The sequence below is a fragment of the Frateuria sp. genome, assembly GCF_035943815.1.
GTDB lineage: Bacteria > Pseudomonadota > Gammaproteobacteria > Xanthomonadales > Rhodanobacteraceae > Frateuria_A.
Map to the genome: position 1 here is coordinate 1 of NZ_DASZBU010000013.1, position 55,869 is coordinate 55,869.

Here is a 55,869-nt window from a genome sequence, read left to right on the forward strand (position 1 = left end):
ACGAGCAGGGCTCGACCTCGGGGCGTAAGACGGGCATGTTTATGCAGGTTCATCCGGGGCTCCTGGTGTGCTGGTTGGGTCGCACCTCCAGAATCCCGGGATCGCCCCGGGTGAACAACCTACTGAGAGATCACAGCTAGCCAGATCTGCCCCTTCTCCCCGAGCCCGCTGGGGCAGAAGGGTATGCGGATCGCTTGTCTCCACGAAGGCGTATCGCTATCCTTCCGCTTCTTTGCCGCGCCCTGAGGCCTGGCAGGGAAGATCCGGAGAGGTGTCCGAGTGGTTGAAGGAGCACGCCTGGAAAGTGTGTATACGGCTTATCCCCGTATCGCGGGTTCGAATCCCGCCCTCTCCGCCAGTTACTGATGTGCGTGCCAGCTGAAGGCTGGCGGAAGTTTGAAAAGAAGCAGGAAGAGAGGGTGGGTGAGAACCCGCTCGGTTCGACGGATTCGCCAGGAGCGAATCCGGACAGCCGAGGGCTGGCCCCGAGCGGAGCGAGGGGTGAGACCCAGGACGGGCCGAACCATCCCGCCTCTCCGCCAGTTTCATATAGGGCGCCAAGCCCAACGTCCATGGTGGCCCCGTCGGTCCCCCCGCGACGATAGTCCGCAAACCCCGCCAGGTCCGGAAGGAAGCAACGGTAGTGGATGATTCGGGTGCCGGGGTGTGGCTGGCGGGGCCGCCGCCATTTTGGGGCCCCGACGCGTTCGGCTGACTTGCCGGCGTCGACTTGGCACAATCGTGGTTCGCCCTCAGGTATAGCCCATGTCCTATCAGGTCCTCGCCCGCAAGTGGCGCCCGCGCAAGTTCGTCGAGCTGGTCGGGCAGGAACACGTGGTGCGCGCGCTGACCAACGCGCTGGACAGCGGGCGCATGCACCATGCCTACCTGTTCACCGGCACCCGCGGCGTGGGCAAGACCACCATCGCGCGCATCTTCGCCAAGTCGCTCAATTGCGAGCGCGGCGAGTCGGCCGATCCCTGCGGCGAGTGCGCGGTCTGCACGGCGGTGGACGCGGGCCGCTTCGTCGATCTGCTGGAGATAGACGCGGCCAGCAACACCGGCGTGGACGACGTTCGCGAGGTGATCGAGAACGCGCAGTACGCTCCGGCCCGCGGCCGCTTCAAGGTGTACCTGGTGGACGAGGTGCACATGCTTTCCAAGCCGGCCTTCAACGCGCTCCTGAAGACGCTTGAGGAACCGCCGCCGCACGTGAAGTTCCTGCTCGCCACCACCGACCCGCAGAAGCTGCCGGTGACGGTGCTGTCGCGCTGCCTGAAGTTCAACCTCAAGCGCCTGCTGCCCGAGCAGATCGCCGGCCAGATGCGTCACATCCTCGACGCCGAGCAGATCGCCTATGAGGACGCCGCCATCGGCGAGCTGGCGCGCGGCGCCGACGGTTCGCTGCGCGACGGCCTCTCGCTGCTGGACCAGGCGATCGCCTACGGCGGCGGCGCGCTCAAGGCCGACGACGTGCGCGCCATGCTGGGCAGCGTGGCGCGCGGCCAGGTGCTTGGCGTGCTCGACGCGCTGGCCGAGGGCGAGGGCGCGAGGCTGATGGCCGAGTGCGAGCGCATCGCCTCGTACTCGCCCGACTTCGGCGGCGTGCTCGACGATCTCGCAGCCACCCTGCACCGCATCCAGCTGATGCAGCTGGTGCCCGGTTACCGCGGCGAGGGTGACGGCGAAGGGGAAGACACCCTGGCGGCACTGGCCGAGCGCATGCAGCCGGAGGATGTGCAGCTCTATTACCAGATCGCCACCACCGGTCGTCGCGACCTGGCGCTGGCGCCCGACGCGCGCACCGGCTTCGAGATGGCGCTGCTGCGCATGCTGGCGTTCCGCCCGGGCGTACCCGGCGAGCCGGCGCCGGCCGAACGTGCGGCGGCTCCCGCGGCCGCGCCGCGGGCGGCCACGTCCGATATGCCTGCTCCACGCACGCCTGCGGCGCACAGGGAGCCGCCCGCGCCACTTGCAGCCGCCCCGGCCCCTCCCGAGATGGTGCCATCCGCAGCCAGTGCTCCGGCCGCGCGCGCTCCGCTGGCGACCGATGCCCGTGGCCTGCCGCGCTGGGACGCGCTGATCGAACAGGCCGGCCTGCGCGGTCCGCTCGGACAGCTGGCCAGGAACGCCGCATTGCGCGAACGCGACGGCAGCACGCTGGTGCTGGCGCTGCAGCCGGCGCACATGCATCTGGCCGTCGAGCCGATGGTCGGCCAGATGGCCGACCGCATCGGCGACGTGCTGGGCGAGCGCATCAAGCTGCGCTTCGTCGCCGACACCCAGGGCGCCAGCGAGACGCCTGCCGCGCGCGCCGCCTCGGCCCGGGAAAGCGCGCAGAGCGCTGCCGAGCAGGCGATCGAGGACGACCCGCTGGTGCAGTCGCTCAAACGCGACTTCGGCGCCCGTGTGGTGCCGCAATCGATCAAACCCATCGAAAGTTGAGTGGAGTAGTGCCATGAGAGGTCAGATCGGCCAGCTGATGCAGCAGGCCCAGCGCATGCAGGAAGACATGAAGCGTGCGCAGGAAGAGATCGCGAAGATGGAAGTCACCGGCAGCGCCGGCGGCGGCCTGGTCACCGTACTGATGACCGGTGCGCACGAGGTGCGCCGCGTGCAGATCGACCGCAAGCTGTTCGCGGACGACCCGGAGATGGCCGAAGACCTGGTCGCCGCCGCCGTCAACGACGCGGTCAACAAGGTCGCCGAGGCCAGCCGCAGCAAGCTCGGCGGCGTGACCGCCGGCATGAGCTTGCCGCCCGGCTTCAAGATGCCGTTCTGAGCCGGTATTCGTGTTCGTGACGGCGTGCAGTCCCGCTTTTGCGAATCCCGTACGGTGAATCCGAAACCATGACCGGCTCCCCCCTTCTCGCCGATCTCATCGAGGCACTGCGCTGCCTGCCTGGCGTCGGCGGCAAGAGTGCGCAGCGGATGGCTTTCCATCTGCTCGAGCGCGAACGCGCCCGCGGCCTGAAGCTGGCAGGGGTGCTGCGCGAGGCGATGGAGCGCATCGGCAATTGCACGCGCTGCCGCAATTTCAGCGAGGAGCAGGTATGCGCGCTGTGCGCGAGCGCCAGCCGCGACCGCCACGTGCTGTGCGTGGTCGAATCGCCGACGGATCTTGCGGCCATCGAACAGGCGACCGGTTACCGCGGGCAATATTTCGTGCTGCTGGGGCGGTTGTCGCCGCTCGATGGCCTCGGTCCGGAGGAACTTGGCCTGGCTCAGCTGAGCGCGCGCCTGGGCGAAGGCGAGATCGAAGAGATGATCATCGCCACCAATCCCACCGTCGAGGGCGAAGCTACCGCGCACTACCTGGCGCAACTGGCCCGCGCCGGCGGGGTGAAGCCGACCCGCCTGGCCCACGGCGTGCCGCTGGGCGGTGAACTCGAATACGTCGACCGCGGCACGCTTGCGCACGCTTTCGGCAGCCGCCAGGCGCTGGAATGAGCCGATGGCCAGGTTCCGGCTGAGCGCGACACGCTCGCAGGGTATGCTGCTGCGCCTGTGAATCCGCGCGAGGACTGGACATGGGCGATACGATTTTCGGCAAGATCCTCCGGCGGGAGATCCCGGCGGACATCGTCTACGAGAACGACGATGTGGTCGGCTTCCGCGACCTGAACCCCCAGGCGCCGGTGCACGTGCTGTTCGTTCCCAAGCAGCCGCTGCCGACGCTGGACGACGCACGGCCGGAAGACGCGGAACTGCTCGGCAAGGTGCTGCTCGCCGCGGCCGACTACGCCAGGCGGGAGGGGGTAGCGGAGCAGGGCTACCGGACGGTGATCAACTGCAACGAGCACGGCGGGCAGACGGTGTTCCACCTGCATGTGCACCTGCTGGCAGGCCGTCGCATGAGCTGGCCGCCGGGCTGATCTGTCCGACCGACAATGAAAAACGCCGGCACGTGGCCGGCGTTTTTCCGTACGAGACGCTTGTCTTTATTTGCCGCTCGGCTTGGGCGCGGGCGCCGGAACCGGCGCCGGCCGCACCACGATCACCCGCGGGCGGTTCCAGAACGGATCGCCCCACGGACCCCAGTACGGACCCCAGCCCGGACCCCAGAACGGATCGTAGTAACCCGGCGGATAGCTGACGGTCACCGGGCGCTTGGGCCACAGATAGACCACGTCGGCTTCCACGCGCGGGTAGGCGTAGTCGTAGTCACCCACCTTCTTGGTCACGGTGCCGTGCAGCGTGCCGGTGACGGTCAACTCGCGTCCGCGGGTAAATACCTCCGGATCGTAGAAACCCTCGTGGCAGGCGACGAAGCGGCCTTCGGTCGCGCCGCTGGTGCCCGTCTGCGGCCGCGCCTGGTTGTCCAGCGGGCGCGAGAGCACGTAGAAGCAGGTCTGCTGTGGGCCGGGTTCGGTCGAGATGATCTCGCCACCCCAACGCACCTTGGCGCCGCCGGCGCCGCCCTGCTGGGCGCCCGCGGTGGTCACGTTGGAGTAAGTGCCCTGCAGCGGCTGGGGCACCGTTGCGCAGGCGGTCAGCAGGCCAAGGGCGGTAGCCAGGGCCAGAGGGCGATAAGGAACGGACATGGTGGTTCTCCCTGGGATAACGGTCGCGTAAGGCGACCGCGTCGACATTCATTTGACCACGCGCCGCGGCCGGAATTCCCGTACCGCTCGCTGGAACCGTCGCAGCAATTCAGGCGAGGGTTCGTCGCTGGCATAGCGCAATTCGAGATAGCGCTTCATCAGTAGCTCCAGTTCGCTGCGTTGTGCAGGCAGGGCGCGGGCCGCGCGACGCAGGTAATGCTGGGGCCCTTCGCTGCGACGGCGCGTGACGCCGCAACGGCCGAGCTTGGCCTCCAGCCGGCGCAGCGCCTGCCGCAACGGCTCGGGCCGCTCGTGCCGCCAGAGCGCCCAGCCCACGCCCAGCGCGACGAACAAGGCCGTACCGACCGCGAGCAGCAGGCCCAGCGTGGCCGTACCGGTTTCCTGTATGCCGAACGATGTGAGCAGGCCGCGCTGGCGCAGTGCATCGAAACCGATAACGCCTTCGGTCCACCAGTGGTTGACCACGTCCCAGCGGTTGCGCAGCCCCGCCAGCCAACCGCTCTGCGCCCAGCCCAGCTGATTGCCGGCGGCGGCCGCGGCGCCCAGGCTGACCCGTTCGGGCCTTACCGCGGCGGTGGGGTCGACCCGCACCCAGCCACGCCCGTCCAGCCACACTTCGCTCCACGCGTGTGCGTCGGACTGGCGCACCAGCAGGTAGTCGCCCAGCGCGTTCCAGTAGCCGCCCTGGTAGCCGGTGACCACGCGGGCGGGGATGCCGGCCGCGCGCATCAGCACGGTGAAGGACGAGGCGTAGTGCTCGCAGAATCCCTCGCGCGTGCCGAACAGGAAATCGTCCACGGCGTCGCGGCCCAGCGGCGCGGGCGCCAGCGTGTAGCGGAAGCCGCCGTCGTGGAACAGCGCCAGCGCCGCCCTCACGATCGCCGGGTCGTCCTGGCCGTAGCGCGCGCGCCATTGCGCGGCCAGCGCCTGCGTGCGCGGATTGAATCCCCGCGGCAGGCGCAGCGCGAGGCTACGGGCGGTCTGCGGCAGCTGCGCCTGGAGCCGGTAGCGCACGGCCGAGCGCATGGCGTAATGCAAGGGTTCGCGCACCGGTTGGTCGGCGAAGACCTCGCGGTCGGGGCTGAGCCGCGCGTCGGCCGGCGCGTCCAGGGGCACGTCCAGGGCCGGCAGCACGGTGCGGTCGCTCGGTTCCAGGTCGATCCGGTAGCTCGCGCTGGTGGCCGCTTCCACCGTTTCGGCCGGCCGGGCTCGGCCGTCGGCCTCGCGCCACTGCGCGTGTTCCCAACTGCGCCCGTCGTAGAGCCACATTACGTAGGCGCGGAAGTAACGCTGTTCGGGCGCCGGCGGGGGGGCGTCGAACGTGACCCGCATGGCCGGGCGATCGTCGGTCAGCAGGTCGGTGAAGTTGCCCGGCGACATGCGCTCGCTCAGGCCGGTGCGCGATTCGGCGGGGTTGGGCGCACCCCACAGGGGCGAGCTGAGCCGTGGCACCAGGGCAAAGGCGAGCAGGGCCAGCGGCACGGCCGCCAGGAGCAGCGTGAGGCCTGGCACGAGCGCCTGCGGAAGGGCGGTGGCTGGCTGGGCCGGCTCCAGCGCCCGCAGCGTGGCCAGCGCCGGCAACAGGCCGAGCGCCACGACCAGGGTCGCAACCAGGCCCTGATCAAACAGCAGTGCCGCCATCAGACCGAAGCAGGCGAAGCTGACCCCCACGCGCGCATCGCGCGGCGTCTCGCTCTCCAGCAGCTTGAGCACCAGCAGGCCCACGGCCAACGCCGAGCCCGGCTCGCGGCCGAAGATCGTGCCGTAGCTGAAGACCACCGCGACCGCGAGCAGGCCGATCAGCGGCAGCTTGAGCAGCAGCGGCGAGCGCGCGCCGTGGCGGCGGCGCTGCCACCAGCGCACGGCCAGGACGATCGCCAGGGCGGCGGTGAGCCACCACGGCAGGTGGCCTGCATGCACGCCGAGCACGCAGGCCATGGTCAGGCTGAGCAGGTCGAACGCGCGGGCGTCCAGCCGCTGATCGATCGAACGACGGCGCCCTGGCCCGATCACGGCAGCGAGGCCAGTGCGCTCATGCATCGCGCGTAGTGGCCCGGGCCGCTGCCCACCTCGATCGGCTGGCCAGGCAGCCACAGGCTGTGGCGGCGCCCCTGCGCATGGGCCTCGCCCAGCCAGCGGGCGAGCCGGGCGATACGCGCCTCCGTGTCCATGCCGTCCAGTTCGCGCCAGTCCAGGCGCCATTCGGGCCGCGATTCGGGTTGCTCGAAATCCTTGCTGAGCAATTGCCCCAGGCGTGCGCTGGCTTTCCACGCGATGTGCTTGCGCGGGTCGCCGCTGCGGTAGTCGCGCAAGGCCGCAAGGTCTTCGCCGTGGTGCAGGCGTGGGCGCAGGCCCTCATCGGCCGGCAGGCGTGGCGGCGGGCCGCCGTCCTCGGGTCGCGGCCATACCAGCACCGACTGCTCCGGATGCAGCCAGCTCCACGCGCGGAACAGTCCCAGCGGCCAGGTGGTCCACACGCGCAGCCGCGGCAGTGGTTGCCAGCCGCGCTTGACGGTGGCCAGCGGCAAGGTGACGTTGGCCTTGCCGGAGGCGTCGACGGCGAACGCCTGGCAGGTGGCGCCCAGGTCCACGCGGATCGCGCTGCGCGCCCTGGCCGACTCAAACTCCAGGGTCAGCGCGAGCATCTCGCCGGCGATCGCCTGGCCGGCACGTACGCCGGTCAGGGCGAGGCCGTCGAGCGCGCGGAAGGCGATCAGCATGCTCGCCGCGCCGGCCGCGCCGAGCATGCAGGTAAGCAGCAAGGCGGCGTTGTTGGCGTAGTTGAGTGAACCGACCAGCATCACCAGCAGCAGGATCGTGAAGCCGACGCCGAAACCGGTGGGTACGATGTAGATGCGCCTGCGGTGCAGTTCGATCGGCATGGGCTCGGCCCGCCGGAAACGGGTCAGCGCGGGCAGCCGGCGCTCGGCCAGCTGCTGCAGGCGGCGCAGGGCGTCGCGCACGCTCAGTCGACCGCGGTATCGGCCAGCAGGGCCCGGGCCAGCGCGTCGCCGCTGGCCCCGCGTGAGGGCACCAGCCGGTGCGCGGCCAGCGGCACGAACAGCGCCTGGATGTCCTCGGGCAGCACGTGGCCGCGGCCGCTCAACAAGGCCCAGGCGCGCGCGGCGCCGAGCAGCGCGATGCCGGCGCGCGGCGACAGGCCGACCCGGATGTCCGCGTGGCGGCGGCTGGCCGCGAGCAGCGCCTGCAGGTAGTCGAGCAAGGCGCCGCTGGCGGTGATGCCCTGCGCCTGGCGATGCAGCGCGGCGAGGCTGGGGGCATCCAGTTGCGGGGTCAGTTGGGCGAGCAGGTCGCGACGGTCGCTGCCGGCCAGCAGTGCGCGTTCGGCGGCGGCGTCGGGGTAATCCAGCGAAATGCGCAGCATGAAACGATCAAGCTGCGAGTCGGGCAGCGGGAAGGTGCCGTGCAGGTCCAGCGGGTTCTGCGTGGCGACGACAAAGAAGGGCTGCGCCAGCGTATGTGTATGGCCGTCCACCGTGACCTGGCCTTCGGCCATCGCCTCCAGCAGCGCGCTCTGGGTCTTGGGGGTGGCGCGGTTGATCTCGTCGGCGAGCATCAGACCGGTGAAGATCGGGCCGGGATGGAACCGGAACTGGCCGGTCTCGCGCTCGAAGACGCTCACTCCGATAATGTCCGAGGGCAGCAGGTCGCTGGTGAACTGCACGCGCTGGAACTCCAGCGCGAAGCTCGCGGCCAGCGCATGCGCCAGCGTGGTCTTGCCCACGCCGGGCACGTCCTCGATCAGCAGGTGGCCGCCGGCGATCAGGCAGGTGAAGGCGAGCTTTACCTGGCGCGGCTTGCCGAGCAGTACCCGGTTGACCTGGGCCATCGCCGCTTCCAGGCGCGGATGGAGCGTTTCTTCGGGCAGGGGAGTGGTGGCGGACATGGGTTCCTGGCAGTCGCAGACGGAACGCGGGGAGGGCCGGTCGAGTGTAGCGGCGCCTCTTGCGCGCTGGCGAGGCGCGTTCCTCATCGCGTTCGCTGCCTTGCTGGCATGCAAGTGCATCGTTGCAGCGCACATGTCGCCGTTCGGCGACGAAGCGTTCTATTGGCAGGAAAGCCGGCATCCCGCTTGGGGCTACAGCGACCTGCCGCCGCTCACCGCATGGTTGATCTGGCTGGGCGAACGTGTCGTCGGGCATGGCCTGTTCGGCATGCGTTGGCCGTTCCTGCTGCTGGGCAGCGCCTTGCCGTGGGTCATCGTCGTGTTCGGGCGCAGTGCGTTCGATGCCCGCACGGGCTGGCAGGCCGGCCTGTTGTGCCTGGCGCTGCCGCTGGCCGGCAGCCTGGGCGTCATGGCGCTGCCGGACGTGCCGCTCACGCTGGCCGCCGCCGTGGCGCTCCTTGCCTTGCTGCGCACGCTGGAGGAGGAACGCCTGCGCGACTGGCTGCTGCTGGGTCTGGCATTGGCGGTCGCATGGCTGACCCATTACCGCGCGGCGATGGTCATGCTGGCCGGCCTGCTGTTCCTGCTGTGCACGGTGCGCGGCCGGGCGCAGTGGCGCCGCGGCGGCCTCTGGCTGTCGCTGGCGGTGGCGTCGCTGGGGCTGGTGCCGCTGGCGCTTTCGAACTGGCGCCAGCACGGCGCGGGACTCGTCTTCCAACTGGTCGAGCGCAACCCATGGCAATTCCATGCCGACGCGCTCGTGCAGCCGCTGGAACAGGCGATCGCCTGCACCCCGGTGCTCTACGTCCTGCTGCTGTGGGCATGGTGGCGAAGCTGGCGCCGGCGCGGCGACGGCGCCCCGTGGGACCTGGTCGCATGGAGCAGCCTGGGCTTCCTGCTGCCGTACTTCCTGCTGGGCCTGTTCGCCGACGACCTGCGGTTCCGTGCCCACTGGCCCCTGCCGGGCTATCTGCCGTTGCTGGCCGCCTTGCCGGCGCTTTGCCGTCCGGCCGGTCGCAGCTGGCGCGTGGCCACGCTGGTCGGCGGCGTGCTGGGCGGCATCGGTACGCTGCTCGGCCTGGGCTACCTGGCGCTGGCGGCCAGTGGGCAGGGCGTGGACGTGCTGGCCGCGAGCAAGGCTTTTCCAGGCAACTTCGTCGGCTGGCGCGAGAGCGCGGTGCAGGCGCAAGCGCTGCTCGCGCACCAGGACGCGGTGCTGGTGGCCGACAATTTCATGCTCGCCGCCGAACTGGAATTCCAGCTCGATGGGCGTCGCCCGGTGTATTCGCTGGACGCCCCGCTCAACACCAAGCACGGCCGCGCGCCGCAACTGGCGATCTGGCGACGCGACGAGGCAGGGCTGCGCGCCGCGCACCCGGGCGCGCCGATGCTGCTCGTGGTGAGCGAGGTGATGCGCGAGCGCGAGAAGCTGGGCTGGCTCGGCGCGATCTGTGGACGGATCGAGGCCCCGCGATTCGTCGACCGGCTGGTGCTGTTCGATGGGCGCAAGCAATTCGCGTTCTACCGCGGTTTCGTGCCGGCCGCGCCGCCGGTGGCGCCAGCCGACCCGCGGCAGTGCCTAATCTGGCGCAATGCGGTGAGGGCCACACCGCAAGGCCGACCGAATTAGGACGCAGCGATGGCTGCCTGCGGCTAGGGCACCGCCAGGCCCGCCTCGCGCAACATCCTGGCGAGCGCGATCAACGGCAGGCCGACCAGCGCCGTGGGGTCGACGCTGTCGATGCGCTCGAACAGCGCGATGCCCAGACCCTCGCACTTGAAGCTGCCGGCGCAGTCGAGCGGTTGCTCGCGCTCCACGTAGCGTGCGATCTCGGCTTGGGCGAGCGGCCGGAACCGCACGCTCGTCGTGTCCACGTGCGTGCGCCGCCGGCCGTCGCGGGTGTCGAGCAGGCACAGCGCCGTGTGGAAACGCACCTCGCGGCCCGCGCAGCTTGCCAGTTGGGCACGGGCGCCCTCGACGCTGCCGGGTTTGCCCAGCGCTTTTCCGTCCAGTTCGGCGATCTGGTCCGAGCCGATCACCAGGGCATCGGGCAATCCATGAGCGGCGCCTTCGGCCTTGGCGATGGCCAGCCGCAGGGCGCCATCGGCAGGCGCTTCGCCTGGCTGAAGAGCTTCGTCAGCGCCGGGGGCGCGCTGCTCGAACGTCGATACCAGCCGCCGCAGCAGTTCGGCGCGGTAGCGGGAGGTGGAGCCCAGGACCAGGCGCCTCATGCGTCCGGCTCACGGCGGATGTGTTCGCGCATGGCGTCGTCCAGTTCGTGGTGCGCGCGTTCCAGCGCGTGCACCAGCGGGCGCAGGCGGGCGCGGGTCTGGCTCATGTCCGCGGCGGCCTCGTCCAGGCCCTGCTGGCTGGCGTCGGGGGCGCAGTCGCGGATCCACAGGCGCTGTTGCAGCAGTGAGCGCAGGCCGGCATCGATCGCCTGCTTGGCCTCCTGTTCGCCGGCGGCCGGCTGGTCGGGGTTTAGAGACATCACCGCGTGGGCCTGCTTCAGACCGTTGCGGCAAGTCTTCAGGTCGGCCTCGAGCTGGTCGGCAAGCTCCAGCAGCCGGTGCATGCTCTCGGTGCGCCGGTCGAGTTGCCGGCGCCGGCCCAGCAGCACGAACGATGCGGCGCCCACCATGAGCAGCAACATCGCAGCGAGGCCGAAAGCGAGGGACGTGGGCACAAGGCGGGAACCGGCAGCGGTCGGGAGGGCAGTCTGCCCCAGCGTCCGGCGGCAGGCAAAGCGAGCCTGGCGCGGTTGACTTGAACCCCCCGCGGACCTTAAGATTTCGCGATTATGTCCGTGACACTGCCAGAGTCCGTGGACGCTTGGCGCATGGTCTCGGCGCGGCGTTCGTTTGCCGGGACGCTTCCCGTGGCCGCCATGTCCCGCCTGTGCGGGATGCTGGCCGGCAACGAAGGGGCGGCGCAGTATGCGCTGGATTTCGGGCGCGACGAGTTCGGCACGAACTACCTCCAGGTGCACGTCGAGGCACCGCTGACACTGACCTGTCAGCGTACCTTGGAGCCGTTCGTGCTGCCGCTGACGGTGGACAGCCGGCTCGGCCTGATCCGCAGCGAACGCGAGGAGGCGGCGCTGCCGCCCGGTTGCGAGCCGTTGCTGGTCGACGAGGACGGCAAGCTGAATCCGGCCGACGTGATCGAGGACGAATTGCTGTTGGCACTGCCGCTGGTACCGGTCAATCCGGACAGCAGCCTGCCATCCGAAGTGACCGGCCCCGGCCCGGAGACATCCGCGGCAGAGGCTACCGACAACCCGTTCGCGGTCCTGCGCGAACTCAAGCACAACGATTGAAGCTGGAGATACACCCATGGCCGTTGCCAAGAGCCGCAAGACCCCGTCCACCCGCGGCATGCGTCGTTCGCACGACAAGCTCAAGACCGTGCAGCTGGCGACCGACCCGACCAGCGGCGAGGTGCATCTGCGCCACCACGTCACCAAAGACGGTTACTACCGCGGCAAGAAGGTGATCGACACCGCCGCGGCCGTCGACGCCGAGTAAGCGGGTTCCAGCGGATGCAGCAGGGCGGCGCGGCGACGCGCCGCTTTGCGTTTCGGCGTCCGCGAACGTAACGTTGCGGTTTCGGCGTGGCCGGAGTCTGGGTGGCGGAAGCCTCCAAGCTTCACCTCGGGCGTTTCCATCGCCCAGGCGCCAGGCCAGCACCCCCGCCTGCAGATGGAAAGTCCATGGCTTCGACCTACGCCCGCATCACCGGCACCGGCAGCGCGCTGCCCGAGCGCGTGCTGACCAACTTCGACCTGGAGAAATTCGTCGAGACCAGCGACGAGTGGATCCACACCCGCACCGGCATCCGCCAGCGCCACGTCGCCGCCGAGGGCGAGACCACCGGCGACCTGTCGTTCCTCGCCGCCGAGCGCGCCCTGGCCGCGGCCGGCGTCAAGGCCTCTGAGCTCGACCTGATCGTGCTCGGCACCACCACGCCCGACCTGATCTTTCCGTCGACCGCCTGCCTGGTGCAGGCGCGCCTGGGCGCCAACGGTTGCGCCGCATTCGACGTCAACGCCGCCTGTTCGGGCTTCGTCTACGCGCTCGGCATCGCCGACAAGTTCATCCGCAGCGGCCAGTCGAAAAAGGTGCTGGTGATAGGCGCCGAGACGCTGACCCGCATGATCGACTGGAAGGAACGCGAGACCTGCGTGCTGTTCGGCGACGGCGCCGGCGCCGTCGTGCTCGAGGCCAGCGACGAGCCGGGCATCTACGCCACCTGCATGCATGCCGATGGCGGCTACAAGGAGCTGCTGTGGAACCCGGTCGGCGTATCGGTCGGCTTCCGCGACGAGCCCAACCATGGCGTGCGCATCCAGATGGCCGGTCGCGAGGTGTTCAAGGTCGCGGTCAAGACGCTCGACTCGCTGGTGGAGCAGACCCTGCAGGCCGCCGGCATGGATGCCTCGCAGCTGGACTGGCTGATTCCGCACCAGGCCAACCTGCGCATCATCGAGGCCACCGCCAAGCGCCTGAACATGTCGATGGAGCAGGTGATCGTGACGGTCGACAAGCATGCCAACACCTCCTCGGGTTCGGTGCCGCTGGCGCTGGACTACGCGGTACGTTCGGGCAAGGTGCAGCGCGGCCAGAACCTGCTGCTGGAGGCGTTCGGCGGCGGCTTCACCTGGGCTTCGGCGCTGCTGCGCTACTGAGGCCTGTCGCTTCACTCGATGCCGCCTTCGGGCGGCATTGCCGTTGCGGGTCGAGGCAAGGCTTGCCCATTCGCCTGTCGGCACCTTCCCTCCGCAAACGGGGAGGCGCATCAGCGGATGCCCGCCAACGGTCCTCCCCTCGCCTGCGGGGAAGACGCCCGAAGAGCGGATGGGGAGGTCTCGCGACCCGACTTCACGTTGCGCCAGGCCCGATACGGCTGCGTACGCGCGCCGCTGCTGGCATCATCGCCTCTTTGGCTTTTCGACGGATCCCTTCGATGACAGACACCTCCGCTCCGCTTGCCTTCGTCTTCCCCGGCCAGGGTTCGCAATCGGTCGGCATGCTGGCCGAGCTTGCCGCCGCGCACGCGGAAGTGCAGGCGACGTTCGGGGAAGCCTCGCAAGGCGCGGGCGTGGACCTGTGGCAGCTCAGCCAGCAGGGTCCGGAGGGCGAGCTCAATCGCACCGAAAACACCCAGCCGGCGCTGCTGGCGGCGAGCGTGGCGGCGTGGCGCGTGTGGGCCAAGCTTGGCGGCGCGCGCCCGGCGCAATTGTCCGGACATAGCCTGGGTGAATACAGCGCGCTGGTCTGCGCCGGTGCGCTCTCGCTGCACGACGCGGCCTCGCTGGTGGCCGAGCGTGGCCGCCTGATGCAGGCGGCGGTGCCGGCCGGCGTGGGCGCGATGGCGGCGATCCTCGGCGGCGACGACGCGCAGATCGCGGCGGTGTGCGAAGAGGTTGCGCAAGGCCAGGTCGTGGCGCCGGCCAACTACAACTCGCCTGGCCAGCTGGTGATCGCCGGCAACGCCGAAGCGGTCGACCGGGCGCTGGCGAAACTGGCCGAGCTGGGCGTGAAGAAGGCGATCAAGCTCGCCGTATCGGTGCCTTCGCACTGCGCGCTGATGCGCGAGGCTGCGGACCGGTTGGGCGAGCGCATGGCCGGCATCGACTGGTCGCTGCCGACCATCCCGGTGATCCAGAACGCCGAGGCACGCAGCTATGCCAGCGTCGAGGACATCCGCGGCGCATTGCAGCGCCAGCTCTACCTGCCGGTGCGCTGGACACAATGCGTGCAGGCGCTCGCTGCCGGTGGCGCCACCCGCGTGCTCGAGTGCGGGCCGGGCAAGGTGCTCACCGGCCTGGTCAAGCGCATCGACAAGGGCCTGGACGCGCGCGCCATCGGTACGCCGGCCGAGCTCGAGGCCGCACTCGTGTAATCACCATCACCCGGGCGGGCATGCAGCCCGTCTGGATTCCTGCAAAAGGGCATGACGATGAGCAAGATCCTGGAAGGAGAGGTCGCGCTGGTCACCGGCGCCAGCCGCGGCATCGGCGCGGCGATCGCCGACGAGCTGGCCGCCATGGGCGCCACCGTGGTCGGTACGGCCACCAGCGAGAACGGCGCCAAGGCCATCGGCGAGCGCCTGGCCGCGAACGGCGGCCATGGCCGCGTGCTGGACGTCACCGACGGCGGTGCGGTCGAGGCGCTGATCGATGCCGTCGCCAAGGAGTTCGGCGCCGTCTCGATCCTGGTCAACAATGCCGGCATCACCCGCGACCAGTTGCTGATGCGCATGAAGGACGAGGACTGGCAGGCCATCCTCGATACCAACCTGACCTCGGTCTACCGCACCTCCAAGGCGGTCATGCGCGGCATGATGAAGGCGCGCAAGGGCCGCATCATTTCGATCGCCTCGGTGATCGGCCTCACCGGCAATCCGGGCCAGGCCAATTACGCCGCTGCCAAGGCCGGCATCATCGCGTTCTCCAAATCGCTGGCGCGCGAGATCGGTTCGCGCGGCATCACCGTCAACGTGGTCGCGCCCGGTTTCATCGATACCGACATGACGCGCGCGCTGCCGGAAGAATCCAAGCAGGCGCTGCTGGGACAGATCGCGCTGGGCAGGCTGGGCGAAGCGAGCGACATCGCCAAGGCCGTAGGTTTCCTCGCGTCGCCGGCAGCCGCGTACATCACGGGCGAAACGCTGCACGTCAACGGCGGCATGTACATGCCCTGACGTATGGCGTCGCTGTCGCCAACAAAACGTTTTTAGGCGACAATTGACCTTTCGCGCCGGCTCCCTAGAAGCCCGTGCGTTTCATACAGCCGGCGGAGCGATGGCGGCCTGGCCGCTTAGCCACTACAATCCGCCGGCCTTTGCCGGACCCGTGCCGGCCCGATAAAGCAATTTCTCCTTGGGAGGTTTGGCAACATGAGCACCATCGAAGAGCGCGTCAAGAAGATCGTCATCGAGCAGCTGGGCGTGAAGGAAGACGAAGTCACGGCGAACGCTTCGTTCGTGGACGACCTGGGCGCCGATTCGCTGGACACGGTGGAACTGGTGATGGCTCTCGAGGAAGAGTTCGAGACCGAGATTCCCGACGAGGAAGCCGAGAAGATCACCACCGTGCAGCAGGCCGTTGACTACATCAAGGCCCACACCAAGGACTGATCGAGCCGTGCCGGAACCGCGCGCATGCGCGGCTTTCCGTTCACGTGGCGATACCGAAAGCTGCGCCACCTTGGCGCAGTTTTCGTTTCCGCGTTTTGAAACGTCCGATACCGTATGGTCTGGGGACGCGGGCCGTTGCCCGGCAACGCGCCGAGAACAAGCAAGGATCCAATCCAAATGAGCGAACGACCCATGAGCAGAAGGCGCGTTGTGGTGACCGGCATGGGCATCATCTCGCCCGTCGGCAATGACATCGCCACCGCCTGGGACAACATCCTCAAGGGCGTCAGCGGCATCGGCCCGGTTACCCACTTCGACGCCACCGGCTATGCCACGCGCATCGCCGGCCAGGTGCGCGGCTTCGACCCGACGCAGTGGATGCCGCCGAAGGACGTCAAGAAGATGGACCCCTTCATCCACTACGGCATCGCGGCCGGCACCCAGGCGCTGCGCGACTCCGGGCTGGAAGTGACCGAGGCCAATGCACCGCGCATCGGCGTAGCGGTCGGTGCCGGCATCGGTGGCCTCAACACCATCGAGGACACTTCGATCGAGCTGCACGAGAAGGGGCCGCGTCGCGTGTCGCCGTTCTTCGTCCCGAGCTCCATCATCAACATGGTCTCGGGCCACCTGTCGATCATGTTCGGCCTGAAGGGCCCGAACATCGCCTGCGTCACCGCCTGCACCACGGCCACGCACAACATCGGCCTGGCCATGCGGATGATCCAGTATGGCGATGCCGACGCGATGATCGCCGGCGGCGCCGAGTTCGCCACCACCGGCACGGCCATGGCCGGCTTCTGCTCGGCCAAGGCCATGTCCACCCGCAACGACGAACCGGCCAAGGCGAGCCGTCCGTGGGACAAGGACCGCGACGGCTTCGTGCTGTCCGACGGCGCCGGCGTGCTGATGCTGGAGGAGTACGAACACGCCAAGGCGCGTGGCGCGAGGATCTACGCGGAGCTGGTGGGCTTCGGCATGAGCGGCGACGCCTACCACATCACCGCGCCCAGCGAGGGCGGCGAGGGCGCCGCGCGCTGCATGCAGGCGGCGCTCAGCGACGCGGGCCTGGAGCCCACCGACGTGCAGTACATCAACGCGCACGGCACTTCCACGCCGCTGGGCGACCTGGGCGAGGTGATGGCGGCCAAGAAGGTGTTCGGCGAGCACGCCTACAAGCTGGCGATGAGCTCGACCAAGTCGACCACCGGCCATCTGCTGGGCGCGGCCGGCGGCGTCGAGGCGATCTTCACCATCCTGGCGCTGCGCGACCAGGTGCTGCCGCCGACGATCAATCTGGACGAGCCGGGCGAAGGCTGCGACCTGGACTTCGTGCCGAACGCCGCACGCAAGGCCGAGCTGGACGTGGCGATTTCCAACTCCTTCGGCTTCGGCGGCACCAACGGCACGCTCGCGTTCCGCCGCGTTTGAAGCAGCCCCACGCGAGGGTCCTCGGCGGCCGGCGCGATCTGCTCGCGCCGGCCGCCGCGTTTTCCAGCCGCTATCCCTGCCTGCTGCAGAGCGTGGTGCACGGCACGGCGCAGGCGCGCTACGACATCCTGTTCGGCTTTCCGCAGGAGCAACTGGCGCTGCAGCCGGACGGACGCCTGACCGATGCGCACGGCCGGGCGGGGGCGGGCCGCTTCCTCGATGCGCTCGATGCGCAATGGCGGGCCGAACGGCGTGATGCGCATGACGACGGCCTGCCGTTCCATGGCGGCTGGGTACTCATGCTGGCCTATGAGCTGGCGTGCGAGATCGAGCCGCGACTGCAGCTGCACTCCGCCGGTCCGCTGCCGGTGGCGCTGGCCTTGCGCTGTCCTGCGGCGGTGATCGTCGATCACGCGCGAAACCGCACCGTGCTCGTGGCCGAGGCCGGACACGAGACCTTGCTCGACGCCATGGAGGCAGATCTCGATGCGCAGGTCCAGGTGCCGGCGCTGGCTGCTCCGCTTTCGATCGAGGAGGACGCGCCCGAACGCTTCCTCGACGGCGTCGCGCGCATCCACGAGCACCTGCACGCGGGCGACATCTTCCAGGTGAACCTCTCGCGCGCCTGGCGCGCGCGCTACGCGCACCCGCCCGCGCCGGCCGCGCTCCACGCGGCGCTGCGCCGGGCCAATCCTGCGCCGTTCGCCGGCCTGTTGCAGCAGCCCGGCTGGGCCATCGTCAGTTCTTCCCCGGAACGGCTGGTGGAGGTGCGCGGCGGCGTCGCGCAGACCCGGCCCATCGCCGGCACGCGGCCGCGCGTCGCTGGCGACGACGACGCGGCGCGCGTGCGCGAACTCGCCGCGCATCCGAAGGAGCGCGCCGAGCACGTCATGTTGATCGATCTGGAACGCAACGACCTGGGCCGCGTCTGCGTGCCCGGCACGGTGGTGGTCGACGAGCTGATGGCGGTGGAGAGCTATGCGCACGTGCACCACATCGTGTCCAACGTGCGCGGGCGCCTGCGCGAGGGCGTGACGCCGGGGCAAGTGATCGCGGCGACCTTTCCCGGCGGCACCATCACCGGCTGCCCCAAGGTGCGCTGCATGCAAATCATCGCCGAGCTGGAGGACGCGCCGCGTGGTGCCTATACCGGGGCGCTGGGTTATCTCGACCTGAGCGGCGAGCTGGACCTGAACATCCTGATCCGCACGCTGACCCAGGTCGGCCTCGAGGTCAGCCTGCGCGCGGGCGCGGGCATCGTCGCCGACTCGGTGGCCGCCAAGGAGCTGGAGGAAACCCGCGCCAAGGCGCGCGGACTGCTGCGTGCGCTGGGAGCGGCCGGATGAAGCCGCGCGTGCTCGTCGACGGACAGGTGCACGATCAGGTGTCCGCGCTGGACCGTGGCCTGGGCTACGGCGACGGGTTGTTCGAAACCGTTCGCTTCGTGGGCGCCGATGCGCCGCTGTGGGCCCGCCACATGCAGCGCCTGGGCGAAGGCTGCCGGCGGCTGGGCCTGCCGATGCCCGACATGGCGCAGTTGCTGGCCGAAGCGCGCGCGGCCTCGGACGGCATGGCGCACGCCGTCGTGCGGATCACCCTCACCCGGGGCGTCGGCGCGCGGGGCTATGCGCCGCCGGCGCGGCCCAGACCGACCCGCGTCGTCGCGGCCTTCGACCCGCCGCAAGACGAGACGACCCAGGCCGGCGGCATACGCGTGCGGCTGTGCGAGCTGCGCCTCGCCCCGCAACCGCAGCTCGCCGGTCTCAAGCACCTCAACCGTCTGGAGCAGGTTCTGGCGCGCGCCGAATGGGACGACCCGGCGATTGCCGAGGGTCTGCTGTGCGACGTGGACGGTCTGGCCATCTGCGCCACGGCAGCCAATCTCTTCGCCGTGCATGGCGGGGAGCTCGCCACGCCGGCGCTGGACCGCTGCGGTGTCGCCGGCGTCGCCAGGGCGGAGATTCTGGCCTCCCGGCCGCACGCACGGGTGTGCCCAATTACGCTGGCGAGACTTCGCCGGGCCGATGAGCTCTTCCTATCCTCGAGCGTGCGCGGCATCCTGCCCGTTCGCGAACTGGACGGCGTCGCTTTCGGGGTCGGTCCGGTGACGCGCGCGCTGCAGGCGCATTGGCGCGCGCTGGGCTTTTGAAGGAGTCATCGATGGGGCGCAAGAAGGTGCGGGGGCGCGTGTTGCGGACCCTGGCATGGCTGGTCGTGCTGGCGGTGCTGGCTGCAGCCGCCGCCGGCTGGTACGGCTTCGAGCGGTTCAGCCGCACGCCGCTGGCGGTCGGCCCGCAGCGGCAGACGCTGGACGTGGAGCGGGGCAGCAACCTGCGCGGCATCGTCGCGCAGTTGCACGCGCGCGGGGTCAGTGGCGCGCCATGGCTGTACTGGCGCCTGCTTGCCGCCCGCATGCGGGTCGCCGACCGGCTGCACGCCGGCGAGTACGCGCTCGATCCGGGCGTCACGCCCACCGGACTGCTCGGCGCGATGGCTGCCGGGCGCGTCCTGCAGCGCGACTTCACCATCGTGGACGGCTGGACCTTCGCCCAGCTGCGCGCAGCGCTGGCGCAGGTCGCCACTCTCCGCCACGACGCCGCAACGTTGGACGATGCCGACCTCATGCGACGCATCGGCGCGGGCGGCGAAGTGCCGGAAGGCCGCTTCCTGCCCGAGACCTACGCCTACGTGAAGGGTGACAGCGACCTGGACATACTCAAGCGCGCGCACCAAGCGATGGCGCACACGCTGGCCGAACTGTGGCCAGGGCGCGACAAGGACCTGCCGCTGGCTTCGCCCTACGAGGCGCTGATCCTTGCTTCCATCGTGGAGAAGGAAACCGGGCGCGCCGACGAGCGGCCCAGGATCGCCGGCGTCTTCGTGCGCCGCCTGCAGAACCACATGCTGCTGCAGACCGACCCCAGCGTGATCTACGGCATGGGCCAGGCCTACGCCGGCAACATCCACAAGAGCGACCTGACCACCGATACGCCCTACAACACCTACACCCGCCCCGGCCTGCCGCCCACGCCCATCGCGCTACCGGGTCGGCCGGCGATCCTGGCGGCATTGCATCCGGCGCCGGGCGACGCGCTGTACTTCGTCTCGCGCGGCGACGGCACCCACGTGTTCGCCAGCTCGCTGGCCGAGCACAACCGCAACGTCGCCTGCTATCAGCTCAAGCGCTGCCATGACTGAGCGGCGCGGGCGCTTCATTTCGCTCGAAGGCGGCGAGGGCGCCGGCAAGAGCACCCTGCTGGCCGGCCTGCGCGCGCACATCGAGGGGCGGGGCATCGACCTGGTGCAGACACGCGAGCCCGGCGGCACGCCGGTGGGCGAGGCGGTGCGTGCGATCGCGCTCGATCCGGCCATGCGAGGCATGGCTGCTGAAACCGAACTATTGCTGATGTTCGCCTCGCGCGCTCAACTGGTGCGCCAGACCATCGCGCCCGCGCTCGCGGCCGGGCGATGGGTGTTGTGCGACCGCTATGTCGATGCGAGCTACGCCTACCAGGGCGGCGGCCGCGGCCAACCGCCCGAGCGTATCGCCGAACTGGAGCGTTGGGCGTGCGACGGCGTATCGCCCGACCTGACCCTGCTGCTCGACCTGCCGGTGGCCACCGGCCGCGCGCGCGCGGCAGGGCGTGGCGGCGCAGACCGCATCGAGGCCGAGGCGGATGCGTTCTTCGAGCGCGTGCGTGAACGCTACCGCGCGCGTGCCGCGGCGGAGCCGGCGCGTTTTCGCGTGATCGACGCCGGCCAGTCGCCCGAGGGCGTGCTGCGCGCCGCCATCGCGGCACTGGAACCCCTATTTGCGGAAGGTGCCGCATGAGCACGCCGCCCTGGCACGAAGAACATTGGCGGCGGCTGCAATCGCGCCTGGCGCGCGGTGCGCTGCCACATGCGCTGTTGCTGTGCGGTCCGGCAGGCCTGGGCAAGCGCGCCTTCCTGCAGCGCTTCGTGCGCGGTCTGCTGTGCGAGCAGCCACGTGATGGCGAGGCCTGCGGGCAATGCCGCGCCTGCATGCTGCTCGACGCGGGCACCCACCCGGACTTCGTCACCGTCAGCTACGGCATACGCAAGGATGGCGTGCAGCGCAAGGAGATCGTGGTCGAGCAGGTCCGCGAGCTGTCGGCTCGTCTGGCCATGGCCAGCCAGTTCGGCGGCTGGCAGGTGGTGGTGATCGATCCGGCCGACGCGATGAACGCCAATGCCGCGAATGCACTGCTCAAGACGCTGGAGGAACCTTCGGCGCAGACGCTGCTGCTGTTGGTCGCCGATGCGTCCTGGCGCTTGCCGCAGACCATCCGCAGCCGCTGCCAGCGGATCGAATTCCAGTTGCCGCCGCGGGCCGAGGCCCTGGCCTGGCTCGCCGTGCAGGGCGTGGCCGATCCGGCGATCGCGCTGGAGGCCGCCGGCGGCAATCCCGGACTGGCTCGGGACTGGGCCGCGCAGGGCGCGCTGGCGCGCCGGCAGGCCGTGCGCAAGGACATGGCCGCGCTGGCGTCCGGCCGTGCCGAACCGATGGAGGTCGCGCGCCGCTGGCTGGACGCCGAGCCGGAGCAGTGCCTCTGGTTCGCCTCGCAGGCCGCCGTCGACGAAGCGCGCGCGCGCGCGGCCGGCACGTCCGCGCCGCTGGGCAGCCATCTCGACGCCGAGGCGCTCGCCGACTGGTTCGGTGCCGCCAACCGTGCGCGCGATGCCTTGCGCGGCCCACTTCGCGGCGACCTGCTGCTGCTCGAGCTGCTGGCGCTATGGCGCTGATGCCGGTTACGCGCGTGGCACGCAGGATTCCGGCCGGACGCTACACACCGCACGAACGCGGCGTACAGCAAGCTGGCACGCATCGACGCCCGCGCCCCACGCGACTGCGTTTCCCATACCCGGGCGCGGGAGGCGCCACGACATGCCGTTGAGCCCGGAGCTGTACAGCCCCGACGCGCGGACCCGCCTGCTGGTGGTCGCCCCGCATCCCGACGACGAAACCATCGGTACCGGCGAACTGTTGCAACTCGTGCGCGCCTCGGGCGGCGAGGTGCGCGTGATGCTGCTGACCGACGGCGACGACAACCCGTGGCCGCAGCGCTGGCTGGAGCGGCGCCTGTGGGTCGGCGGCGAAGACCGCGCGCGCTGGGGCCGCCGCCGGCGTGGCGAGGTGGCCCAGGCCCTGCAGCGGCTCGATATTCCGTTCGATGCGCTGCGGGCCATGGGTTGGCCTGACATGGGCCTGACAGCGCTGCTGCGCGAGCGTGCCCCGTCCGCGCTTACGCGCCTGGTCGAGCAACTGGTCGCCTTCCGGCCCAACGTGGTTGCCTTGCCGGCACTGGGCGACCGCCATCCGGATCACGGCAGCGCGCACGTGCTGGTACGGTTGGCGCTGGCCGAGGGAGGCATCGAGCCGCCGCTGTTGCTGGGCTATCTCGTGCATGGCCGCGAAGAGCCGGCCGGCGACGTCACGTTGCCGGCCGACGCTGCCCGTCACGCGGTCAAGCTCGGCGCATTGTCGGCGCATGGCAGCCAGATGGCGCTGAGCGCAGGCCGCATGCGCCGCCTCACCGACCGCCCGGAACGCTACGACCGCGTGGCACGCCCTCCCGGCGACCGCGAGGCGGGTGCGCTGCCGTGGCAACCCCGGGCATGGCATTCCCGCCTGCGCCTGACCGTGGCCAGTCCTGACGGCGTGCAGCACTGGCGATGGAACCAGGCGCCATTGCGACGCGACGGGCAGGGACGCTACCGCCTGGCCGACGTGCCCACCGCCCCCTGCTTCGCGCGACTGGACATGGACGTGCCCTCGCCGTGGATCTTCGACCGCTGGGGATGGTGCGAGCTGTAGCTTTCGCGTGGCCGTGCCGGGTTGCGGGCGCTTTGCGCCCGTTCCCCGCGCTCGCTACGATGCCGGAGCGCCGGCGCCAACGCCGGTCCGGAGCCCAAGCATGACCCCCATCGCCGCCCGCCAGGGCATCATCTCGCTGAAGATCAAGGACGCCGCGTCGCTGTACAACGCGTACATGCCGTACCTGAAAAACGGCGGCCTGTTCGCGCCGACGGCGCAGCGCTACGCGCTGGGCGATGAGGTGGTGTTGCTGATCACGCTGATGGACGAGACCGAGCGCCTGTCGGTGGTGGGCAAGGTGGCCTGGATCAGCCCGCTCGGCGCGCAGGGCAATCGCACTGCCGGCATCGGCGTGCACTTCAACGAATCGGGCGATGCCGAGGCGGCGCGCCAGCGCATCGAGAACATTCTCGCCGGCGTGCTGGGGTCGGAGCGCCCCACGCACACCATGTGACAGTCGCGCCAGCCGGCGCCGAAAGCGTCACCTTCCCGGCTGCCCGCAAGGCAGGCAACCGCATTGCCTGTCGTGTTCGCAACCCTTGGCGTTGTCCCCGCACCCGCTGATACAATGCGGCGGTTACACGAACGGAATTCGTGGAAATCGGACGCTCGCGGCCCCCACGCGTGCGATCGTGGCCGGACAGCCCTTGCCGCGTGCGGCCTGCCGAACTGGAACCTGCCGGACCGTTACCCGCGGTCACTGATGCGCCCCAAAGGCGCGGAGGTACGTTGCACCGTGCTCGCTCAATACTGGCCCATCCTGCTGTTCATCGGCGTCGCCACCGGCTTGGGGGTAGTGCTCCTGGCCATCGGCATGCTCGCCGGCCCGCGCCGTCCCGAGGCGATCAAGCTGGCCGCTTACGAGTGCGGCTTCGAGGCGTTCGAGGATGCGCGCATGCGTTTCGATGTGCGCTATTACCTGCTGGCGATCCTTTTCATCATCTTCGACCTGGAAATCGCCTTCCTGTTCCCTTGGGCAGTGGTGTTCCAGCGCATCGGCATCGTCGCGCTGATCGAGATGGCGCTGTTCCTGCTGCTGCTGGTGGTCGGGTTCGCCTACGTGTGGAAGAAAGGTGCACTGGAATGGGACTGATCTAATGGGAATGCTGTCTTCCATCGACCGGGTGATGCACAACCCGGAGCCGCTGAACCTGGTCGACGACATCCTGCGCCCGGCCGAGGACAACCCGGTCGTGCAGCGCGGCTTCGCCACCACCTCGATCGACGCGCTGATGAACTGGGCCCGTACCGGCTCGATGTGGCCGATGACCTTCGGCCTGGCCTGCTGCGCGGTAGAGATGATGCACGCCGGTGCCGCGCGCCTGGACCTGGACCGCTACGGCGTGATCTTCCGCCCGAGCCCGCGCCAGTCCGACGTGATGATCGTGGCCGGCACTCTGGTCAACAAGATGGCGCCGGCACTGCGCCGCGTGTACGACCAGATGCCCGATCCGAAGTGGGTGATCTCCATGGGCAGCTGCGCCAACGGCGGCGGCTACTACCACTACTCGTACTCGGTGGTGCGCGGCTGCGACCGCATCGTGCCGGTGGACATCTACGTGCCCGGCTGCCCGCCCACGGCCGAGGCGCTGATCCACGGCATCCTGCAGTTGCAGAAGAAGATCCGCCGCACCAGCACCATCGCCCGCGGCTAAGGCACGAGCCATGACCGATACGCAAAACACCTCGCTGGCCGCCCGTCTCGCGGCGCGGTTCGGCGACACCCTCACGCTGCTGCCCGCGCGCGGCGGCGAGACGACCGCCGAACTGGCTGCCACCGACCTGCTCAGCGTCGCCGCCGCGCTGCGCGACGAGCCGGAGTTCCGCTTCGAGCAGCTGATCGACGTCTGTGGCGTCGACTACCTCGGCTACGGCCAGGACGAGTGGGCCACCGAGACCGTCACCGCCACCGGCTTTTCCCGTGGCGTCGAAGGGCAGGCGATGGGCCGCTTCAACTGGGCCGAGCGTCCGCGCGATGCCGACATGCCGCGCCGTTTCGCGGTGGTCGTGCACCTGCTTTCGATCAGTCACAACCGGCGACTTCGCCTGCGCGTGTTCTGCCAGGACGACGCGCTGCCGATGGTGCCCTCGCTCACCGGCATCTGGCCGGTCGCCAACTGGTTCGAGCGCGAGACCTTCGACCTCTACGGCATCCTGTTCGACGGCCATCCGGACCTGCGCCGCATCCTCACCGACTACGGCTTCGTCGGCCATCCGTTCCGCAAGGACTTCCCGCTGATCGGCAACGTGGAGGTGCGCTACGACGCCGAGCAGCAGCGCGTGGTCTACCAGCCGGTGACGATCGAGCCGCGCGTGCTGGTGCCGCGCGTGATCCGCGACGACGCCGACCTCATCCAGGCCAGGGCCGAGGCCGCAGACGACTGGCGGAGCAACTGACGTGCAAGAAATCCGCAACTACACGATGAACTTCGGCCCGCAGCATCCGGCCGCGCATGGCGTGCTGCGCCTGGTGCTGGAGATGGACGGCGAGACCGTGGTGCGTGCCGACCCGCACGTGGGCCTGCTCCACCGCGGCACCGAGAAGCTGGCCGAGTCCAAGCCGTTCAACCAGTCGATCGGCTACATGGATCGCCTCGACTACGTGTCGATGATGTGCAACGAGCACGCCTACGTGCGCGCGATCGAGACCCTGCTGGGGATCGAGGCGCCGGAGCGCGCGCAGTACATCCGCACGATGTTCGATGAGATCACCCGCATCCTGAACCACCTGATGTGGATCGGCTCCAACGCGCTCGATCTGGGCGCGATGGCGGTGTTCCTGTACGCGTTCCGCGAGCGCGAGGAACTGATGGATGTCTACGAGGCGGTCTCGGGCGCGCGCATGCACGCGACCTATTACCGTCCGGGCGGCGTCTACCGCGACCTGCCCGACCGCATGCCGCAGTACAAGGAATCGCCCTGGCACAAGGGCGCGGACCTGAAGCGGATCAACAGCGCGCGCGAAGGCTCGATGCTGGACTTCATAGAGGAGTTCACGCGCATCTTCCCGTCCCGCGTGGACGAGTACGAAGACCTGCTCACCAACAACCGCATCTGGAAGCAGCGCACCGTCGGCATCGGCGTGATCAGCCCGGAGATGGCCAAGGCCTGGGGCATGACCGGCGCGATGATCCGCGGCTCGGGCGTGGAGTGGGACCTGCGCAAGAAGCAGCCCTACGCCAAGTACGCCGAGATGGATTTCGACATCCCGGTGGGCGTCAACGGCGACTGCTACGACCGCTACCTGGTGCGCGTGGAAGAGATGCGCCAGTCCAACCGCATCATCAAGCAATGCGTGGACTGGCTGCGCGCCAACCCCGGCCCGGTCATGGTGAAGAACTTCAAGGTCTCGCCGCCCTCGCGCGCCGAGATGAAGGAGAGCATGGAAGCGCTCATCCACCACTTCAAGCTGTTCACCGAGGGCTACGGCGTGCCCGCCGGCGAGACCTACTGCGCGGTCGAGGCGCCCAAGGGCGAGTTCGGCTGCTACCTGGTTTCCGACGGCGCCAACAAGCCCTTCCGCGTACACCTGCGTGCGCCGGGCTTCGCCCACCTCTCGTCGATGGATGCCACCGTCAGGGGCCACATGCTGGCCGACGTGGTGGCGATGATCGGTACCTATGACCTGGTGTTCGGCGAAGTCGACCGCTAAGCCGGCACCACGGAGATTCCCATGAAGGCCACCGGAAATTACGAGCAGGTCAAGCACGTCGATCCGCTCGTCGTGCTGAACGAGCACACCCGCCACCACATCGACCTGTGGGTCGCCAAGTTCCCGCCGGACCGCAAGCGCTCGGCGCTGATCCAGGCGCTGTTCGCAGCGCAGGAGCAGAACGGCGGCTTCCTCACCGACGAGCTGATCGTTGCGGTGACCCGTTACCTGGACCTGCCCGCAGTGTGGGGCTACGAGGTGGCGAGCTTCTACTCGATGCTCGAAACCAAGCCGGTCGGCCGCAACAACGTGGCGATCTGCACCAACATCTCGTGCTGGCTCAACGGCGCCGAGGACCTGGTGCGCCACTGCGAGAGCAGGCTCGGCATCAAGCTCGGCGAAAGCACGCCGGACGGGCGCGTGTACCTGAAGAAGGAAGAGGAGTGCATCGCCGCCTGCGTGTACGCGCCGGCGATGACGGTGAACGGGCATTACCACGAGCGGCTCACGACCGAGAAGCTCGACCAAATTCTCGACGGTCTGGAGTGAGGCATGGCTAGCAGCAACGGTCCGGTCGGACCCGCACCGCAAGACCACCAGGTCGTCTACACCACGCTGCACTTCGACACGCCGTGGTCGATGGACAGCTACGAGAAGGTCGACGGCTACAAGGCGTGGCGCAAGATCCTGGCCGAGAAGCCCGATCCGGCCGCGCTCGTGGAGGAAGTGAAGAAGTCCAGCCTGCGCGGCCGCGGCGGCGCCGGCTTCCCCACGGGCCTGAAGTGGTCCTTCATGCCCAAGGGCACGATGCAGAAGTACATCCTCTGCAATTCGGACGAGTCCGAGCCCGGCACCGCCAAGGACCGCGACATCCTGCGCTACAACCCGCACGCGGTTATCGAGGGCCTGGCGATCGCCTGCTACTGCACCGGCTCGACCGTGGCCTACAACTACCTGCGCGGCGAGTTCCACCACGAGCCGTACGAGCACTTCGAGGCCGCGCTGAAGGAAGCCTACGCGGCGGGGCTGCTGGGCAAGAACGTGCAGGGCTCGGGTATCGACGTGGACATCTACACGGCGCTCGGCGCCGGCGCCTACATCTGCGGCGAGGAAACCGCGTTGATGGAGTCGCTGGAAGGCAAGAAGGGCCAGCCGCGCTTCAAGCCGCCGTTCCCGGCCAACTTCGGCCTGTACGGCAAGCCGACCACGATCAACAACACCGAGACCTACGCCTCGGTGCCGGCGATCCTGCGCAACGGCGCGGACTGGTTCCTGAACCTCGGCAAGCCCAACAACGGCGGCCCGAAGATCTTCTCGGTCTCCGGCCACGTCAACAACCCGGGCAATTTCGAGATCCGCCTTGGCACCCCGTTCAAGGACCTGCTGGCGATGGCCGGCGGCGTGCGCAACGGCAAGCAGCTCAAGGCGGTGATCCCGGGCGGCTCCTCGATGAAGGTGCTGCCGGCATCGGCCATGCTCGAGTGCACCATGGACTACGACAGCCTGATGAAGGCCGGCTCGGGCCTGGGGTCGGGCGCCGTCATCGTGATGGACGAGACCACCTGCATGGTGCGCGCCTGCCACCGCATCGCGCGCTTCTACATGGCCGAATCCTGCGGCCAGTGCACGCCCTGCCGCGAAGGCACCGGCTGGATGTACCGCGTGCTGAGCCGCATCGTGGAAGGCAAGGGCACCGAGGACGACCTGCATCGCCTGAAGGCAGTGGCCGGCCAGATCGAGGGCCACACCATCTGTGCCTTCGGCGAGGCCGCCGCATGGCCGGTGCAGGGCTTCCTGCACCACTTCTGGAACGAATTCGAATACTTCGTGCGCAACGGCCGCTCGATGACCGACGACAAGCTTGCTGCTTCAAACCAGGGAGTCGCCGCCTGATGAGCGCGCAGCCGACCACTACCGCCCCCGACCTGGTCAACATCGAGGTCGACGGCAAGCCCACGCAGATCCGCAAGGGCGCCATGATCATCGAGGCCGCCGATTCCATCGGCGTCGCCATTCCGCGTTTCTGCTACCACCGCAAGCTCCCCATCGCCGCCAACTGCCGCATGTGCCTGGTCGACGTGGAGATGGGCGGCAAGCTGATGCCCAAGCCGCAGCCGGCCTGCGCCACCCCGGTGGCCGAGGGCATGAAGGTGATGACGCGCTCGGACAAGGCGCTGAAGTTCCAGAAAGACGTGATGGAGTTCCTCCTGATCAACCATCCGCTGGACTGCCCGATCTGCGACCAGGGTGGCGAGTGCGAGCTGCAGGACGTGGCCCTGGGCTATGGCCGCAGCGTGTCGCGCTACACCGAGCGCAAGCGCACCATCGCCGATGAAAACATCGGTCCGTTGGTCGCCACCGAGATGACCCGCTGCATCCAGTGCACGCGTTGCGTGCGTTTCACCAGCGAGATCGCCGGCACCTACGAGCTCGGCGGCATGAACCGCGGCGAGAACCTGCAGATCGGCACGTATATCGGAAAGACGGTGGAAACGGAGCTTTCCGGCAACATCATCGACGTCTGCCCGGTCGGCGCGCTGACCAACAAGCCGTTCCAGTTCAAGGCGCGCGCCTGGGAGCTGATTGCGCGTCCCTCGATCGGCTACCACGATGCGCTGGGTTCCAACCTGTGGCTGCACACGCGCCGCGGCGAGGTGCTGCGCACCGTGCCGCGAGACAACGAGGCGATCAACGAGTGCTGGCTGTCGGACCGTGACCGTTTCAGCCACGAAGGCCTGTACGCCGCCGACCGCCTGCATGCGCCTGAAATCAAGCGCAACGGGCAGTGGCAGAGCGCCAGTTGGGAAGACGCGCTTTCCGTCGCCACGGAGGCGCTGAAGTCGGTGCCCGGCAGCGAGCTCGGCATTCTGGCCTCGCCCGCCACCACCAACGAGGAAGGCGACCTGCTGCTGCGCCTGGCCCGCGGCCTGGGTAGCGCGCATGTCGACCATCGCTTGCGCCAGTTGGACCTGTCCGATCGCCCGGTCGCGATCCGCTTCGAGGTTCCCGTCGCCGAGGTGAGCCAGGTCAAGGGCGCGCTGCTGGTGGGCTCGGACCTGCGCTACGAAATGCCGTTGCTCAACCACCGCCTGCACCAGGCGGTCAAGCGCGGCGCCAAGGTGTACGCGGTCAACCCGGCGCGCTTCGGCTTCAACTACGCGCTGGCCGGCGAAGCCATCGTGTCGCCGGCGGCGCTGGTCGACGCGCTGCTCGCGCTGGCCAAGGCCGCGGTCGGCGACGGCGCCACCGCGCCCGACATGCTGGCCGACGCCATCAGCAGCGCGCAGAGCGACCAGGGCGACCGTGACGCGATCGCGGTGCTCAAGGCTGGCAAGGCCGTGGTCATCCTGGGCGAGGCGGCGGCCACGCATCCGCAGGCGTCGTGGCTGCGCGCCATCGCGCGCTTCATCGCGCAGGCCACCGGCGCCGGCTACAACGAACTGCCGGTGGGCGCCAATGCGCTGGGGCTGGGGCAGGGCGGTCTGCTGCCGGGCAACGGCGGCCTGGACGCGCAGGCGATGCTCGCGCAACAGCGCAAGGGTTACGTGCTCTACGGCGTCGAGCCGCCGCACGACTTCGCCGACGGCGCCAGGACGATGGCCGCGCTGCGTGCCGCGCAGGTGGTGGTGGCGTTCAGCGCCTACGCCAGCCCCGCGTTGCGCGAGGTGGCCAGTGTGATCCTGCCGATCGCGCTGGTGCCGGAGATCGACGGCACGCTGGTCAACGTGGATGGGCTGGCGCAGACGATCCTGGCCGGCGCCAAGGCGCCCGGCGAGGCGCGTGCGGGCTGGAAGGTGCTGCGCGCGCTCGGCGGCATGCTGCAACTGGCCGGCTTCGAGTTCGACGACCTGGCCGGCCTGCGTTCCGGCATCGCCGAGCGTCCGCTGCCGGCGCAGGCCGGCACGCTGGCCTCGCGCCAGCGTGCAGCGGACGGCCTGGTGCGCCTGGCGACCTGGCCGATCTACCGCAGCGATGCGGTAGTGCGTCGGTCCGCGGCGCTCAACGCCCACCCGATCAACCGCGCGCCGGCCGTGCGCCTGAACGCGAACGAGGCGATGCGCCACGGCCTTGCCGCCGGCGCGGAGGTGCGCGTCGGCGACTCGCCGCTGCCGGTGGTGGTCGATGCGGCCGTGCCCGATGGCGCCGCATGGATCGAGGCCGCGCACGACCTGACTGCCACGCTGCCGCCTTACGGCGCCGCCCTTACCCTGAGCAAGGCGTAACACGATGCTGGATCAACTCATCCATCAAGTGGGGCTGCCGGTCCTGTACATCCTGTGCATCGCGGTGCCGCTGATCCTGGCGGTGGCCATGTTCGTGTACTGGGAGCGCAAGGTCATCGGCTGGATGCACGTGCGCATGGGGCCGAACAAGATTGGCCCCTTCGGCATGCTGCAGGCCTTCGCCGACGTGGTGAAGCTGCTGATCAAGGAGGTGATCCTTCCTTCCAGCGCCAATCGCGTCCTCTACTACCTGGCGCCGCTGCTGGCGCTGGTGCCGGCGTTCGCCGCCTGGGCGGTGGTGCCCTTTGGCGAGAAAATGGTGCTGGCCAACGTCAATGCCGGCCTGCTCTACCTGTTGGCGATGACCTCGCTGGGCGTGTACGGCATCATCCTGGCGGGCTGGGCGTCCAACTCGCGCTATGCGCTGCTCGGCGCCATGCGCTCGGCCGCGCAGGTGATCTCCTACGAGCTCGCCATGGGCCTGTCGCTGGTCTGCGTGCTGGTGCTGGCCGGCTCGCTCAACCTGACCGACATCGTGCACGCGCAGGCCGGTGGCAAGGGCCTGTTCGACTGGTTCTGGCTGCCGCTGCTGCCGGTGTTCGTCGTCTACTTCGTGTCGGGCGTGGCGGAGACCAACCGCGCTCCGTTCGACGTGGCCGAAGGCGAATCGGAGATCGTCGCCGGCTTCCACGTGGAATATTCCGGCTCGGCCTTCGCCATCTTCTTCCTGGCCGAGTACGCCAACATGATCCTGGTGAGCTTCCTCGCCTCGATCTTCTTCCTGGGCGGCTGGTTGAGCCCGCTGCAGGGCTGGATCCATGCAGACGCTCCCGGCTGGATCAACTGGATCTGGACCGGCGGCTTCGTCTGGCTGCTGATCAAGGCCTTCCTGATGTCCTTCCTGTTCCTGTGGTTCCGCGCGACGTTCCCGCGTTACCGCTACGACCAGATCATGCGGCTGGGCTGGAAGGTGTTCATTCCCATCACGATCGTGTGGGTGCTGGTGGCCGGCTGCATGAAGTATTTCGGCTGGGTCCTGGTCGGCACGGGGGCATAAGGCATCCATGAACCGCATTACCAACTACTTCAAGAGCCTGCTGCTCATCGAGCTGCTCCAGGGCATGGCGCTGACCTTGCGCTACATGTTCAAGCCCAAATACACGGTGCGCTTCCCGATGGAGCACATCCCGCGCTCGAACCGTTTCCGCGGCCTGCATGCGCTGCGCCGCTACGCCAACGGCGAGGAACGCTGCATCGCGTGCAAGCTGTGCGAGGCGGTCTGCCCGGCGCTGGCGATCACCATCGACTCGGCCCCGCGCGAGAGCGACGGACAGCGCCGCACCACGCGCTACGACATCGACCTGTTCAAGTGCATCTTCTGCGGCTTCTGCGAGGAAAGTTGCCCGGTCGACTCGATCGTCGAGACCTCGGTGATGGAGTACCACTTCGAACAGCGCGGCCAGAACGTGGTGAGCAAGGCGCAACTGCTCGCCATCGGCGACCGCTTCGAGCCGGAAATCGCCGCGGCCCGCGCGCAAGACGCGGCGTTCCGCTAAGGGCACCGACATGATCGATACCAACCTGTTCCAACTCGTCTGCTTCTACGGCTTCGCCGCCGTCACCGTGGCCGCCGCGCTGGCGGTGATCACGCTGAAGAACTCGGTACACGCGGTGCTCTCGCTGGTGCTGACCTTCTTCAGCACTGCCTGCATCTGGCTGCTGGCCGAAGCGGAATTCCTCGCCATCGCGCTGATCGTCGTCTATGTCGGCGCCGTGATGGTGCTGTTCCTGTTCGTGGTGATGATGCTGGACATCAAGCAGGAGCACGTTCGCGAGGGCTTCATCCGCTACCTGCCGGTGGGCGTCGTCGTGGCCCTGGTCATGCTGGCGGAAATGCTGGCGCTGATCGGCGTGCGCGTGATGCACGGGCAGGTGATGGGTGCTGATCCGGCCACTGTCGCGGGCCTGTCCAATACCGCGTGGCTGGGCCAGGCGCTCTACACGCAGTACCTGCTGCCGTTCGAGATCGCTGCGCTGATCCTCACCGTGGGCGTGGTGGTGGCCGTGGCGCTGACCCTGCGCCATCGCGGCGACAAGCGCCACGAGTCGGCCAGCGAGCAGGTGCGCGTGCAGGCGCGCGACCGCATCCGCGTGGTCAAGATGGCGCCTTCGCGCCCCGACGAGTCGACCGCTTCGCAGGAGCCACGCCAATGATCACGCTGTCGCACTTCATCGTGCTGGGCGCGGTGCTGTTCTGCATCGCCGTGGCCGGCCTGTTCATCAACCGCAAGAACGTGATCGTGCTGCTGATGGCGATCGAGCTGATGCTGCTCGCGGTGAACATGAACTTCGTGGCCTTCTCGCGCTTCCATGGCGACGTGGCCGGCCAGGTGTTCGTGTTCTTCATCCTCACCGTCGCGGCCGCCGAATCCGCGATCGGCCTGGCGATCCTGGTGCTGCTGTTCCGCAACCGCAGCACGGTCAACGTCGCCGAAATCGACTCGATGAAGGGCTGAGCCGATGCAACTGTCCACAACCATCCTGCTGATCATCGCGCTCGCTCCGCTGGCCGGCTGCCTGCTCGCCGGTTTCCTCGGCAAGCAGATCGGCCGCGCCGGCGCGCACAGCGTGACCATCCTTGGCCTGGCTGTCTCCTGCGCGCTGTCGTTCTACGTGCTGTACCAGATCACTGCCGGTGGCGCCCCGTCCTACAACCAGGACATCTACACCTGGTTCGAGATTGGCCGCCTGCACGTCAGCGTCGGCTTCCTGGTCGACCGCCTCACCGCCATGATGATGGTGGTGGTGACCTTCGTGTCGCTGCTGGTGCACGTCTACACCATCGGTTACATGGCCGACGACCCCGGTTACCAGCGCTTCTTCAGCTATATCTCGCTGTTCACCTTCGCGATGTTGATGCTCGTGATGAGCAACAACTTCATGCAGCTGTTCTTCGGCTGGGAAGGCGTGGGCCTGGTGTCCTACCTGCTGATCGGCTTCTGGTACAAGCGCCCGACGGCGATCTTCGCCAACCTGAAAGCCTTCCTGGTCAACCGCGTGGGCGACTTCGGCTTCCTGCTGGGCATCGCCGCGGTGCTGTATTTCCTCGGCACGCTGGACTACGCCACCGCCTTCGCCGGCGCGCCCAGCCTGGCCGGCAAGACGCTGGCGCTGACCGCGAACATGCACTGGGATGCGGCCACGGTGATCTGCGTGCTGCTGTTCATCGGCGCCATGGGCAAGTCCGCCCAGGTGCCGCTGCACGTGTGGCTGCCCGACTCGATGGAAGGCCCGACGCCGATCTCCGCGCTGATCCACGCGGCAACCATGGTGACCGCGGGCATCTTCATGGTCGCGCGCATGTCGCCGATCTTCGAGCTGTCTTCCGGCGCGCTGAGCTTCGTGATGGTGATCGGCGCCACCGGCGCGCTGTTCACCGGGTTGATCGGTATCGTCCAGAACGACATCAAGCGCGTGGTGGCGTACTCCACACTTTCGCAGCTCGGCTACATGACGGTGGCACTGGGCGTGTCCGCCTACGCCGGCGCGGTGTTCCACCTGATGACCCACGCCTTCTTCAAGGCGCTGCTGTTCCTGGGCGCGGGCTCGGTCATCATCGCCATGCACCACGAGCAGGACATGCGCTACATGGGCGGCCTGCGCAAGTACATGCCGATCACTTGGATCACCATGTGGATCGGCTCGCTGGCGCTGGTGGCGATCCCGTTCACCTCGGGCTTCTACTCCAAGGACGCGATCATCGAAGCAGTGGGCCAGTCGCATCGCTGGGGCGCGGGCTACGCCTACGTCTGCGTGCTGGCCGGCGCCTTCGTCACCGCGTTGTACACCTTCCGCCAGATGTACCTGACCTTCCACGGCAAGGAACGCTTCGTGGTGGTCGGCCATCACGGCCACGCGCATGACGCGCATGCCGCCCACCACGACGCGCACGACCACGACGCGCACGAGGTCCACGGCGGCGAGCACCACGTGCATTCGGACGATCCGCACCATGGCCACAAACCGGGCGAACTGGAGCACGCGCCGCAGGAGTCGCCCTGGGTGGTGACCCTGCCGCTGATCCTGCTGGCGATTCCTTCGCTGCTGGTGGGCTTCTTCACCATCGGCCCGATGCTGTTCGGCAACTGGTTCGGCAAGGCGATACACGTGGAGGAAGCCAACAACGTGCTCGGCGAGCTGGGCGGCGAGTTCCATGGCGCCGCCGCGATGGCGCTGCATGGCCTGCTGAGCTGGCCGTTCGCGCTGGTGGTGCTCGCCTTCGTGATCAGCACCTACATCTACCTGTTCAACCCGGCCATGGCCGGCCGCATCAAGAACGCGCTCAAGCCGCTGTGGACGGTGCTGGACCGCAAGTACTGGGTCGACGACGTCTACTTCGCGATCTTCGCCCGTGGCGGCGTGAGGCTGGGCCGGCTGTTCTGGAAGGCCGGCGACGCCGCGGTGATCGACGGCGCCATGGTCAATGGCTCCGCCGCCCTGGTGCAGCGCATCGCCGCCGGCGTGCGCCGCCTGCAGTCGGGCTATCTCTACCACTATGCCTTCGCGATGATTCTCGGCCTGATCCTGCTGCTGGGCGGGTTCTGGGTCTTCGGGTCCGGGCTGATCGGGCAATAAGGAAGCGCGCTCCATGTTCAATCACTTGCTCAGCCTGCTGATCTGGCTACCCATCGTCGGCGCGATCCCGGTGCTGCTGGCCGGCTCCGCGCGCCCGAACCTGGCCCGCTGGATCTCGCTGCTGGTGGCGGTGCTGACCTTCGTGGCCAGCCTGTACCTGCTGCCGGCCTACAACGCCGTCGACGGCACCATGCAGCTCACCGAAAGCCATATTTGGATCGCGTCGCTCGGCGTGCACTACGGCCTGGCGGTAGACGGCATTTCCATCGCCCTGATCCTGCTCACGACCTTCGTCGGCATCCTGGTGATCGCCGGCGCGTGGCAGGTGATCCAGGACAAGCCGCACCAGTACATGGCCGCGATGCTGGTGCTCGAGGGCCTGATGATCGGCGTGTTCTGCGCCACTGACGCCTTGCTGTTCTACGTGTTCTTCGAGGCGATGCTGATCCCGATGTTCATCCTGATCGGCGTCTGGGGTGGTCCGCGGCGTGTGTACGCCACCCTGAAGTTCTTCATCTACACATTCTTCGGCTCGATCTTCATGCTGATCGGCCTGATCTACCTGTACCTGAAGGCCGGCACCTTCGACCTGCACGCGTTGGCGGCGCTGCCGCTGACCTTGAAGGAGCAGAGCTGGCTGTTCTTCGCCTTCCTGCTCGCCTTCGCGATCAAGGTGCCGATGGTGCCGGTGCACACCTGGCTGCCGGATGCCCACGTGGAGGCGCCGACCGGCGGCTCGGTGGTGCTGGCGGCGGTGATGCTGAAGGTGGGCACCTACGGCTTCCTGCGCTTCATCCTGCCGATCACGCCGGACGCGGGCGCCCATTACGCCTGGCTGGTGATCGTGCTCAGCCTGGTGGCGATCGTCTACATCGGCTACGTGGCGCTGGTGCAGGAGGACATGAAGAAGCTGGTGGCGTACTCGTCCGTGGCGCACATGGGCTTCGTCACGCTGGGCATCTTCATCGCCTTCATGCTGGTGCGCGGCAGCGGCAACCTGGATGCGGCCAAGCTCGGCATGCAGGGCGCCATGGTTCAGATGATTTCGCACGGTTTCGTCTCCGGCGCGATGTTCACCTGCATCGGCGTCATGTACGACCGCATGCACACGCGCCTGATCAAGGACTACGGCGGCGTCATTAACGTGATGCCCTGGTTCGGCTTCTTCTACGTGCTGTTCGCCATGGCCAACTCCGGCCTGCCGGGCACCAGCGGTTTCGTCGGCGAGTTCATGGTGGTGCTGGCGAGCTTCGCCGCCAACCCGTGGATCGCGCTGTTCGCCGCCTTCACCCTGATCATCGGCGCCGCCTACACGCTGTGGATGGTCAAGCGCGTGCTGTGGGGCGACATCACCAACCCGCACGTGCGCGAGATGGAGGAGATCAACGGCCGCGAGGCGTTCGTGCTGATCGCCTTCGCCGCCGCCGTGCTGGCGCTGGGCATCTGGCCGCAGCCGCTGATCCACCTGATGGACGCCTCGGTGTCCCAGCTGGTGCAGCAGCTCGCCGTTCACAAGATCTAAGCGGAATCACACGCCCATGCCGACTTTCAACGACATTCTGATCATGCTGCCGGAGTTCTACCTGGTGGCGGCGGCGTGCCTGCTGTTGCTGCTGGACGCCTGGATGAAGCCCGAGCAGCGCACCGTCCTGCACTGGATCTCGATCCTGGTGCTGGTGGTGGGCATCTATCTGGTGGTCGCCGACCAGCCCGACACGCCGGTGACCGCCTTCGACGGCATGTTCGTCCGCGACCGGGTCGCGGAGATCCTCAAGGTGTTCATCCTGCTGTGCACCGCGCTGATCTTCGTGTTCTCGCGGCCGTATCTGGCCGACCGCAAGCTGTTCCAGGGCGAGTTCTACACATTGATGATCTTCGCCACCATCGGCGCGATGCTGCTGGTGTCGGCGGGCAACCTTGTGATGATCTACCTGGGCCTCGAACTGCTGACGCTGTGCTCGTACGGCCTGGTCGCGCTCAACCGCGATTCCCCGCTGTCGTCCGAAGCGGCGATCAAGTACTTCGTGCTCGGCGCGCTGTCCTCGGGCATGCTGCTGTACGGCATGTCGATGGTCTACGGCGCCACCGGCACGCTGGCGCTGGCGCAGCTGCACGGCGCGGTGGCCCACGCCGGCCTCGACCACCTGCTGGTGTTCGGCCTGATCTTCATGATCGTCGGCATCAGCTTCAAGCTCGGCGTGGCACCGTTCCACATGTGGATCCCGGACGTTTACCAGGGTGCGCCGACCGCGGTCACGATCTTTGTCGGTTCCACCTCGAAGCTGGCCGCCTTCGGCATGGCCTACCGCCTGCTCGAGTCGGGCATGGGTGGCATGGCGGGGCAGTGGCAGATGATGCTCGCCGTGCTTGCGGTGGCTTCGCTGGCGATCGGCAACCTGGTCGCCATCGTGCAGACCAACCTCAAGCGCCTGCTCGCCTACTCGACCATCTCGCACATGGGCTACCTGCTGCTGGGCCTGGTCAACGCCGGTCCCGAGGGCTACTCGTCGGCGATGTTCTACGCGATCAGCTACGCGCTGATGAGCACCGCGGCCTTCGGCGTGATCCTGGCGCTGGCGCGTGCCGGCTTCGAATGCGAAGAGATCGACGACTTCAGGGGTCTCAACCAGCGCTCGCCGTGGATGGCCTTCCTGATGATGCTGGCGATGTTCTCGCTGGCCGGCGTGCCGCCGATGTTCGGCTTCTTCGCCAAGCTGCTGGTGCTGCAGGCGGCCATCCATGCCGGAATGATGTGGCTGGCCATCGTAGGTATCGTCTTCGCGATCATCGGCCTGTACTACTACCTGCGGGTGGTCAAGGTGATGTATTTCGATAAGCCGGCCGAGGGTGTGGAGATCCGTCCGCAGGCGGACGGATTCCTGCGCACCATGCTCTCGCTCAACGCGTTGGTGCTGCTGGCGCTGGGCCTGTACTGGGGCCCGTTGCTGGGGTGGTGCCGCGAGGCGTTCGCGGGCTGACGGAACGGCATTCGCTCCGGACGTGGCGGGGCAAATGGATGAAGAATCGTTTCAAAAAGCTTGCAAGAAATCGGCCATGCCGCTATAGTTTGCGGACTCTGATGCGGGGTGGAGCAGTCTGGCAGCTCGTCGGGCTCATAACCCGAAGGTCGCAGGTTCGAATCCTGCCCCCGCTACCAGATCTTTCTTAGAACAAGAAAGCCTCCTCGTGAGGCTTTTTTGTTGGGCGCAAGGATGCGTCGTGGTGCGACGGCCGCCAAGGTGTCCGACGCGCCGCCGGGAAGAGCCTGGACGAGTCGGCACATCGTCGGGGTAAGGGAATGGGCCGTTGCGCCCATTTTTTGTTTCTGGAACCACGCAAACGACGACTATGGACACGCAGGCACTCGCACAACGCTTCTCCGACGTCCTGGCGGATCTTGGCCTGGAATGCATCGGCGTGGAGTTTTCCCCGTCGCAGGGGCAGAGTACCCTGCGCGTCTACCTGGACGTGCTCGACCACGCCGAGGGGCGCGAGGTCACCCTGGACGATTGCGAGGCCGCCAGCCGCGAGCTCTCGGCGCTGCTGGATGTGGAGGATCCGATCCCGGGCCACTACGTGCTGGAGGTTTCCTCGCCAGGCATCGACCGTCCGCTGTTCACCGCGGAACAGTTCGTCCGGGTGGTGGGGCAGGAGGTAAAGGTGCTGCTGAAGGCGCCGATCGACGGCCGCCGCCGCCTGCGCGGCAAGCTGGTCGCGGTGGACGGCATGCGGCTCAATTTCGAAGCGGAAGGCAAGACGTTCGAATTCGACCATGACGCGGTCGAGAGCGCGCGGGTGGTGCCGGACTGGGCCGCGCTCGGCTACGTGCCGCAGCCCAAGCCCGGCAAGCAACCGGGCAAGAAGAAATAATCAGTGCGGCCTTCCTTGGGCCGCGTTCCACGGTTCTGCGTTCAGGACGAACGCGACAATTTAACATTGGGCTTCCGGATGGAGGCCCGCGGAGTTCCTGCAATGAGCAAAGAACTGTTGCTGGTCGTCGATGCGGTCGCCAACGAGAAGGGCGTGCCGCGCGAGGTGATCTTCGAGGCGATGGAAGCCGCGCTCGCTTCGGCCGCCAAGAAGCGCTATCCGGACGAGGACCCGGACATCCGCGTGGCGATCGATCGCCACAGCGGCGACTACGAGACCTTCCGCCGCTGGGAGGTCATCGCCGACGACGGCGAGATGGAGTCCCCGTTCCACCAGCTGCGCCTGATGGACGCGGTGGACGAGCGCGAAGACGCGCAGGTGGGCGATTACATCGAGCAGCAGATCGAGAACGCCGAGTTTGGTCGCATCGCGGCGCAGGCGGCCAAGCAGGTGATCGTGCAGCGCGTGCGCGAGGCCGAGCGCCAGCAGGTGGTCGATGCCTACAAGGACCGCGTGGGCGAGCTGATCACCGGCATCGTCAAGCGTGTTGAGCGTGGCAACGTCTACCTGGACCTGGGTTCCAACGCCGAAGCTTTCATTCCGCGCGACAAGACCATTCCGCGCGAATCGGCCCGCGTCGGAGACCGCGTGCGCGGCTACCTCTACGAGGTCCGTTCGGAAGTTCGCGGCCCGCAGCTGTTCGTCTCGCGTGCGGCGCCGGAATTCATGATGGAGCTGTTCAAGCTCGAGGTGCCGGAAGTCGGCCAGGGCCTGGTCGAGATCAAGGGCTGCGCCCGTGATCCGGGCGACCGCGCCAAGATCGCCGTGCTCGCGCACGACACCCGCACCGACCCGATCGGCGCGTGCATCGGCATGCGCGGCTCGCGCGTGCAGGCGGTGTCCAACGAGCTCAACGGCGAGCGCGTGGACATCATCCTTTGGCACGAGAATCAGGCGCAGTACGTCATCAACGCGATGGCGCCGGCCGAGGTGCAGTCCATCATCATGGACGAGGAAAAGCACTCGATGGACATCGCGGTGGCCGAGGACAAGCTGTCCCAGGCCATCGGCCGCGGCGGCCAGAACGTGCGCCTGGCCAGCAAGCTCACCGGCTGGCAGCTCAACGTGATGACCCAGGACCAGGTCACCGCCAAGAGCGAAGCCGAGCAGCAGGCCGCGCGCCAGTTGTTCATGGACAAGCTGGAAGTGGACGAAGAGATCGCCAACATCCTGGTGCAGGAAGGCTTCTCCAGCGTCGAGGAAATCGCCTACGTGCCCAGCGCCGAGCTGTTGGCGGTCGAGGGCTTCGACGAGGACATCGTCGAGGAGCTGCGTGCGCGCGCCCGCGACGCACTGCTGACCGAGGCGCTGGCGGTGGAAGAGGGCATCGCCGAGCCGTCCGAGGAGCTGCTCGGCCTGCCGGGCATGGACGAGGCCACGGCCTATGCGCTGGCTGCACGCGAAATCGGTACGGTGGACGACTTGGCCGACCTCGCCGTCGACGACCTGATCGACATCGAAGGCATGGACGAGGAGCGCGCCGCCGCGTTGATCATGGCGGCCCGCGCACCGATGATCGAGCGACTGGAGAAGGGCGGCTAACCGCGGACGGCGGCGCCTTCGGATGGGCGCGCCGAGGAAGCCTCATGCGGGGCTTCCGCCAGGGATGGAGGTGGACGTGCCGGCTTGGGGCCGCACGGACGATAAGCGCGGGAACGGCGGAGAAAGAACACGATGTCGGATGTAACGATCAAACAACTCGCCCAGGTGCTGGGCATGCCGGTCACCAAGCTGCTGGGGCAGCTGGGTGAGGCAGGCATGAATTTCTCCGATCCGGAGCAGGTCATCAGCAGCACCGAGAAGGTGAAACTGCTGGGCTTCCTGCGCCGTACCCATGGCAAGGGCGAGGCCGCTCCCGAGGCGGACGACAGTACGCCGCGCCAGATCACTCTCAAGCGCCGCAAGGTCAGCGAGCTGAAGGTCGCCACACCCGGCGGCCGCGGCGCGGCCAGCAGCGCCAAGACAGTCAACGTGGAAGTGCGCGCCAAGCGCACCTACGTAAAGCGCAGCGTGATCGCCGAGGAAGCGAGCGCCGAGCCGGAGCGCGAGGAGGCCGTGCGCAAGCTGGCCGAGTCGCAGCAGCAGCGCGAGCACGAGGAGCGCGAGCGCCTGGAGGCCGAGCAGCGCCGCCAGCAGGAGGCGCAGCAGCGTGCGCTGGAAGAACAGCGCCAGGCCGAGGAAGCCAGGCGCCAGACCGAGCAGGCAGCTCTCGAGCAGCCCGCCGAGGCGATGGCCGCCACGGAGGCGTCCACGCAGGAAGCGGTCGCCGAAGTACCGGCGGCCGTGGCTGCCAAGGCCACGGCGGCGGCCCCCGTGCCGCCCGCGCCCTCCGGCACCGACCACAGTTCGTTCGGCATGATCGTGCCGCGCATCCATGAGCCGCGTAAGCGCGAGAAGAAGGTCGTCGTCGCGGCGCCGGCGCCCGCGCCGGCCCCCGCGCCGGCGCCCTCCGATACCCGCGGTGGCGCCAAGGCGCGCCATGGCCGCGACCGCGACGAAGGCCCGGGCGGCAAGCGCTTCGCCGGCGGCGAGCTGCATCTGTCCGATGCCGATCGCGCGCGCCGTTCAAGCAAGCGCGGCAAGCCCGGCAAGGGCGGTCGTGAAGCGGCCCGCGGCGGTTCCGGTGCCGCGGCCGGCGCGCATGGCTTCTCCCGTCCCACCGCGCCCGTCGTGCGCGAGGTGGTGATCGGTGAGGCCAACCTGGTCGCCGACCTGGCGCAGAAGATGGCGGTCAAGGGCTCCGAGGTGGTCAAGGCGCTCTTCAAGATGGGCGTGATGGCCACCATCAACCAGACCATCGACCGCGATACCGCTACGCTGGTGGTCGAGGAGCTGGGCCACACGCCGGTCGAGGCGAGCGAGAACAACGCCGAGGCCGCGCTGGCCGCGCACACCCAGAACGCCGAGCTCGAGGGCGAGAGGTCCACGCGACCGCCGGTGGTCACCATCATGGGCCACGTCGACCACGGCAAGACCTCGCTGCTGGACTACATCCGCCGCACCAAGGTCGCGGCGGGCGAGGCGGGCGGCATCACGCAGCACATCGGCGCGTACCACGTGGACACGCCCAAGGGCGTGATCACCTTCCTCGACACCCCGGGCCATGCCGCGTTCACCGCGATGCGCGCCCGCGGCGCGCAGTCCACCGACATCGTGGTGCTGGTGGTCGCCGCCGACGACGGCGTGATGCCGCAGACGGCCGAGGCCGTGCAGCATGCGCGCGCCGCCAAGGTGCCGCTGATCGTGGCGCTCAACAAGATGGACAAGTCCGACGCCAACCCGGACCACGTCAAGCAGGGCCTGGGCAACCTCGAGGTCATCCCGGAAGAGTGGGGTGGCGATACGCCGTTCGTGCCCGTCTCGGCCAAGACCGGCATGGGCGTCGACGATCTGCTCGACGCAATCTCGGTGCAGGCCGAGGTGATGGAGTTGACTGCCGTGTTCGACGGCCCGGCCACCGGTGTGGTGATCGAGTCCAGCCTGGACAAGGGCCGCGGCCCGGTCGCCACCGTGCTGGTGCAGCAGGGTACGTTGAAGCGCGGCGACTTCGTGGTCTGTGGCGTGGAATACGGCCGCATGCGCGCGCTGGTCGACGAGAACGGCAAGACCGTGCAGGAAGCCGGCCCCTCGATCCCGGTCCAGGTGCTCGGCCTTTCCGGCGTGCCGGAGGCGGGCGACGACTTCGTGGTGGTCGCCGACGAGCGCCTGGCGCGCGAAGTCGCCGCCGAGCGCCAGCAGAAGCGTCGCGAGACGCGGATGGTCAGCAAGGCCAACCGCCTCGAGGACATCATGGCGCAGATGGGCCAGGGCGCCGAGCAGCAGACGCTCAACATCCTGGTCAAGGCCGACGTGCAGGGTTCGGTGCAGGCGCTGCGCGACTCGCTCAGCCAGATCGGCAACGAGAACGTGAAGGTCAACGTGATCGCGGCCGGCGTCGGTGGCATCACCGAGTCCGACGCGACGCTCGCGGCGGCGTCGAAGGCGCTGATCATCGGCTTCAACGTGCGCGCCGACGCTTCGGCACGCAAGGTGATCGACACCGCCGGCCTGGACGTGCGCTACTTCTCGATCATCTACGACGTCATCGATCAGGTGAAACAGGCGGCTTCGGGCCTGCTGGGCGTGGAAGTGCGCGAGGAGATCATCGGCATCGCGCAGGTGCGCGAGGTCTTCCGCAGCTCCAAGTTCGGCGCGGTGGCCGGCTGCATGGTCACCGAAGGCACGGTCAAGCGGAACAAGCCGATCCGCGTGCTGCGCGACAACACGGTGGCCTTCCAGGGCGAGCTCGAATCGCTTCGCCGCTTCAAGGACCTGGTCGACGAGGTGCGCAACGGCATGGAATGCGGTATCGCCGTGAAGCAGTACAACGACGTCAAGGTCGGCGACCAGATCGAATGCTTCGAGCGCATCGAGGTTGCCCGCACGCTGTAACTCGGCGCTTTGCTCCTTCTCCCCGGCTCCGATGAGATCAGGGGGAGAGGGCCGGGGTGAGGGGCCTGTCCGGCCTCAGGTCGGGCGGGCACGAGGCGAGCCCCGCCCCTCGCCCATCCTCTCCCCGGAAGGAGAGGCGACAAGAAGCCGCCGCTGATGCGGCGGCAACGCCATTTGATTGGAGCCCCCATGCCCTCACGCGACTTCAAACGTACCGACCGCGTAGGCGCCGAGCTCCGCCGTGAACTCGGCCTGCTGGTGCACGCCGCCGTGCGCGACCACGCGCTGCCCTCGGTGAGCGTGTCCGACGTGGAGGTCACCCGCGACCTCGACTGGGCCACCGTGTGGGTGACCGCGCTGCAACCGGAGCGTGCCAAGGAAGCGGTCAAGGCCCTCAACGAACTGGGCGTGGAGTTCCGCCGCACGCTCTCGCGCGGCATGCGCCTGCGGCGCGTGCCGGAGCTGCGCTTCAAGTACGACGACTCGGTCGACAAGAGCGAGCGCATCGAGCGCCTGCTGCGCGACTCGGGCGACATCCAGCCGGCGAGCGATGGCGAAGGCGAGCCGTAAGCTCCGGGGCTCGGGTCGCGGCTGCGCCCCCTCGCGCGACCTGCACGGCATCCTGCTGCTCGACAAGCCGTTGGGCATGAGCTCCAACCAGGCCCTTCAGGCCACGCGCCGATTGCTGCGCGCAGCCAAGGGCGGGCACACGGGTGCGCTCGATCCGCTGGCCACCGGCCTGCTGCCGCTGTGTTTCGGCGAAGCAACCAAGATCGCCGGCACGCTGCTGGGGTCGCGCAAGGCGTATCTCGCCGAGTGCCGGCTGGGCGTCACCACCACCACGGCAGACCTGGAGGGCGACCTGGTCGAGCAGCGGCCCGTGCCTGCACTCGACGAGGCGGCGCTCGAACAGGCGCTGGCCTCGCTGCGCGGCCGCATCGTGCAGGTGCCGCCCGTGTACTCGGCGCTCAAACAGGGCGGCGAACCGCTGTATGTAAAGGCCCGGCGCGGCGAGGCTGTCGACGTGCCGCCGCGCGAGGTGGACATCCATCGCCTCGAGCTGCTCGCGCACGAAGGCGACCGCCTGCGTCTGCTGGTCGAATGCGGCTCGGGCACCTATATCCGCAGCCTGGCGGTCGATCTGGGCGAACGCTTGGGTTGCGGCGCCCACCTGACCTCGCTGCGCCGGCTCTGGGTCGAACCGTTCCGCGAACCGGCGATGGTCACGCTTGCCGAACTGGAGCAGGCGGCGGGGCAGGGCGAGGCTGCGCTCGATGCTTTGCTGCTGCCGCTTTCCGCCGGGCTGGCCGACCTGCCGACGCTGAGGCTGGACCCATCCCAGGCGCTCGCGGTCGCCCAGGGCCAGCAGATTCCCTGGCCCGGCTCCCTGGAGGAGGGCCCCAGCGCCGCCTTCGCGCCTGACGGCCGGCTGCTGGCGCTGGTCGAGCCGGACCCGGCCGGCCGGGTCCGCATCGTCCGCGGGTTCAATCTGCCAAGCCCCTGAACCCCGCCTCTCGACTCCTTGCGGAGCATCTCAGCCCCGCATCCGAGCCCTTCCCCGCGAACACGGAGATGGGCTCGGCGGCAGCGAGCGCCAAATGGCGCCATTTAACGCTCTTGTTGCCAAGCGCCCGCCCTCGCTACAATAGCGAGCTTGTTCCAGAGCTTTACATCCAACCAGCGGAGCTTGTGCAACCTCATCGCGCGGTGAGGTTGCACAAGTTCCGCATCCGCATTTTGAAGGAAGAGATACCCATGTCCCTTACCGCAGAACAGACCAGCAAGATCATTGCTGACTACGGCCGCGTGCCGAACGACACCGGTTCGCCGGAGGTGCAGGTGGCCCTGCTGTCGGCCCGCATCGAGCACCTGACTGGCCACTTCAAGGAACACAAGCAGGATCACCACTCGCGCCGTGGCCTGCTGCAACTGGTCAACCGCCGCAAGAGCCTGCTCGCCTACCTGAAGGACCGCGACCTGGCTCGTTACCAGAGCCTGATCGAACGTCTCGGCCTCCGCCGTTAATCTTTCGAGGAGACCTAACGTGGCGAAAGTAACCAAGTCATTCCAGTACGGTAATCACGAAGTCACACTGGAGACGGGCGAAATCGCCCGCCAGGCATCCGGTGCGGTCATGGTCAGCATGGGCGGCACCGTGGTGCTGGTCACCGCCGTGGCCGCGGCCAAGCCGCGCGAGGGGCAGGACTTCTTCCCGCTCACCGTCGACTACGTCGAGAAGTTCTACTCCGCCGGTCGCATCCCGGGCGGCTTCTTCAAGCGCGAAGGCCGCCCGACCGAGAAGGAAACGCTGACCTCGCGCCTGATCGACCGCCCGGTCCGTCCGCTGTTCCCCGAGGACTACAAGAACGAAGTGCAGGTCATCGCACAGGTCGTCTCGCTGAACCCGGAAATCGACGGCGACATCCCGGCGATGATCGGCGCCTCCGCGGCGCTCAGCCTCGCCGGCATCCCGTTCAAGGGCCCGATCGGCGCCGCCCGCGTCGGCTACGCCAACGGCCAGTACCTGCTGAACCCGTCGGCCACCGAGCTGAAGACCTCCGATCTCGACCTGGTCGTCGCCGGCACCTCCGGCGCGGTGCTGATGGTGGAATCCGAAGCCAAGCTGCTGTCCGAGGACGTCATGCTCGGCGCGGTGATGTTCGGCCACAAGCACATGCAGGTCGCCATCAACGCGATCGCCGAGCTGGCCACCGAAGCGGCCCGCCCGTCCTCGGGCTGGCAGGCGCCGGCGCGCAACGAGTCGCTGGTCGCCGCGCTCAAGGGCGAAGTCGGCAGCAAGCTGGAGGAAGCCTTCCAGATCCGCGACAAGCTGCAGCGCCGCGACGCGATCGCCGCGATCAAGGCCGACGCGCTCGAGGCCCTCAAGCCACAGGCCGAAGCCAACGCCTGGTCGTCCGCCGAGCTGGCCAAGGAATTCGGCGAGCTCGAGTACCGCACCATGCGCGACAGCGTGCTCAAGACCAAGGTGCGCATCGACGGCCGCCAGCTCGACGACGTGCGCCCGATCACCGTACGCGTGGGCGTGCTGCCGCGCACCCACGGCTCGGCGCTGTTCACCCGCGGCGAAACGCAGGCGCTGGTCGTGACCACGCTGGGCACCACCCGCGACGCGCAGATCATCGATGCGCCGGAAGGCGAGTCGAAGGATCCGTTCCTGTTCCATTACAACTTCCCGCCGTTCTCGGTGGGCGAGGCCGGCCGCTTCGGCGCGCCCAAGCGCCGCGAGATCGGCCACGGCCGTCTCGCCAAGCGCGGCGTGCAGGCGGTCAAGCCCAGCATCGAGGAATTCCCCTACGTGCTGCGCGTGGTCTCGGAGATCACCGAGTCCAACGGCTCCTCCTCGATGGCCTCGGTCTGCGGTTCCTCGCTGGCCATGATGGACGCCGGCGTGCCGCTGAAGGCGCCGGTGGCCGGCATCGCCATGGGCCTGGTCAAGGAAGGCGACGACTTTGTCGTGCTTTCGGACATCCTGGGCGACGAGGACCACCTCGGCGACATGGACTTCAAGGTGGCCGGTAGCGCCGAGGGCATTTCCGCGCTGCAGATGGACATCAAGATCGACGGCATCACCGAGGAGATCATGAAGGTGGCGCTGGCCCAGGCCAAGCGCGGCCGTCTGCACATCCTGGGCGAGATGGCCAAGGTCATCAGCACGCCGCGTTCGGAGATGAGCGAGTACGCCCCGCGCCTGCTCACCATCAAGATCCATCCGGACAAGATCCGCGAGGTCATCGGCAAGGGCGGCGCCACGATCCGCTCGATCACCGAGGAGACCGGCACGACGATCGATATCAGCGACGACGGCACCGTCATCATCGCCTCGGTCAACCGCCTGGCGGCCGACGAGGCCAAGAAGCGCATCGAGCAGATCGTCTCCGACGTCGAGCCGGGCCGCATCTACGAGGGCAAGGTCGCCAAGCTGATGGACTTCGGCGCGTTCGTGACCATCATGCCGGGCAAGGACGGCCTGGTGCACGTCTCGCAGATCTCCTCCGAGCGCGTGGAGAAGGTCTCCGACAAGCTCAAGGAAGGCGACATCGTCAAGGTGAAGGTGCTGGAAGTGGACAAGCAGGGCCGCATCCGCCTGTCCATGAAGGCCGTGGCCGAAGACGAAGCCGCCAACAGCTAACACTCCGACGCTTTTCTCCCCTTCGGGAAAAGGCCGGTGCAAGGGGCCGGGATCGCGATAAGCGCCCCGGTCCGATTCAAAAAACGGGCCGCTGGCCCGTTTTTTTTGGGGCCGCGAAGCTGCGGCTGGGGCGAACCGAAACCTTCCGTCATACGGGTTTTGCTACGATCCCACCGATCCCCAGCAAGGCATGCCCGTGACCTCGCCGAATCCCGCCGCCGACTTCGAAGCCCTGGGCCGCCAGGTATGGGATGCCTGGAGCCGCCCCTGGGCCGGCCCTGCCGCCGCACCCGCCGCCGCTGCACCGATGCCCGGCATGGATGGCCTCAAGGGCTATTTCGACTGGATGCAGCAGGCCGCCGCCGCGATGACCGGGCAGGGCGGGCCGGTCGCATCGCCGGTCGCGCCGTTCGGCAACTGGACCCTTCCGGGCACAGGCATGCCGCCGCTCGGCTTGGACGCCCTGCGCGGGATGCTCGATACGCCGGCTTTCGGCCACAACCGCGAGCAGCAAGCCCAGCAGCAGGCGCTCATGCGCGCGCTGCTGGACCATCAGCAGGCGAGCGCGCGCTACCACGAGCTGCTCGCCCGCGCACAGGCGCAGGGCGCCGAGCGGATGCAGCGCAAGCTGGCCGAGCCCGGCTTCCAGGTCGCGTCGCTCAAGGCCGTGTACGACCTGTGGGTCGATGCGGTGGAAGAGGCCTACGCGGAGATCGCGCTGTCGGACGAGTTCCGCGAAGCCTACGCGGCACAGGGCAACACCCAGATGCGTGTGCGCCAGCTGCAGCAGCAACAGATGGAGCAGTGGTGTCGCGAGGCCGGGTTGCCTACGCGCAGCGAGGTCGCCACGCTCGGGCAGCGGGTGCAGGAACTGCGCCGCGAGTTGCGGCGCATGCAGGCGCCCAGCACGGCTGCCCCATCACAGGTCGACGGAAAGGCCGTAAAGACGCCCAAACGGCAGGCGTCCGCCAAGCCCGCCCATGGCACCCAGGCCAAGTCTGTCGCCAAGCCCGCCCGTGGCACCCGGGCCAAGTCTGTCGCCAAGGCCGCCTCCCGCCGCACGTCGCGCAAGCCGCGCTGAGGATCGTCATGAAGACCCCGTGGCCGTTGGACCCCGCCCGCATCCTCGAGGAAGTCACCACCTTCCAACGCAAGCTGGCGGCGGGCACCGCCAGCCTGCGCAGCGTGTCCGAGCCCGACTACGCCGGCACGCCGCGCGAACTCGTCTATCGCGAAGACAAGCTCACCCTCTGGCGCATGCGCGGCGAGCGCGCACCGACCGCCAGGACCCCGTTGCTGATCGTCTACGCGCTGGTCAACACGGTCTGGATGACCGACCTGCAGAGCGACCGCTCGCTGGTGCGCAACCTGCTCGCGCAGGGCGAGGACGTGTACCTGATCGACTGGGGCTATCCCGACGGCGCGGACCGCTGGCTCACGCTGGAGGACTACATTGACGGCTACCTCGACCGCTGCGTGGATGCCGTGCGCGCGCAGGCCGGCGTGGACGCCATCGACCTGCTCGGCATCTGCCAGGGTGGCGCGTTCTCGCTGTGCTACACGGCGCTGCATGGGGACAAGGTGCGCAACCTCGTCACCATGGTCACGCCGGTGGATTACCACACGCCGGACAACATGCTCTCGCACTGGGCGCGCGACCTGGACGTGGACCTGTTCGTCGACACGCTGGGCAACATCCCCGCGGCGCTGATGAACTGGGTCTACCTCACACTCAAGCCTGTGCGGCTGCTGCAGCAGAAGTACGTGAACCTGGTCGAGATCCTGGACAACCCACGCGAGCTGGAAAATTTCCTGCGCATGGAGCGTTGGATCTTCGATTCGCCCGACCAGGCCGGCGAGGCCTTTCGCGAGTTCGTCAAGGATTTCTTCCAGGCCAACAAGCTGGTCAAGGGCGGCCTCACCATCGGCGGCCGCCCGGTCGATCTGGGCACGATCAGCCAGCCCGTGCTCAACATCTACGCCGAGCAGGACCACCTCGTGCCGTCCGACGCCTCGCGGGCACTGGGCCTGCACGTAGGCAGCGACGACTACACCGAGCTGGCCTTCAAGGGCGGCCACATCGGCATCTACGTCTCCGGCCGCGCGCAGAGCGAAGTGCCGCCGGCGATCCACCGCTGGCTGCGCGAACACGACTGACCGTTGGCCGGGCCGCACCTCGTCGCGCCCCATCCAGAGCGAAGTCCACCCTGCGCCAGCGCGTGCATGGCCGCGTGCTAGGCTTTCCGATCTTCCCCTCATCCGCTCCCCATGAACGCCTCCACTGAATCCCTCCGCGAGCACGACACCATCCGCGCGGTGCAGTGGCGCGGCGACCGCCTGTGCCTGCTCGACCAGCGCCTGCTGCCGGGCGAGGAGCGCTGGATCGAGTGTCGCGACGCCGGACAGGTGACCCAGGCGATCCGCGACCTGGCCGTGCGCGGCGCGCCGGCCATCGGCATCGCCGCCGCCTGGGGCGTGGTGCTGGCGGCGCAGCAGCGTGCATCGCTGGATGACGTATTGGCGACGTTGCGCGCGGCCCGGCCGACCGCGGTGAACCTGATGTGGGCGCTGGACCGCATGAAGGCGCGCATCGCCATGGGCGCCGACGCCGCCGCGCTGGAGCGCGAGGCGCAAGCGATCCAGGACGAGGACCTTGCCGCCAATCGCCGCATGGGCGAGCTCGGTGCCGCACTGATCGCGCCAGGTTCGGGCGTGCTCACCCACTGCAACACCGGTTCGCTGGCGACCGCCGGCTACGGCACCGCGCTGGGCGTGATCCGCGCCGGCGTCGCCGCCGGGCGCATCGGCGAGGTGTTCGCCGGCGAGACGCGACCCTGGCAGCAGGGCGCTCGGCTGACCATGTACGAGCTGGTGCGCGATCGCATTCCGGCGCACCTGATCGCCGATTCGGCCGCAGCGCACCTGATGCGCTCGGGCAGGGTACAGTGGGTGATCGTCGGCGCCGACCGCATCGCCGCCAACGGCGACACCGCCAACAAGATCGGCACCTACCAGCTCGCCATCGCCGCGCGCCACCATGGGGTGAGGTTCATGGTGGTGGCGCCGTCATCGACGGTGGACATGGCCACGCCCGACGGCGAGGCGATCGAGATCGAATTGCGTCACGCCGACGAGCTGCTGTCCACCGGCGGCCGCCGCACGGTGGTGGAAGGCGCGCAAGCATGGAACCCGGTGTTCGACGTCACGCCTTCGGAACTGATCGACGCCATCGTGACCGAGCGCGGCGTGATCGAGCGGCCCGGCATGGCCGCCATGCAGGCCATGTTCGGCCGATGAGGCTCGGTCGTCAGGCCGGTCTGTTCGCCATCGGCGGCGCCATCGGCCTGCTGGTGGATGCCGGCACCGTGCAGGCGCTGGTCGCATGGGCGCACTGGAATCCGTACGTGGCGCGGGTGCTTTCGTTTCTGCTCGCCGCCACCGCGACCTGGGCGTGGAACCGCCACCGCACCTTCGCCGACCGCGCCAGCGGCCGTTCGCCATTGACCGAATGGCTGCACTGGCTGGGCCTGATGGGCGTCGGCGCGCTGGTCAATTACGCCCTCTACGTCGTCCTCTTGCTGTCGTTTCCATCGCTGTACCGGTGGCCGGCGCTGGCGGCGGCGGCGGGGTCGGCGGCCGCCGCGCTGGTCAATTTTTCGACGGCCCGCGGGGTGCTTTTCCGGCGCCCAAAACGTGTCGTGTAAGTTGCTGATTTAAAAGATTAAAAACCGGGCTTTTGCCAGGCGTTCGTGATACAATTTCACGATTGCTTGAGGGCCGCGCAACCGCGCGCACGAAGCGCGGGCTGCGCGGCCCTTTTGTTTCCATGGAAGCCGACTGGGAAGCCGATTGATGGCAGAACTCGCCAAAGAAGTCATCCGCGTCAACATCGAAGACGAGATGCGCCAGAGCTACCTCGATTACGCCATGAGCGTGATCGTGGGACGCGCCCTTCCTGACGTGCGCGACGGTTTGAAGCCCGTGCATCGCCGCGTGCTGTTCGCGATGAACGAACTGGGCAACGCCTGGAACAAGCCCTACAAGAAATCGGCCCGCGTGGTCGGTGACGTGATCGGTAAATACCACCCGCACGGCGACGCGTCGGTCTATGACGCCATCGTGCGCATGGCCCAACCGTTCTCGCTGCGCTACATGCTGGTCGACGGCCAGGGCAACTTCGGTTCGGTCGATGGCGACAACGCCGCGGCGATGCGTTACACCGAGGTGCGCATGTCGCGCCTCACGCACGAGCTGCTCGCCGACATCGACAAGGAAACGGTCGACTTCGGCCCGAACTACGACGAATCCGAGCAGGAACCGCTGGTCCTGCCCACGCGCGTGCCGAATCTGCTGATCAACGGCTCGGCGGGCATCGCTGTCGGCATGGCCACCAACGTGCCGCCGCACAACCTCAACGAGGTGATCGCCGGCACCATCGCGCTGATCGACGAGCCGTCGCTCTCGGTCGACGAGCTGATGCAGTACATCCCCGGCCCGGACTTCCCGACCGCCGGCATCATCAACGGCGCCGCCGGGATCGTCGAGGCCTACCGCACCGGCCGCGGCCGCATCCTGGTGCGTGCGCGCACCGAGATCGAGACCGAGGCGAACGGCCGCGAGACCATCCTGGTCCACGAGTTGCCCTACCAGGTGAACAAGGCGCGGTTGATCGAGAAGATCGCCGAGCTGGTGAAGGAAAAGAAGATCGAGGGCATCAGCGAACTGCGCGACGAGTCCGACAAGGACGGCATGCGCATCGTGATCGAAGTGCGCCGCGACGCGATGGCCGACGTGGTGCTCAACAATCTGTTCCTGCAGACGCAGCTGCAGGTGACCTTCGGCATCAACATGGTGGCGTTGCTGGACGGCCAGCCGCGGCTGCTCAACCTCAAGGAAATCCTCGAGGCGTTCATCCGCCACCGCCGCGAGGTGGTGACCCGCCGCACCATCTTCGAGCTGCGCAAGGCGCGCGCCCGCGCCCACATCCTGGAAGGCCTGACCGTCGCGCTGGCCAACATCGACGAGATGATCGAGCTGATCCGCAGCTCCGCCTCGCCCGCCGAGGCGCGCGAGCGCATGCTCGCACGCAAGTGGCAGCCGGGCATGGTCGGCACGCTGCTGGCCGCCGCCGGGGCGGAAGCTTCGCGGCCGGAGGACATGGATCCGCGCGATGGCCTGAAATCGGACGGCTACCAGCTGTCCGACGTGCAGGCGCAGGAGATCCTGGCCATGCGCCTGCACCGCCTGACCGGGCTGGAGCAGGAAAAGCTTTCCGACGAGTACCGGCAGATCCTCGAGACGATCCGCGGGCTGATCGAGATCCTCGAGAATCCCGAAGTGCTGCTCAAGGTCATCCGCGAGGAACTGGAGTTCATCAAGGCCGAGTACGGCGACGCGCGCCGCACCGAGATCCAGCATTCGCAGGAGGACTTGAACGTCCTCGACCTGATCGCGCCGGAGGACATGGTCGTCACGCTGTCGCACACCGGCTACGTCAAGCGCCAGCCGGCCAGCACCTACCGCGCGCAGAAGCGCGGCGGCAAGGGCCGTTCCGCCTCGGCGCTGAAGGACGAGGATTTCGTCGAGCAGCTTTGGGTGGTCAATACGCACGACACGCTGCTGACCTTCACCAGCACCGGCCGCGTCTACTGGCTCAAGGTCTACCAGATGCCCGAGGCCGGCCCGGGCGCACGCGGCAAGCCGATGGTCAACCTGCTGCCGCTGGGCGAGGGCGAGAAGGTGCAGGCGGTGCTGCCGATCCGCGAGTACAGCCCGGATTGCTATGTGTTCTTCGCCACCAAGTGCGGCACCGTGAAGAAGACGCCGCTCACCGAGTTCGCCTTCCAGCTGCAACGCGGCAAGATCGCGATCAACCTCGATGAGGGTGACGCGCTGGTGGACGTGGCCATCACCAACGGCAACAGCGACATCCTGCTGTTCGCCTCCAACGGCAAGGTCAATCGCTTCGACGAGAACACCGTCCGTTCGATGGGACGCACCGCCACCGGCGTGCGTGGCATGCGCCTGGCCGAGGGTGCCGAAGTGGTCTCGCTGATCGTGGCGGCCGAGGGCGACATCCTCACCGCCACCGAGCGCGGCTACGGCAAGCGCACGCCACTGGAAGAGTTCACCAAGAAGGGCCGTGGCACCCAGGGCGTGATCGGCATCCAGTGCTCCGAACGCAATGGCGCGCTGGTTGCCGCGGTGCAGGTTACCGAGGCACACGAGCTGATGCTGATTTCCAACCAGGGCACGCTGGTGCGTACCCGCGTCGGGGAGATCTCGCAGCTGGGTCGCAATACCCAGGGCGTCACCCTGATCCGCCTGCCGGCCGACGAGAACCTGGTCAGCGTAGTGCGGCTGGATGCCGAGGAGGGCAACGGCGAGGACGCCGAGCCGGCCGACGGAGCCGCTCCGGAAGGCCCTGTGCCGGCCCAGGACGGAACGGAAGAAGCCTGACGCAACGAAGAAAGCCCCGGCTGGTCCGGGGCTTTCTTTTTGGGTTTGGCCTGCCGGCCGCTGGCGCTTCCGCCGCCTAGCGCCGGTCGATCGAATAGCGTCCCGGGCCGGTGACGCACAACAGCAGCAGGCCGCCGATGATCGCGATGTTCTTGTAGAAATTGATTATGTTGGCCATGCGGTCTGCACCGGCCATCGTCCAGTAGTGGTGCCCGATCAACGCCGTGCCGAGCGTGTACAGGGCGAGCAGCAGGGCCAGCGGCCTCGTGCAGAAGCCGAGCGCGATCGCCAGGCCGACGAAGAACTCCATGATAACGACCACCACCGCCGCCAGGGTGGGCACCGGCAGACCCGCGCCTGCCATGTAGCCGACGGTTCCCGAGAAGTCGGTCAGCTTGTTCCAGCCGAACAGCACGAACAGGACCATCAGCAGGATCCGGGCGAGCAGGATCACCTCGTTGCTGACCTTGTCGAACAGTACGTAGCGCATGGCAGCGGCCTCCTTCGCGATCGGTTGACGTGGCAGGACTTGCTTCTCGGCATTGCGGCGCCGATCGTAACTCCCCGCCGGCCCGGCCGCGCCAGGGCCGGCGTACCGGGTGGTGCCTGGCTTCAACCGGCCGTAGGGCGGGCCTCTACACCGAGCGCCTGCAGCATGGCTTCGGCGGTGGAAACGCGGAATTCACCCGGCGCCTCCACGTGCAACTGGCGTACCACGCCGTCCTCTGCATACAAGGCGAAGCGGCGTGCGCGCAGCCCCATGCCGTAGGCGGTGCCGTCGAACTGCAGGCCCAGCGCGCTGGTGAAACTGGCGTTGCCGTCGGCCAGCAGCTTCAGCCCGGCGGGCACCTGCTGCACGGCCGCCCAGGCCTGCATCACGTAGGCGTCGTTCACGGCCATGCCGATCACTTCGATGCCATGCTCCCGGAACGTCCGGTAATGCTGCACGTAGCCCGGCAGATGGTGGTCCGAACAGGTTGGCGTGAAGGCGCCGGGAACGGCGAACAGCACGACCCGGGCATGGGCGAACAGGCTGGCGGTGGACTGGCGGCGGGCTGGTGCGCCGTCTTCGATCACGGTCACTTCGACGTCAGGTAGGGGCTGGCCGATCTGGATGCTCATGCGGATCCGTCCTTGCGGGTGGGGCAGGCATCCTAAACCCGGCCTGGGCCGCTGTCGCCTTGAATCGGCGCCGCGCGCACCTACTTCTGTGGCAAGCGGCGCAACGCCGTGACCCTTTGGAGGAGGACCCGCCCATGAGTTCGAACCGCAACCCGATGTGGAACGCCGCCAGCGCATTCCCCGAGGAAATCCGCCATGCCTTCGACCGTTTCTTCCAGCAGGAAGAGGCCGACGGCTCCAACGTGGTGACCAGCCAGTGGGCGCCGCGCGTCGACATCAAGGAGGAAGACAAGCGCTTCGTGATCTTCGTGGACGTCCCCGGCGTGGACCCGGCAAACATCGAAGTGAGCATGGAAAAGGGCATCCTGACCATCAAGGGCGAACGCA

54 protein-coding genes, 2 tRNA genes and 1 other RNA gene (1 of these 57 only partly in view) are annotated in these 55,869 nt (G+C 68.2%); 49 read left to right on the plus strand and 8 right to left on the minus strand.

The genetic code is table 11. From position 1 onward, the window contains the following. The first annotated feature begins 265 nt into the window (after window positions 1-265). The 6 genes from VGU65_RS09005 (at window position 266) to VGU65_RS09030 (ending at window position 3,875) form a co-directional block, all read left to right on the plus strand. Window positions 266-358: transfer RNA gene (locus tag VGU65_RS09005), tRNA-Ser, on the plus strand. A gap of 224 nt (window positions 359-582) precedes the next feature. Continuing rightward, window positions 583-679, plus strand: an RNA gene (gene ffs, locus VGU65_RS09010) — signal recognition particle sRNA small type. A gap of 86 nt (window positions 680-765) precedes the next feature. Beyond that, entirely contained in the window at window positions 766-2,445 is a 1,680-nt protein-coding gene (dnaX, locus tag VGU65_RS09015; protein WP_327474906.1) for a DNA polymerase III subunit gamma/tau, read from the plus strand. A 13-nt stretch (window positions 2,446-2,458) separates the two neighbouring features. Beyond that, entirely contained in the window at window positions 2,459-2,782 is a 324-nt protein-coding gene (locus VGU65_RS09020; protein ID WP_327474908.1) for a YbaB/EbfC family nucleoid-associated protein, read from the plus strand. Between the two features lie 68 nt (window positions 2,783-2,850). Next, window positions 2,851-3,450: a recombination mediator RecR gene (recR, locus tag VGU65_RS09025; protein ID WP_327474910.1), complete on the plus strand. Its 600-nt coding sequence runs from the start codon at window positions 2,851-2,853 to the stop codon at window positions 3,448-3,450. A gap of 80 nt (window positions 3,451-3,530) precedes the next feature. Next, window positions 3,531-3,875 carry a histidine triad nucleotide-binding protein gene (locus VGU65_RS09030; protein ID WP_327474912.1) on the plus strand — a complete coding sequence of 115 codons (345 nt, stop codon included), beginning with the start codon at window positions 3,531-3,533 and terminating at the stop codon, window positions 3,873-3,875. Window positions 3,876-3,941: 66 nt separating this feature from the next. On the opposite strand, the gene VGU65_RS09035 is transcribed toward VGU65_RS09030, so the two are convergent. The 4 genes from VGU65_RS09035 to VGU65_RS09050 are packed head-to-tail and all read right to left on the minus strand — an operon-like array spanning window position 3,942 to window position 8,472. After that, window positions 3,942-4,544 (minus strand): Slp family lipoprotein, encoded by a 603-nt coding sequence (locus VGU65_RS09035; protein WP_327474914.1) that lies wholly within the window; start codon window positions 4,542-4,544, stop codon window positions 3,942-3,944. A gap of 48 nt (window positions 4,545-4,592) precedes the next feature. Further along, the gene (locus VGU65_RS09040; RefSeq protein ID WP_327474916.1) at window positions 4,593-6,605 is read right to left on the minus strand and encodes a transglutaminase TgpA family protein; all 2,013 of its coding nucleotides are present in this window, start codon (window positions 6,603-6,605) and stop codon (window positions 4,593-4,595) included. Further along, window positions 6,575-7,528 carry a DUF58 domain-containing protein gene (locus tag VGU65_RS09045; protein ID WP_327474918.1) on the minus strand — a complete coding sequence of 318 codons (954 nt, stop codon included), beginning with the start codon at window positions 7,526-7,528 and terminating at the stop codon, window positions 6,575-6,577. The genes VGU65_RS09040 and VGU65_RS09045 overlap by 31 nt, the downstream gene beginning before the upstream one ends. 2 nt (window positions 7,529-7,530) lie before the next feature. Beyond that, window positions 7,531-8,472, minus strand: a complete 942-nt coding sequence (locus VGU65_RS09050; protein WP_327474920.1) for an AAA family ATPase — start codon at window positions 8,470-8,472, stop codon at window positions 7,531-7,533. A 133-nt stretch (window positions 8,473-8,605) separates the two neighbouring features. Between VGU65_RS09050 and VGU65_RS09055 the strand changes: the two genes are divergently transcribed. Next, on the plus strand, window positions 8,606-10,102 hold the full coding sequence (locus tag VGU65_RS09055) for an ArnT family glycosyltransferase (RefSeq protein WP_327474922.1): 1,497 nt from the start codon (window positions 8,606-8,608) through the stop codon (window positions 10,100-10,102). 23 nt (window positions 10,103-10,125) lie between these two features. Here the strand turns inward: VGU65_RS09055 and VGU65_RS09060 are convergent, their stop codons facing one another. After that, window positions 10,126-10,704: a Maf family protein gene (locus VGU65_RS09060; RefSeq protein ID WP_327474924.1), complete on the minus strand. Its 579-nt coding sequence runs from the start codon at window positions 10,702-10,704 to the stop codon at window positions 10,126-10,128. Then, window positions 10,701-11,159: a hypothetical protein gene (locus VGU65_RS09065; protein WP_327474926.1), complete on the minus strand. Its 459-nt coding sequence runs from the start codon at window positions 11,157-11,159 to the stop codon at window positions 10,701-10,703. Before VGU65_RS09065 ends, VGU65_RS09060 begins: the two co-directional genes overlap by 4 nt. Before the next feature lie 114 nt (window positions 11,160-11,273). On the opposite strand from VGU65_RS09065, the gene VGU65_RS09070 reads away from it, so the two are divergent. The 41 genes from VGU65_RS09070 (at window position 11,274) to gyrA (ending at window position 54,360) form a co-directional block, all read left to right on the plus strand. Next, window positions 11,274-11,792 carry a YceD family protein gene (locus tag VGU65_RS09070; protein ID WP_327474928.1) on the plus strand — a complete coding sequence of 173 codons (519 nt, stop codon included), beginning with the start codon at window positions 11,274-11,276 and terminating at the stop codon, window positions 11,790-11,792. Between the two features lie 16 nt (window positions 11,793-11,808). Then, on the plus strand, window positions 11,809-12,000 hold the full coding sequence (gene rpmF / locus VGU65_RS09075; protein WP_091336642.1) for a 50S ribosomal protein L32: 192 nt from the start codon (window positions 11,809-11,811) through the stop codon (window positions 11,998-12,000). Window positions 12,001-12,185: 185 nt separating this feature from the next. Further along, a complete protein-coding gene (locus VGU65_RS09080; protein WP_327474936.1) occupies window positions 12,186-13,160 on the plus strand; it encodes a beta-ketoacyl-ACP synthase III in 975 nt (324 codons plus the stop codon). 278 nt (window positions 13,161-13,438) lie between these two features. Beyond that, on the plus strand, window positions 13,439-14,377 hold the full coding sequence (fabD, locus tag VGU65_RS09085; protein ID WP_327474938.1) for an ACP S-malonyltransferase: 939 nt from the start codon (window positions 13,439-13,441) through the stop codon (window positions 14,375-14,377). A gap of 57 nt (window positions 14,378-14,434) precedes the next feature. Next, window positions 14,435-15,178, plus strand: coding sequence for a 3-oxoacyl-ACP reductase FabG (gene fabG / locus VGU65_RS09090; RefSeq protein ID WP_327474940.1), 744 nt, complete (start codon window positions 14,435-14,437; stop codon window positions 15,176-15,178). A 195-nt stretch (window positions 15,179-15,373) separates the two neighbouring features. Then, window positions 15,374-15,613 (plus strand): acyl carrier protein, encoded by a 240-nt coding sequence (gene acpP, locus VGU65_RS09095; RefSeq protein ID WP_091336635.1) that lies wholly within the window; start codon window positions 15,374-15,376, stop codon window positions 15,611-15,613. Between the two features lie 192 nt (window positions 15,614-15,805). Continuing rightward, entirely contained in the window at window positions 15,806-17,044 is a 1,239-nt protein-coding gene (gene fabF / locus VGU65_RS09100; protein WP_327474944.1) for a beta-ketoacyl-ACP synthase II, read from the plus strand. Beyond that, window positions 17,041-18,390, plus strand: coding sequence for an aminodeoxychorismate synthase component I (locus tag VGU65_RS09105; protein ID WP_327474945.1), 1,350 nt, complete (start codon window positions 17,041-17,043; stop codon window positions 18,388-18,390). The genes fabF and VGU65_RS09105 overlap by 4 nt, the downstream gene beginning before the upstream one ends. After that, window positions 18,387-19,193 carry an aminodeoxychorismate lyase gene (gene pabC, locus VGU65_RS09110; protein ID WP_327474947.1) on the plus strand — a complete coding sequence of 269 codons (807 nt, stop codon included), beginning with the start codon at window positions 18,387-18,389 and terminating at the stop codon, window positions 19,191-19,193. The genes VGU65_RS09105 and pabC overlap by 4 nt, the downstream gene beginning before the upstream one ends. A gap of 11 nt (window positions 19,194-19,204) precedes the next feature. Then, a complete protein-coding gene (mltG, locus tag VGU65_RS09115; protein ID WP_327474949.1) occupies window positions 19,205-20,242 on the plus strand; it encodes an endolytic transglycosylase MltG in 1,038 nt (345 codons plus the stop codon). Next, the gene (tmk, locus tag VGU65_RS09120) at window positions 20,235-20,876 is read left to right on the plus strand and encodes a dTMP kinase (RefSeq protein WP_327474951.1); all 642 of its coding nucleotides are present in this window, start codon (window positions 20,235-20,237) and stop codon (window positions 20,874-20,876) included. Before mltG ends, tmk begins: the two co-directional genes overlap by 8 nt. Next, window positions 20,873-21,808 (plus strand): DNA polymerase III subunit delta', encoded by a 936-nt coding sequence (gene holB / locus VGU65_RS09125; protein WP_327474953.1) that lies wholly within the window; start codon window positions 20,873-20,875, stop codon window positions 21,806-21,808. Before tmk ends, holB begins: the two co-directional genes overlap by 4 nt. A 142-nt stretch (window positions 21,809-21,950) precedes the next feature. Beyond that, entirely contained in the window at window positions 21,951-22,880 is a 930-nt protein-coding gene (locus tag VGU65_RS09130) for a PIG-L deacetylase family protein (protein WP_327474955.1), read from the plus strand. 100 nt (window positions 22,881-22,980) lie between these two features. Next, the gene (locus VGU65_RS09135) at window positions 22,981-23,334 is read left to right on the plus strand and encodes a PilZ domain-containing protein (protein WP_327474957.1); all 354 of its coding nucleotides are present in this window, start codon (window positions 22,981-22,983) and stop codon (window positions 23,332-23,334) included. A gap of 282 nt (window positions 23,335-23,616) precedes the next feature. Further along, window positions 23,617-23,973, plus strand: a complete 357-nt coding sequence (locus VGU65_RS09140; protein WP_327475034.1) for an NADH-quinone oxidoreductase subunit A — start codon at window positions 23,617-23,619, stop codon at window positions 23,971-23,973. A gap of 4 nt (window positions 23,974-23,977) precedes the next feature. After that, complete coding sequence (locus VGU65_RS09145) at window positions 23,978-24,535, plus strand: NuoB/complex I 20 kDa subunit family protein (RefSeq protein ID WP_327474959.1); 558 nt, start codon at window positions 23,978-23,980, stop codon at window positions 24,533-24,535. Window positions 24,536-24,545: 10 nt separating this feature from the next. Continuing rightward, on the plus strand, window positions 24,546-25,277 hold the full coding sequence (locus tag VGU65_RS09150) for an NADH-quinone oxidoreductase subunit C (RefSeq protein WP_327474961.1): 732 nt from the start codon (window positions 24,546-24,548) through the stop codon (window positions 25,275-25,277). A gap of 25 nt (window positions 25,278-25,302) precedes the next feature. Beyond that, window positions 25,303-26,532, plus strand: a complete 1,230-nt coding sequence (locus tag VGU65_RS09155) for an NADH-quinone oxidoreductase subunit D (RefSeq protein ID WP_327475036.1) — start codon at window positions 25,303-25,305, stop codon at window positions 26,530-26,532. 21 nt (window positions 26,533-26,553) lie between these two features. Beyond that, on the plus strand, window positions 26,554-27,081 hold the full coding sequence (nuoE, locus tag VGU65_RS09160; RefSeq protein WP_327474963.1) for an NADH-quinone oxidoreductase subunit NuoE: 528 nt from the start codon (window positions 26,554-26,556) through the stop codon (window positions 27,079-27,081). A gap of 3 nt (window positions 27,082-27,084) precedes the next feature. Then, entirely contained in the window at window positions 27,085-28,425 is a 1,341-nt protein-coding gene (nuoF, locus tag VGU65_RS09165) for an NADH-quinone oxidoreductase subunit NuoF (RefSeq protein ID WP_327474965.1), read from the plus strand. Beyond that, window positions 28,425-30,755, plus strand: coding sequence for an NADH-quinone oxidoreductase subunit NuoG (gene nuoG, locus VGU65_RS09170; protein ID WP_327474967.1), 2,331 nt, complete (start codon window positions 28,425-28,427; stop codon window positions 30,753-30,755). Before nuoF ends, nuoG begins: the two co-directional genes overlap by 1 nt. Window positions 30,756-30,759: 4 nt before the next feature. Continuing rightward, the gene (nuoH, locus tag VGU65_RS09175) at window positions 30,760-31,812 is read left to right on the plus strand and encodes an NADH-quinone oxidoreductase subunit NuoH (protein ID WP_327474969.1); all 1,053 of its coding nucleotides are present in this window, start codon (window positions 30,760-30,762) and stop codon (window positions 31,810-31,812) included. A gap of 7 nt (window positions 31,813-31,819) precedes the next feature. Then, the gene (nuoI, locus tag VGU65_RS09180) at window positions 31,820-32,311 is read left to right on the plus strand and encodes an NADH-quinone oxidoreductase subunit NuoI (RefSeq protein WP_327474971.1); all 492 of its coding nucleotides are present in this window, start codon (window positions 31,820-31,822) and stop codon (window positions 32,309-32,311) included. 10 nt (window positions 32,312-32,321) lie between these two features. Further along, window positions 32,322-32,969, plus strand: coding sequence for an NADH-quinone oxidoreductase subunit J (locus VGU65_RS09185; RefSeq protein WP_327474972.1), 648 nt, complete (start codon window positions 32,322-32,324; stop codon window positions 32,967-32,969). Further along, window positions 32,966-33,271, plus strand: a complete 306-nt coding sequence (nuoK, locus tag VGU65_RS09190) for an NADH-quinone oxidoreductase subunit NuoK (protein WP_291190924.1) — start codon at window positions 32,966-32,968, stop codon at window positions 33,269-33,271. The genes VGU65_RS09185 and nuoK overlap by 4 nt, the downstream gene beginning before the upstream one ends. Window positions 33,272-33,275: 4 nt before the next feature. Next, window positions 33,276-35,390 carry an NADH-quinone oxidoreductase subunit L gene (nuoL, locus tag VGU65_RS09195; protein WP_327474977.1) on the plus strand — a complete coding sequence of 705 codons (2,115 nt, stop codon included), beginning with the start codon at window positions 33,276-33,278 and terminating at the stop codon, window positions 35,388-35,390. Window positions 35,391-35,403: 13 nt separating this feature from the next. Beyond that, window positions 35,404-36,912 (plus strand): NADH-quinone oxidoreductase subunit M, encoded by a 1,509-nt coding sequence (locus tag VGU65_RS09200; RefSeq protein ID WP_327474979.1) that lies wholly within the window; start codon window positions 35,404-35,406, stop codon window positions 36,910-36,912. A gap of 16 nt (window positions 36,913-36,928) precedes the next feature. After that, the gene (gene nuoN, locus VGU65_RS09205) at window positions 36,929-38,368 is read left to right on the plus strand and encodes an NADH-quinone oxidoreductase subunit NuoN (RefSeq protein ID WP_327474981.1); all 1,440 of its coding nucleotides are present in this window, start codon (window positions 36,929-36,931) and stop codon (window positions 38,366-38,368) included. 102 nt (window positions 38,369-38,470) lie between these two features. Further along, window positions 38,471-38,547 (plus strand) — tRNA-Met (locus tag VGU65_RS09210). Between the two features lie 191 nt (window positions 38,548-38,738). Beyond that, the gene (gene rimP / locus VGU65_RS09215) at window positions 38,739-39,260 is read left to right on the plus strand and encodes a ribosome maturation factor RimP (RefSeq protein WP_327474983.1); all 522 of its coding nucleotides are present in this window, start codon (window positions 38,739-38,741) and stop codon (window positions 39,258-39,260) included. A gap of 102 nt (window positions 39,261-39,362) precedes the next feature. Beyond that, the gene (gene nusA / locus VGU65_RS09220) at window positions 39,363-40,862 is read left to right on the plus strand and encodes a transcription termination factor NusA (protein ID WP_327474985.1); all 1,500 of its coding nucleotides are present in this window, start codon (window positions 39,363-39,365) and stop codon (window positions 40,860-40,862) included. A gap of 132 nt (window positions 40,863-40,994) precedes the next feature. Next, window positions 40,995-43,751: a translation initiation factor IF-2 gene (gene infB / locus VGU65_RS09225; RefSeq protein ID WP_327474987.1), complete on the plus strand. Its 2,757-nt coding sequence runs from the start codon at window positions 40,995-40,997 to the stop codon at window positions 43,749-43,751. Between the two features lie 189 nt (window positions 43,752-43,940). After that, window positions 43,941-44,321, plus strand: coding sequence for a 30S ribosome-binding factor RbfA (gene rbfA, locus VGU65_RS09230; protein WP_327474989.1), 381 nt, complete (start codon window positions 43,941-43,943; stop codon window positions 44,319-44,321). After that, entirely contained in the window at window positions 44,302-45,255 is a 954-nt protein-coding gene (truB, locus tag VGU65_RS09235) for a tRNA pseudouridine(55) synthase TruB (RefSeq protein ID WP_327474990.1), read from the plus strand. Before rbfA ends, truB begins: the two co-directional genes overlap by 20 nt. Window positions 45,256-45,506: 251 nt before the next feature. Beyond that, window positions 45,507-45,776, plus strand: a complete 270-nt coding sequence (gene rpsO, locus VGU65_RS09240) for a 30S ribosomal protein S15 (protein ID WP_091336585.1) — start codon at window positions 45,507-45,509, stop codon at window positions 45,774-45,776. 19 nt (window positions 45,777-45,795) lie between these two features. Further along, window positions 45,796-47,901, plus strand: coding sequence for a polyribonucleotide nucleotidyltransferase (pnp, locus tag VGU65_RS09245; RefSeq protein ID WP_327474993.1), 2,106 nt, complete (start codon window positions 45,796-45,798; stop codon window positions 47,899-47,901). 190 nt (window positions 47,902-48,091) lie between these two features. After that, entirely contained in the window at window positions 48,092-48,982 is an 891-nt protein-coding gene (locus VGU65_RS09250) for a poly(R)-hydroxyalkanoic acid synthase subunit PhaE (protein WP_327474995.1), read from the plus strand. 8 nt (window positions 48,983-48,990) lie between these two features. Then, on the plus strand, window positions 48,991-50,058 hold the full coding sequence (gene phaC / locus VGU65_RS09255; RefSeq protein WP_327474997.1) for a class III poly(R)-hydroxyalkanoic acid synthase subunit PhaC: 1,068 nt from the start codon (window positions 48,991-48,993) through the stop codon (window positions 50,056-50,058). A 111-nt stretch (window positions 50,059-50,169) separates the two neighbouring features. After that, complete coding sequence (gene mtnA, locus VGU65_RS09260; protein WP_327474998.1) at window positions 50,170-51,198, plus strand: S-methyl-5-thioribose-1-phosphate isomerase; 1,029 nt, start codon at window positions 50,170-50,172, stop codon at window positions 51,196-51,198. Then, the gene (locus VGU65_RS09265) at window positions 51,195-51,605 is read left to right on the plus strand and encodes a GtrA family protein (RefSeq protein ID WP_327475000.1); all 411 of its coding nucleotides are present in this window, start codon (window positions 51,195-51,197) and stop codon (window positions 51,603-51,605) included. The genes mtnA and VGU65_RS09265 overlap by 4 nt, the downstream gene beginning before the upstream one ends. A 148-nt stretch (window positions 51,606-51,753) precedes the next feature. Continuing rightward, window positions 51,754-54,360 (plus strand): DNA gyrase subunit A, encoded by a 2,607-nt coding sequence (gyrA, locus tag VGU65_RS09270; RefSeq protein ID WP_327475002.1) that lies wholly within the window; start codon window positions 51,754-51,756, stop codon window positions 54,358-54,360. Between the two features lie 76 nt (window positions 54,361-54,436). Here the strand turns inward: gyrA and VGU65_RS09275 are convergent, their stop codons facing one another. After that, window positions 54,437-54,850, minus strand: a complete 414-nt coding sequence (locus VGU65_RS09275; RefSeq protein ID WP_327475004.1) for a DoxX family protein — start codon at window positions 54,848-54,850, stop codon at window positions 54,437-54,439. 122 nt (window positions 54,851-54,972) lie between these two features. Then, window positions 54,973-55,482, minus strand: coding sequence for a peroxiredoxin (locus VGU65_RS09280; protein ID WP_327475006.1), 510 nt, complete (start codon window positions 55,480-55,482; stop codon window positions 54,973-54,975). A gap of 134 nt (window positions 55,483-55,616) precedes the next feature. On the opposite strand from VGU65_RS09280, the gene VGU65_RS09285 reads away from it, so the two are divergent. Then, window positions 55,617-55,869, plus strand: partial view of an Hsp20/alpha crystallin family protein gene (locus tag VGU65_RS09285; RefSeq protein WP_327475008.1) — the 5' portion only. It continues 236 nt past the right edge of the window; the window shows 253 of its 489 coding nt (coding positions 1-253); the start codon lies at window positions 55,617-55,619; its stop codon lies off the right edge, out of view.

Excerpts from the sequence above, each read along its gene's own strand:
- VGU65_RS09275 (WP_327475004.1), bottom strand. The coding sequence starts at position 54,850 with ATGCGCTACGTACTGTTCGACAAGGTCAGCAACGAGGTGATCCTGCTC.
- VGU65_RS09030 (WP_327474912.1), top strand. The coding sequence starts at position 3,531 with ATGGGCGATACGATTTTCGGCAAGATCCTCCGGCGGGAGATCCCGGCG.
- nuoF (WP_327474965.1), top strand. The coding sequence starts at position 27,085 with ATGGCTAGCAGCAACGGTCCGGTCGGACCCGCACCGCAAGACCACCAG.
- VGU65_RS09055 (WP_327474922.1), top strand. The coding sequence starts at position 8,606 with ATGTCGCCGTTCGGCGACGAAGCGTTCTATTGGCAGGAAAGCCGGCAT.
- rpmF (WP_091336642.1), top strand. The coding sequence starts at position 11,809 with ATGGCCGTTGCCAAGAGCCGCAAGACCCCGTCCACCCGCGGCATGCGT.
- VGU65_RS09200 (WP_327474979.1), top strand. The coding sequence starts at position 35,404 with ATGTTCAATCACTTGCTCAGCCTGCTGATCTGGCTACCCATCGTCGGC.
- fabG (WP_327474940.1), top strand. The coding sequence starts at position 14,435 with ATGAGCAAGATCCTGGAAGGAGAGGTCGCGCTGGTCACCGGCGCCAGC.
- VGU65_RS09035 (WP_327474914.1), bottom strand. The coding sequence starts at position 4,544 with ATGTCCGTTCCTTATCGCCCTCTGGCCCTGGCTACCGCCCTTGGCCTG.
- VGU65_RS09060 (WP_327474924.1), bottom strand. The coding sequence starts at position 10,704 with ATGAGGCGCCTGGTCCTGGGCTCCACCTCCCGCTACCGCGCCGAACTG.
- VGU65_RS09150 (WP_327474961.1), top strand. The coding sequence starts at position 24,546 with ATGACCGATACGCAAAACACCTCGCTGGCCGCCCGTCTCGCGGCGCGG.
- nuoH (WP_327474969.1), top strand. The coding sequence starts at position 30,760 with ATGCTGGATCAACTCATCCATCAAGTGGGGCTGCCGGTCCTGTACATC.
- pabC (WP_327474947.1), top strand. The coding sequence starts at position 18,387 with ATGAAGCCGCGCGTGCTCGTCGACGGACAGGTGCACGATCAGGTGTCC.
- recR (WP_327474910.1), top strand. The coding sequence starts at position 2,851 with ATGACCGGCTCCCCCCTTCTCGCCGATCTCATCGAGGCACTGCGCTGC.
- phaC (WP_327474997.1), top strand. The coding sequence starts at position 48,991 with ATGAAGACCCCGTGGCCGTTGGACCCCGCCCGCATCCTCGAGGAAGTC.
- VGU65_RS09040 (WP_327474916.1), bottom strand. The coding sequence starts at position 6,605 with ATGCATGAGCGCACTGGCCTCGCTGCCGTGATCGGGCCAGGGCGCCGT.
- tmk (WP_327474951.1), top strand. The coding sequence starts at position 20,235 with ATGACTGAGCGGCGCGGGCGCTTCATTTCGCTCGAAGGCGGCGAGGGC.
- nuoL (WP_327474977.1), top strand. The coding sequence starts at position 33,276 with ATGCAACTGTCCACAACCATCCTGCTGATCATCGCGCTCGCTCCGCTG.
- VGU65_RS09155 (WP_327475036.1), top strand. The coding sequence starts at position 25,303 with ATGAACTTCGGCCCGCAGCATCCGGCCGCGCATGGCGTGCTGCGCCTG.
- dnaX (WP_327474906.1), top strand. The coding sequence starts at position 766 with ATGTCCTATCAGGTCCTCGCCCGCAAGTGGCGCCCGCGCAAGTTCGTC.
- gyrA (WP_327475002.1), top strand. The coding sequence starts at position 51,754 with ATGGCAGAACTCGCCAAAGAAGTCATCCGCGTCAACATCGAAGACGAG.
- VGU65_RS09135 (WP_327474957.1), top strand. The coding sequence starts at position 22,981 with ATGACCCCCATCGCCGCCCGCCAGGGCATCATCTCGCTGAAGATCAAG.
- nuoG (WP_327474967.1), top strand. The coding sequence starts at position 28,425 with ATGAGCGCGCAGCCGACCACTACCGCCCCCGACCTGGTCAACATCGAG.
- VGU65_RS09145 (WP_327474959.1), top strand. The coding sequence starts at position 23,978 with ATGGGAATGCTGTCTTCCATCGACCGGGTGATGCACAACCCGGAGCCG.
- VGU65_RS09185 (WP_327474972.1), top strand. The coding sequence starts at position 32,322 with ATGATCGATACCAACCTGTTCCAACTCGTCTGCTTCTACGGCTTCGCC.
- rpsO (WP_091336585.1), top strand. The coding sequence starts at position 45,507 with ATGTCCCTTACCGCAGAACAGACCAGCAAGATCATTGCTGACTACGGC.
- VGU65_RS09070 (WP_327474928.1), top strand. The coding sequence starts at position 11,274 with ATGTCCGTGACACTGCCAGAGTCCGTGGACGCTTGGCGCATGGTCTCG.
- truB (WP_327474990.1), top strand. The coding sequence starts at position 44,302 with ATGGCGAAGGCGAGCCGTAAGCTCCGGGGCTCGGGTCGCGGCTGCGCC.
- VGU65_RS09080 (WP_327474936.1), top strand. The coding sequence starts at position 12,186 with ATGGCTTCGACCTACGCCCGCATCACCGGCACCGGCAGCGCGCTGCCC.
- mtnA (WP_327474998.1), top strand. The coding sequence starts at position 50,170 with ATGAACGCCTCCACTGAATCCCTCCGCGAGCACGACACCATCCGCGCG.
- nusA (WP_327474985.1), top strand. The coding sequence starts at position 39,363 with ATGAGCAAAGAACTGTTGCTGGTCGTCGATGCGGTCGCCAACGAGAAG.
- nuoK (WP_291190924.1), top strand. The coding sequence starts at position 32,966 with ATGATCACGCTGTCGCACTTCATCGTGCTGGGCGCGGTGCTGTTCTGC.
- holB (WP_327474953.1), top strand. The coding sequence starts at position 20,873 with ATGAGCACGCCGCCCTGGCACGAAGAACATTGGCGGCGGCTGCAATCG.
- fabF (WP_327474944.1), top strand. The coding sequence starts at position 15,806 with ATGAGCAGAAGGCGCGTTGTGGTGACCGGCATGGGCATCATCTCGCCC.
- acpP (WP_091336635.1), top strand. The coding sequence starts at position 15,374 with ATGAGCACCATCGAAGAGCGCGTCAAGAAGATCGTCATCGAGCAGCTG.
- VGU65_RS09265 (WP_327475000.1), top strand. The coding sequence starts at position 51,195 with ATGAGGCTCGGTCGTCAGGCCGGTCTGTTCGCCATCGGCGGCGCCATC.
- rimP (WP_327474983.1), top strand. The coding sequence starts at position 38,739 with ATGGACACGCAGGCACTCGCACAACGCTTCTCCGACGTCCTGGCGGAT.
- VGU65_RS09280 (WP_327475006.1), bottom strand. The coding sequence starts at position 55,482 with ATGAGCATCCAGATCGGCCAGCCCCTACCTGACGTCGAAGTGACCGTG.
- mltG (WP_327474949.1), top strand. The coding sequence starts at position 19,205 with ATGGGGCGCAAGAAGGTGCGGGGGCGCGTGTTGCGGACCCTGGCATGG.
- rbfA (WP_327474989.1), top strand. The coding sequence starts at position 43,941 with ATGCCCTCACGCGACTTCAAACGTACCGACCGCGTAGGCGCCGAGCTC.
- nuoI (WP_327474971.1), top strand. The coding sequence starts at position 31,820 with ATGAACCGCATTACCAACTACTTCAAGAGCCTGCTGCTCATCGAGCTG.
- fabD (WP_327474938.1), top strand. The coding sequence starts at position 13,439 with ATGACAGACACCTCCGCTCCGCTTGCCTTCGTCTTCCCCGGCCAGGGT.
- infB (WP_327474987.1), top strand. The coding sequence starts at position 40,995 with ATGTCGGATGTAACGATCAAACAACTCGCCCAGGTGCTGGGCATGCCG.
- nuoN (WP_327474981.1), top strand. The coding sequence starts at position 36,929 with ATGCCGACTTTCAACGACATTCTGATCATGCTGCCGGAGTTCTACCTG.
- VGU65_RS09130 (WP_327474955.1), top strand. The coding sequence starts at position 21,951 with ATGCCGTTGAGCCCGGAGCTGTACAGCCCCGACGCGCGGACCCGCCTG.
- nuoE (WP_327474963.1), top strand. The coding sequence starts at position 26,554 with ATGAAGGCCACCGGAAATTACGAGCAGGTCAAGCACGTCGATCCGCTC.
- VGU65_RS09050 (WP_327474920.1), bottom strand. The coding sequence starts at position 8,472 with ATGTCCGCCACCACTCCCCTGCCCGAAGAAACGCTCCATCCGCGCCTG.
- VGU65_RS09020 (WP_327474908.1), top strand. The coding sequence starts at position 2,459 with ATGAGAGGTCAGATCGGCCAGCTGATGCAGCAGGCCCAGCGCATGCAG.
- VGU65_RS09250 (WP_327474995.1), top strand. The coding sequence starts at position 48,092 with ATGCCCGTGACCTCGCCGAATCCCGCCGCCGACTTCGAAGCCCTGGGC.